Consider the following 55,660-nt stretch of genomic DNA (forward strand, 5'->3'; position numbering starts at 1 on the left):
AGGATGTAAGGGAAGATGATCCGGCCATAGCCTACGGTCAGGTCGAACCGCGCATCCTGCGCGAAGCCTCCGGCGGTGGCCCAGACCAGCGCAGGCATGAACACCATCGCGAGCGCCGAGATCACCAGAAGCACGAAGGCCAGTCCGTTCAGCGCATCGCGAGCAAAGCCCAGCGGGTCTTCCTCGCCTTCGTATTTCTTGGAAAAGATCGGCACGAAGGCCGCGTTGAACGCTCCTTCGGCAAAGAAACGGCGGAACATGTTGGGCAGGCGGAAGGCGGCCACGAAGGCGTCCATCACCGGGCCGGGTCCAATATAGGCAAGGATGAAGATTTCTCGCACCACGCCCAGCACCCGGCTGGCGAGGGTCCAGAACCCCACGGTCATGAAGCCTGAAAGCAGGCGGATGGGTTTCATCTTGGATCGGCCCTTGCAATGGATTCCGGCTGGTCCCAACCGGCGCTGACGCCAATCCCTAGCGGATCGTCAATGCTTGCGGAAGGGGCTCGCGGTGGCAGAGCTCAGCTCCACTCCACGTCGCCGACAAAGATGTAGCCGGCCCCGTATATGGTCTTGATGAGACGAGGATTCTTGGGATCTTCCCTCAGCTTCGTGCGCAACCGCGAGATGCGCACGTCCATGGCACGGTCGAAACTCGCGCCTGCCGCGCCGCCAAGAGTCTCCTGCATCTGTGCGCGACTGACGAGTCGCTTGGGGCTTTCGAGGAACAGCCGCAACACTTCGCCCTCCGCATGGGAAAACGGCGTTTCGCTGCCGTCCGCATCCTGAAGCGTGTAACGGTCGAAATGGGCAGTCCAGCCGGCAAACTGCGCGGTGCTGCCGCCTTGCTGCGCCTGCCGGGGGCCGCGCAGTTGGGCGCGGATGCGGGCGACCACCTCGGCGGGATCGAAGGGCTTGATGATGTAGTCATCGGCCCCGAGTTCCAGCCCCGTCACCCGGTCCTGAACCTGCGCCCGACCCGAGATGATGATTACCGCCGCCCCCACCTCGAGTGCCAGCCGGTGCACGAGGGTCAGTCCGTCCCGGTCCGGCAGACCCAGATCGACAAGGCACATGTCCGGCACCGAACGGTTCAGCGCCGCCTCGAATTCCGTGGCACGAGCAAAGCTCGCGGTGCGAAAGCCCGCCTCGGTCAGCGCGTCGGTGAGGATCGATCGGATCGCCGCCTCGTCGTCGAGGATGAAGACCAGTTTGCTCATGCGCGCCTCCGTTTCGAATCCGTTTCCAGAAAGGCCACCAATGTCTCGCTGCCAAAAGGCTTGGCCAGCACCGGGCCATGGCGCAACGCCTCGATATGCAGCGCGTGTCCGGGCGGGAGCGAGGTCATCAGCCGCACCGGCAGGTGGGGCAGCAGCCCGGGCAGGGCGGTGCCGGAGGCCTCGCCTTCCAGCGTGATGTCCGAGAGCACCAGTTCCACCGGCAACCCCTCGGCCAGCATCACCGCCTCGTCGACAGAGCTGGCCTCGACCACGCTGTAGCCCAAGGCGGTGAGCATCTCGCGCACCTCGGCGCGCAGCTCGAGGCTGTCCTCCACCAGCAGCACGAGCCCCTGCCGCGGCAACGCCTCGGCCCGTCGCAGGGGCAGGCGCAGGGTGACCACGGCGCCGCCCTCGTGGTTGCCAAGCTTGATGTCGCCCCCGGCCAGCTTGACCATGTCGTAGACCATCGCCAGCCCCAGCCCCGATCCCTCGCCGCCCTTGGTGGTAAAGAACGGGTCCAGCGCATGGGCCATGACATGGGGGCTGAAGCCGGTGCCGCTGTCGCGCAGCTCGATCTCGAGCCAGGTGTCCCGGATCGTCCGCACCGCCAGTCGGATGTGCCCGTGGCCCCCGCAGGCATCGGCGGCATTGAGCAGCAGGTTCAGCACCGCGTCCTGCAGCATCCCGGGATCGAGCAGGACCTCCCCCTCTGCCTCTGCCAGGACTTCGAAGGCGATGCCTGCGGGCAGGGACGGGGTTGCCAGCACCTCGATCTCGCGCAGGAAGGGGCGCAGGGCGACCGCCTCGGGCCGCCACGATCGGTGGCTGGTCATGTCCGCGATCCGTCCCAGCAGATCGCCGCCCCGCCGAGCGGCCCGTGTGGTGGCGGTGATCAGCGGCTCGGCCTCGGGCTGGTCCACCAGCCGAGCCAGCCGCGATTGCATGCTGAGGATGATGGTCAGAAGGTTCGAGAAATCATGCGCCAGCCCCGAAGTCAGCTGCGCCGCAAGCTCTCTGCGCCGGGTTTGTTGCAGCGCCGCTCGCGCCTGGGTTTCCTCGGTGACATCATGGCTGAGGATATAGACCCCCGGTTCGGCGGGGTCGGGGGTGAACACCGCCCGGATACGCCGGGACGATCCGTCGTCAGTGAACTCCAGCACACTCTGCTCTCCGGCAAGGGCACGATGCAGACAGGGAACCACTTTTTCCTGCGCCGCCCCTAAGGCATCGCGCACATGCAGCCCGATGATATCCGCAGGCCGACCCGGCATCACCAGCGGCAGGCGGCGGTTGGAAAAGGTGTAGTGCAGGCTCGCATTCACCCGGGCGATATGGGCGGGCATCATCTCGGTGGTAAGGCGGGTGCGCGCCTCTATCTCGCGAAGTTCCCGCTGCGCCTCGGCCAGCGCGGCATTGGCGGCGGCCAGCTGGCGATTCGATGCCGCAAGCGCCTCGGACCGGGCCAGCACCTCGCCCGACAGCAGCTCGGAGCGGGTGCGCAGAAGCCGCTCCTGCCGCCGGGTGGCGGTGATGTCGGTATAGACCGTGACCCAGCCGCCCTGCGGCAGGGGCGAGCCCTCGACCGAGATGACCTGACCCGAGGCCCGCTCGCGCTCCATGTAATGGGGCTCGAAGGCGCGTGCCTGCTTGACCCGCGCTCGCACAAAGGCGTCCACGTCGGCGACGTCGCCGTACTCTCCGCGCGTCACGAGATGGTGGATGGTTTCGGCGAAATCCGCGCCCTCGACGGCCAGCCGCTCGGGCAGCTCGAACATTTCCACGAAGGGCCGATTGCAGACTGCCAGCCGCAGGTCGCTGTCATAGATCGACAGGGCCTGCTGGATCAGGTTCAGCCCCGCCTGCGTCAACGCGTCCTTGCTCATCCTTCCGCCCCTCCCAAGGCCCCCTCCCGGAGTAGGGGAAGAATGCGCGAGCCTTTAACAAAGCACCAGCCCGCAGCCACGCAAACCGGGTGCCAGACGCAACGTAGCGCCATTGGAGATCTGCCCCTCGAAACGAACCGCTCGAAATACGCGCCCCGGAAACGAGAAAGGCGCGGGCCTATGGCGCCGCGCCTCGTCTTCTTCTCTTTGAAAATACGCCGGGGGGACTTGGCGAAGCCAAGGGAGGGCAGAGCCCCCGCTGCCCTATTCGTCCGCGCCGGGGAAGAAACAGTCGCCCGGCGACAGGGTAAAGATCTCCGCCCCGTCTGCGGTCACGCCTATGGAGTGCTCGAACTGAGCCGACAGGGACTTGTCGCGGGTGATCGCGGTCCACTCGTCCTTGAGCACCTTGGTCTCGGGGCGGCCAAGGTTCACCATGGGCTCGATGGTGAAGAACATCCCTTCCTCGAGCACCGGCCCGCTGCTGGCGCGGCCGTAGTGCAGCACGTTGGGCGGTGAGTGGAACACCTGGCCCAGCCCATGGCCGCAGAAATCGCGTACCACGGACATGCGCTGCGCCTCGACATAGCTCTGGATGGCGTGCCCGATGTCGCCGAAGGTGTTGCCGGGCTTCACCTGCTCGATGCCGAGCATCAGCGAATCGTGGGTCACCTGCATCAGGCGCTGGGCAAAGGGCTTGGGCTTGCCAGCCACGTACATGCGGCTGGAATCGCCGTGCCAGCCATCGAGGATCACCGTCACGTCGATGTTGAGGATGTCGCCATCCTGGAGCGTGTCGTCGGTTCGCCCGTGGCTGTCGTTCTTCCACTTGGGGATCTTGCTGCCCGGAATGCCGTGGCAGACCACGTGGTTCACCGAGATGCAGCTGGCATGCTGGTAGCCTTTGTAGCCGATGGTCGCCGAGGTGGCGTCCGAAGCCTCGACTGCGTCGCGGATGAAGGCCTCGATGGCGGCCGTGGTCTGGCCGGGGTGGATGATCTCGGCCACGTCGTCGAGGATCTTCGCGGTGATCGCCCCGGCGGCGGCCATACCGGCGTAGTCCTGAGGCTCGTGGATGCGGATGCCGTCACGGGTGAGACGGCCGCCAGTGTCATTTCTCAAGGCTGCACGCTCCGGAAAATTGGGTGTTTCCCCCATTTAATCCCCATCGACGGCAAATGCCAGTACCCAAGCCGGAAGGCCGACCTAGCTCTTGCGCGTCGGGCGCCGCCCCGGCACACGGGAGGGACGACCGTAACATGTATCTGAAAGAGGCCTTTTTCGACCGATGGAACAAGTTGAGAATATCCTGAACACCGACATCTACAACGGCACGTCGTTGTCCGATGTCCTGACCCTCGACTTCCTTGCGTCTCTGCTGGGCAACGTGGTGACGGGCCTGCTGATCCTGATCGTCGGCCTTCTCTTCGCGGGCTGGCTGAAGCGGCGCATCGCCAACATCTCTGCGGGCCGGGCAAGGCTCGACGATACGCTATTCACCTTCCTTGGGCAGATCGCGCGCTACATCGTGATGATCTTCACGATCCTGATCCTGCTGAACAATCTCGGGATCGAGACGACCTCGATCATCGCCGCCCTTGGTGCCGCTGGCCTTGCGGTCGGTCTTGCCTTGCAGGGCACGCTGTCGAACGTGGCGGCGGGCGTGATGATCATCCTCTTCCGCCCCTTCAAGCTGGGTGATTTCATCGAGGTGGCCGGCGAAATGGGCACCGTCAAGGACATCTCGCTCAACACGATCGAGCTGGCCTCGCTGTCCAACACCCAGGTGATCGTGCCCAACAGCCAGGTCTGGGGCAACGTGATCGAGAATTACTCGGTCTACACCACCCGCCGGGCGGAATGGACCTTCGGCGTTGGCTACGGCGCGAACCTCAAAACCGCGCATGAGGTCATCATCAATACCATCATGGCGGACGAACGCTCCAAGACCGAGCCGGAACCGTTCATCCAGGTCAACAACCTCAACGACAGCTCCGTGGACTTCCTCGTGCGCGTATGGGTCAGCTCGGCCGATTTCTTCGTCTACAAGGCGGACATGACGCGGGCCGTGAAGGAAGCGCTGGACGCGGCGGGCGTGCCGATCCCGTTCCCGACCCGCACCTTGTATATCGAGGGCGAGGACGACGCGGCGAAGATCGCCGCGCAGTAAGCGCCTCAGAGCCGGCGCAGCACGGTGGCGTGGGTGTCGCCGTAGCGCCGCGTATCGAGAAGATCGAAGCCCCCCGGTGCAAGCTGGGGGGTATTTTCTTCCCAGACCACAAGGGCACCTGGCGCGATCCACCCCGCCCGATCCGCCGCCAGAAGCGCCTTGCCGCCCAGAGACTTGCCGTAAGGCGGGTCGAGGAACACGAGGGTTGCGGCCTCTCCGTCGTTGCTTGGCAGGCGGGTGGCATCGCGGCCGATGACCTTCGATCGGTCCTCGGCACCCAGAAGACGGATGTTGCCGCGCAGCAGGGTCAGCGACTTGCGCCCGTCATCGACGAAAGTGCAGGCGCTGGCCCCGCGCGACAGCGCCTCGAGCCCCAGAGCCCCGGTCCCGGCGAAGAGATCGAGCACCTGCGCCTCCTCGAAAGGCTCGCCGAAGCGGCCCCCGGCGAGCATGTTGAACAGGCTCTCGCGCACGCGGTCGGTGGTGGGGCGCAAATGCGCGCCCGGATCGCCCTTGCCTACGGCGGTGAGCGCGCGGCCGCGCCAGTCCCCGGCAATGATCCTCACTTGAGCAGCGCCTTCAGCTCGGTTTCGGGGTCGGAAACGGCCTCGGGGGCAGGGGATTTACCGGCCTCGATCAGGCGCTTGCCGACCATGTAGGCGCGCGGATCGTTCATCGCGTCCAACGCCAGAAGCGTGCCCCCGGCGTAATACCAGTGCGACACCGCATCGCCGGTCTTGCGCACTACGACGCTGTCATATCCGGCGTTGAGCCCGGCGATCTGCAACTTCACATCGTACTGGTCGGACCAGAACCACGGCTTGGCCTCGTAGGCGCGGCCTTCGCCCATGATGTTGTCCGCCACGCATTCCGCCTGGTCGATGGCATTGCCCACGCTTTCCAGCCGGATCTGGTCCCCCTTCCACGGGAACGACGCACAATCGCCTGCCGCCCACACGTTTGCCGCCGAGGTGCGCCCTGTGGCATCGGTGCGGATGCCGTTCTCAATGTCGATGCCCGCGGCCTCGGCCAGTTCGATCCCCGGCAGGATGCCGACGCCCGCGATAACAAAATCCACGTCCAGCGTGGTGCCATCGGTCAGCTCGGCCCCGCTCACGGCCCCGTCGCCGGTCAGCCGCCCAAGTCCGACGCCCTCGCGGATGTCGACGCCATGGGCGATGTGCAATGCCCGGAAGTAATCCGAGGTTTCGGTCGATGCGACGCGCTGCAGGATACGCTCTGCCATTTCGACCAGCGTCACCTTCAGGCCCAGCTTGGACGCCACCGCCGCCGCCTCGAGGCCGATATAGCCGCCGCCGACGATCAGCACTCTGGCACCTTGGGTGAAGCGGGGCTTCATGGCGTCCACATCGGCGATGGAGCGTACGGCAAAGACCCCGTCCAGCGTGCCGCCGATGGCCTCGGGCAGCATGCGCGGGGCAGATCCTGTGCAGAACACAAGGTCATCCCACTCGATCTTGCGTCCGTCTGCGATCAATGTGCGCGCTTCTGTGTCCACTGCCGTCACCGGCGTGCCGAGAATCAGCTCGATGTTCTGGTCGTCATAGAAAGCGCGGGGGCGCAGGAATAGGCGATCCTCCTCCATCTCGCCCAGCAGGTAGGCCTTGGACAGTGGCGGGCGCTGGTAGGGAGGGAACGACTCGTCCCCGATCATGGTGATCTGCCCGTCGAACCCCTTGGAGCGCAGCCGCGCCACCATCGAGGCGCTTGCCTGCCCCGCGCCGATCACAACGACTTTCCCCATGCCCTGCCTTCCTTTTTTAAGAGTGGTCCGATTGCCGCGCAGCCTATATCCCTGAAACGTCAGAACGCAACGCAAGGAGACGTGCACAATGGCCATTTCCAAGGGCGATACCCTTCCCGACGCAACCCTCCTCGCCATGGGCGAGAACGGCCCCGAACAGGTGGCGCTGTCGGACAAGCTCAAGGGCCGCAAGGTGGTAATCTTTGCCGTGCCCGGCGCCTTCACCCCCACCTGCAGCGTGGCGCATGTGCCCAGCTTCGTGCGCACGAAGGACCAGTTTGCAGAGAAGGGCGTGGACGAGATCATCTGCCTGTCGGTGAACGATGCCTTCGTCATGGACGCCTGGGGCAAGTCCACCGGAGCGTCCGAAGCGGGCATCACCCTGCTTGGCGATCCCGAGAGCGCGTTCACCAGTGCCATCGGCATGGATTTCACCGCGCCGCCCGCCGGTCTCATCAAGCGCTCCAAGCGCTACGCGATGGTGGTCGAGGATGGCACGGTCACCCTGCTGCACGCCGAGGCCAGCCCCGGCGAATGCGAGATCTCCGCGGGCGAGAGCCTGCTGGCGGAGATGTGATCTAGGGCGGGGCGCTGGGTTTGCGGCGCCCCCCTGTTCCCACCGCGGTCAGGCCGCGGGGGCTGGCGCGTCGAACCGAATGGGCCCTTCTGGGTGATGAATGCGATCAGCACCAGAAGCCCGATGACCGGGAGGAGCGTCAGAAGACGCCACCAGCCTGAACGGTCGATGTCATGCAGCCGCCGCGCGCCCACCGCGAGATTGGGGATCAGCACGGCCAGACCAAAGATCGACCCAAGTACCGAGATCTGCGCACTACCGGCTGTGCTTCCAAGATCATCGCATCAACGATCCCTAGCACGATGTTTCCGAGGAACACGAACAGCGCGAACCACCAGAATTCCGGGCGCTTTGCCCGTGCCGAGAGAGTTGTCTACTTGCGCAAGCAGGTTGCGACAGCGGTCTTGAAGTCCATGGTGACACCCCTCCGTGGTGCAGGAGCCCTTGCGCAGCGGACATTGTGCGGGAATGCCTGCAGGGAGATCTGACCACGGGAGATGTCATGCACTCAGTCCTGCCGTGTCAGCCGGCGCGGCGCAGGTCCGCGATCATGGCGTCGATATCGCCACGCCGGCGGTCAAGCATGGACCCGATCTCGGTGCGTTCGGTCAGCAGCATGTTCACGCCCTCGACATACATGTTGTAGAATTTCCCTGACTTTTCACCCACGAAGAAGGTCACGTCGAAGGGCGACTGGCCGCGCAGCAGAGCCATGGTCTGCACCTGGTAAGCGTTCTTGACCTTCGAGGTGCCCTGCACCTCGATCCGGCCGCCGATGAACTTGCGGAACTGCTTGCCGTATTTGCGCGCCACGTAGCCCGAGAAGGCGGCGGTGAACGCCTTTTTCTGCGCCGGGCTGGCGCGGCGGCCGTCGGCCCCCAGCGCGTAGGCAGCGATATAGGGCATGTCTCCATAGGTCTGGAAGATACGTTCGAACCGCGAGATCATCGCGGATTCCGAGCCGCCGCTGTCGATGACACCGTTGATGTCGGTAACCATGCGGTTGACGAGGTCCTGCGCCTGCCCGGCGCTGACCGCCAGTGCGGCGCCCGGCAGGGTCGCCACGAGGGCCGCCGCGGCCGCGCCGCCGATGATGCCCCTGCGGGTGTGGAAATGCATGGTCATCAGAATCCCTCCGTGTCGATTGCCTCGGGGTCAATATAGTCCGATCCGCCGGCGCTTTCATCTCCCAGCTCGTAGCGGCGGTTTTGCAGGTAGATGGTGCGCAGCTGGGCGTAGCTGTCGGCGCTGCCGTCCAGCAGCGCATCGATGGTGTCGCCGTTCTCGGCCACGTCCAGCGCCTTGTCACCGACCCGCACCGCCTTGACGTAATAGCGGTCGGGGGCGGGGATCACGTAGCTCAGCGGATCGGTGAAAAGATCGAAGATCCGCCCCACCGCCTCGCGTTCGGTGTTGGGGCCAAGCACGGGCAGTTCGATGTAGGCGCCCTCGGGGAAGCCCCAGACATACAGCGTCTCGCCGAAATCGGTGTCATCCTCGGGCAGGCCCAAGGGCGTGGCGACATCGAAAAGCCCGGCAATGCCCGCCGTGGCGTTGAGCGTGAAGCGCGCGGTATTGCGCAGCGCCCGCCCGGGGCGCAGCTGCAGCACCTGGTTGACCACCACCTGCGGCAGGGACACGGTGTCAGCGAAGTTGTGCACCCCTGTGCTGACCGGCGTTGGCAGCGACGACATCACCCCCGGCCCGTCCCCGCCCGACACGGCCCCCGCAAGGCGCTTGTTGAAGGCGTGGACCCGGCGGTTGGCGCCCTCGTTGGGATCAAAGATGCCATCCGGCGCCTCGCCCGGTCCCGGCACGGCGCAGGCACCAAGCCCAAGCAGCGCAGCAAGCATGAGGGCGACGACGGGGCTGCGCCGCGATGCGGTCCGGTGGGCGAATGACATTGGAAATTCCCGAGGATTGAATAGAACGATGGACGGTAAGCACCGCTGACAGCTTTGCAGGCAAGCAGGCCGTCAGGCAACACTGCCAACTGAATCGCGTTTGTGGCATCGGCGTGACACGGCAATGGGTCGGTCACATTCACTAAAGGGTTTGTGGCGCATACTAAGCGAGAATGCCGCATACTCGAAAAGACTTCTCTGCGGATGGCGCAGGGATGCTCGGGGCAGGGAAGACAATGGCGAACAGGACCACCGGCAAGGGACTGGAAGAGCTTCGTGCCGCGAGGCGCGCGAGCCGGCCGTACTATTGGCTGACCGGCGTCTTCAGCGTCTTCGTCAACCTGCTGATGCTGACCGGGCCGCTCTACATGTTGCAGGTCTACGACCGGGTGCTTGGTTCGCGGTCGGTGGCGACGCTGGTGGCGCTGTCGGTGCTGGTGCTCTTTCTTTACGGCATGATGGGTCTGCTCGACTACGCCCGAGGCCGGATTATGGCGCGGGTGGCGGCGCGGTTCCAGTCGGCGCTCGACATGCGGATCTTCGACGCCGTGATGCGCCGCGCCGCGGTCCAGCCTGACGAGCTGGCGGCGACCGGCCTCAAGGATCTCGAGGCAGTGCAGAGACTGATGGCTTCGCCGGTGCTCATGGCCTTCTTCGACATTCCGTGGACGCCAATCTTCATCGCGGGGATCTTCGTCTTCCACCCGTGGCTCGGCTTCCTCGCGCTGGGCGGTGGGCTGGTGCTTGTTGCGGTCACCGTCCTCAACCAGCTGCTGAGCGCGACACCGACGCTGACATCCAACCGTGCCATCCTGCAGGCCGAAACCACGTCGGAGCAGATCCGCAGCGAGGCAGAGATGGTGCAATCCCTCGGCATGCGTGACGCAGCGTTCAAGCGCTGGAACAAGGCGCGGGCCAAGGCGCTGTCAGGACAGATTGGCACCACGGATATCATCGGCACCTTCACGGTGACCACCCGCACCTTCCGGCTGTTCCTGCAGTCGGCGATGTTGGGCCTTGGCGCGTTTCTTGTGCTTCGCGGAGAGATGACGCCGGGGGCGATGATCGCGGGCTCCATCCTCATGGGCCGTGCCCTTGCCCCGATCGAGCTCGCGGTGGGCCAGTGGCCGTTGGTGACGCGCGCGCGCAGGGGGTGGGACAACCTCGTGCGGCTTCTGTCCGAGGTCCCGCCCGAGGACAATCGCACCGCTCTGCCGCAGCCGCGTGCCAGTCTCGAGGTCACGCAGCTGACGGTGGTGCCGCCGGGCGAACACCAAGCCGCGCTGCGGCTGGTCAGTTTCCACATGGTGCCGGGGCAGGCGCTTGGAGTGATCGGACCGTCTGGTGCCGGCAAATCTACCCTGGCGCGGGCGATCACCGGGGTCTGGCGGCCTGCGGGGGGCAAGATCCGCCTCGATGGCGCGTCTCTGGACCAGTATGGGCAGGATCTGGGGCGGCACATCGGCTACCTGCCGCAGCGCGTGACGCTGTTCGACGGCACCATCGCCGAGAACATTTCCCGCCTCTCCGACTCCCCCGACCCCGAGGCCATCGTCGCCGCCGCCCGCAAGGCCGACGCGCATGACATGATCCTACGGCTGCCCGCTGGCTATGACACCCGCGTCACCGCCAGCGGCGGGCGGCTGTCAGGCGGTCAGATGCAGCGCATCGGGCTGGCGCGGGCCATGTATGGTGATCCACGGATCCTCGTTCTGGATGAGCCCAACTCCAACCTCGACAACGAAGGGTCCGAGGCGGTCAACCGCGCCATCCGCACCATGAAGGCCGAAGGCCGGTCGGTGATGATCATGGCCCACCGCCCCGCTGCGATCCGGGAATGCGACATGCTCTTGATGCTTGAAAACGGGGGGCGAGCCGCCTTCGGTCCGCGGGACGAAGTGATGCGATCCATGGTCAAGAACCACGACCAGATTGCCCGGAGCACCGGGCCGGGAGGAGTGCGATGACGTCCGATTTTCCCATGCGCGTGCCGCTTATCGTGGGCCTGTCGGCGCTGATCCTGCTGGTGGCGGGCTTCGGGACCTGGGCCGCGACAACGCAGATCTCGGGGGCGATCATCGCCTCCGGGCAGATTCAGGTGGAACGCAACCGGCAGGTGGTGCAGCACCCCGACGGCGGGGTGGTGCAGGAGATCCTGGTGGAAGAGGGCGACATGGTCGACGAGGGTGACGTGCTCATCCGGCTCGACCCGACGCTGCTGCTGTCCGAGCTGAACATCGCCGAGGGCCAGTATTTCGAACTGCTCGCCCGCCGCGCCCGGTTGGTGTCGGAACGCGATGGCCTCGACGAGATCTCCTTTGCCGAGGAACTGCTGGTCCGCGCGGAAATTGACGCCGAGGTGGGTGAACTGGTCGAGGGGCAGCGCAATCTCTTCTTCGCCCGCCGCGATTCCCTTGCCCGCGAGATCGAGCAACTGGGCAAGCGCACCGACCAGATCGGCAACCAGATCGAGGGGATCGAGGCGCAGGTGGCAGCCATGGGCGACCAGCTTGGTTTCGTGGAGGAAGAGCTGGTGGACCAGCGGTCCTTGCTGGAGCGTGGCCTCGCGCAGGCCAGCCGGGTGCTGTCGCTCGAACGCGAGGCGGCGCGACTCGCGGGGGAACGGGGCGAGCTTGGTGCCAGCCGTGCGCAGGCCGAGGGTCAGATCACCGAGCTCGAGATCGAGGCGCTGAAGCTGGAAACAGCCCGCCGCGAAGAGGCGATCACTTCCCTGCGCGACATGCAGTACCGCGTCCGCGAGCTTTACGAACAGCGCGCCTCGCTGCGCGAACAGCTGCGGCGGCTCGACATTACGGCGCCGGTATCGGGGGCGGTCTATGGTCTGACGGTCTTTGCCCCACGCTCGGTCATCCGGGCGGCAGAGCCGGTGCTTTACCTCGTGCCGCAGGACCGGCCCCTGGTGATCTCGGTGCAGGTTGAGCCTATCCACATCGACCAGACCCACGTGGGGCAGGAGGTGCTCCTGCGCTTTTCCGCGCTGGACCAGCGCACGACGCCCGAACTTTATGGCCGGGTGACCCAGATCTCGGCGGATGCCTTCACCGACGAGGCTACAGCGGTGCGCTTCTACCGTGCCGAGATCGAATTGCGCGAAGGCGAAGTGCAGCGCCTGCCCGAGGGCGTGGCGCTTATCCCCGGTATGCCGGTCGAGGCGTTCCTGCGCACCGCAGACCGCACGCCCATTGCTTACCTGGTGAAGCCGTTCACCGATTACTTCTCGCGCGCGTTCCGGGAAGGTTGAGGGTATTTCCATTGTACCGGCGCAGCGCTAGCCTGCGCCGGAATCGCCGCGGGGCCCACCCGTGCGCCAACAAGGAGACCACCCCATGTCCGACATCGACGCCCGCCTTTCCGAACTGGGCCTGAGCCTGCCCGACGCCCCGGCCCCTGCCGCCAACTACGTGCCCTACGTCCAGAGCGGCAACACGGTCTACGTCTCGGGCCAGATCAGCCAGGGGCCGGACGGCCTTGTCAAAGGCAAGCTCGGCGCGGACATGTCGGTCGAGGACGGTGCCAAGGCTGCGCAGCTTTGCGCACTGAGCCTGCTGGCACAGGCCCGCGCCGCCTGCGGGGGTGACCTGTCCAAGCTCAAGCGCGTGGTCAAGCTGACCGGCTTCGTCAACTCCACCGCAGACTTCACGGACCAGCCCAAGGTGATCAACGGTGCATCCGACCTGATGGTCGCGCTGCTGGACGACGCTGGCCGGCATGCGCGCTCGGCTGTTTCTGCCGCCTCGCTGCCCCTGGGAGTCGCGGTCGAGATCGAAGCCATCTTCGAGCTGGCCTGAGCAACGCCATGACGCCTCTTCCCGCCGCCTTCCTCGAGCGCCCCATCGCGCATCGCGCCTACCACGACCTGTCACGGGGGCGCCCCGAGAACTCGCTCGAGGCGATCGGGGCGGCGGTCGAAGCCGGTTACGGCATCGAGATCGACCTGCAACTGTCTGGCGACGGGCAGGCCATGGTGTTCCATGACTACGATCTCGAACGCCTCACCCTCGCGGTCGGAGCGGTCAAGGACCGCTCTGCCGCTGACTTGTCCAAGATCGTGCTGCGCGGCGGCACGACCGGCGTGCCCACCCTGCGCGAGGTGCTGAAGCTGGTGGATGGCCGCGTGCCCCTGCTGATCGAGGTCAAGGATCAGGATGGTGCGCTGGGCAGCAACGTCGGCCCGCTCGAGGCGGCGACGGTTGCGGCGCTGACCGGCTACCGGGGGCCGGTGGCGCTCATGTCGTTCAACCCGCATGCCATGGTTGCGCTGGAACAGCTGGCCCCGGACCTGCCGCGCGGCCTGACCACCTGCGCCTATACCGAAGACGATTTCCCCGAGCTGTCCCATTCCCACCGCGAGCGCCTGCGCGGCATTCCCGATTTCGACCGGGTCGGCGCCAGCTTCATCAGCCACCACTGGAATGATCTGGACCGTCCCCGCGTGGCTGAACTGAAGGCCGCCGGCCATCCTGTCCTGTGCTGGACCATCCGCACCCCCGAGCAGGAGGCGACCGCGCGTGCGGTGGCGGACAACATCACGTTCGAGGGATACATCGCTTGATCCGGGCGCATCCGGTGCCAGATACTGGACCAAGGGAAGATGCGCATGACTGACCAGAGCCCCACCGACCAAAGACCCGACGGCCAAGACACCTCCGGCGCCACCGTCGCCGTCAATGTCCTCACCTCGATCGACCAGATCGCCCCGCTGGACTGGGACGCCTGCGCCTGTCCCGAGGCGGCGGATGGCGGCCGCCCCAATGATCCCTTCACCACCTGGCGCTTTCTTCATGCGCTCGAGGCGTCGGGATCGGTCGGGCGCGGCACTGGGTGGGAGCCGCGCTATCTCGTGGTCGAGGTGGACGGGCAGATCATTGCCGCAGCGCCGCTCTATGCAAAGGGCAACAGCCAAGGCGAGTATATCTTCGATCACTCGTGGGCCCATGCCTACGAGAACGCGGGCGGGCGCTATTATCCGAAACTGCAGATCGCCGTGCCGTTCACCCCCGCCACCGGGCGGCGGTTCCTGACCCGGCCGGGGTATGAAACCATGGGCATTTCCGCGCTGGTGCAGGGGGCGGTTCAGCTCGGGGCCGAGAACGGGCTAAGCTCGCTTCACGTTACCTTCTGCACCGAGGCCGAGGCCATCGCGGGCGAACAAATGGGTCTTTTGCGCCGCACCACCCAGCAGTTCCACTGGCTCAACCGGGGCTACGCCGATTTCGACGCCTTCCTCGAGACGCTGGCCTCGCGCAAGCGCAAGGCGATCCGCAAGGAGCGGCGCACCGCGCAGGCCTTCGGCGGCGAGATCCGCATGCTGACCGGGGACGAGATCGAGCCCGAGCACTGGGACAGCTTCTGGCGCTTCTACCAGGACACCGGCGCGCGCAAATGGGGGCAGCCGTACCTCACCCGGGAATTCTTCGAAATCGCGCACGAGACCATGCGGGGCGACATGGCGATGGTCATGGCCAGCCGCGATGGCATGGACGTGGCCGGGGCGCTGAATTTCATCGGGCGCGATGCGCTCTACGGGCGCTATTGGGGCTGCGTCGAAGATCATCCCTGCCTGCATTTCGAAGCGTGCTATTATCAGGCCATCGACTTTGCCATCGCCCACGGGCTTGGCCGGGTCGAGGCGGGGGCGCAGGGGGAACACAAACTGGCCCGCGGATACCTGCCGATGGAAACACATTCGCTGCACTGGATCGCGGACCGGGGTTTCGCCCGCGCGGTCGAGAGCTATCTCGAAGAGGAGCGGCGCGCCGTCGGGGAAGAGATCGAGATCCTTACCGACTGGGGCCCGTTCAGAAAAGAGAACAGGAAAGAGCAGGAATGACCGAACGTTTGTCCGACACGGCCCGCGACACCATCCTCGCGCCGCTTCTGGCCAATGGCTGGAAAATGACGGAAGGGCGCGACGCGATCACCAAGACCTTCGTCTTCGAGGATTTCGTCGAGGCGTTTTCATGGATGACCCGCGCCGCCTTCTGGGCGGAGAAGTGGAACCACCACCCCGAATGGACCAACGTCTACAAGACCGTCGAGGTGGTGCTGACCACCCATGACGTGGACGGGCTGTCGTCTCTCGACGCCAAGCTGGCGCGCAAGTTCGACGCATTGTGATCTGCGCGAAGGGGCGGGCAATGCCTGCTCCTTCGCCTTTTGCCGGTATCAGGACGTCAGGATGCTGTCCGGGTCCAGTCCGCGCTTGACCGCGCTTGTCCGGACCGCCTCACGCAGGGTCTCGCTGCGCTTGAGAAGCCGCCGGAACCGCGCCTCATCCAGTTTCAGAAGCGTCGTCGGCGCGATGGCCCGGGCCTCTGCCATGCGCGGGCGCTGGGTGAGGATGGCCATCTGGCCGAACATCTCGCCCCGGCCCAGCAGCCAGCTCTGACCGCGCTGCTCCATCTCGACCGCGCCGGTGGCGATGAAGAACACGCTGCGCGCCGGACTGTCGCGGTGCATCACGATTTCGCCCGCGTTGACGTATTGCGCGGCGAGGGACTTGGCGAGCCGCTTGGCCACGCCCTCATCTAGGTCCGCAAAGAGAGGGAACTGGCGCACCAGCTCGGAGCGGCGCAGGGCGACATCCAGATCAGGGCGCTTTTCGGTTTCAAGGCGGCGCTCTTCAATGCCCTGCATCAGCGCGGTGTGCACCTCGTCCCCGATCAGTGCGTCCGCGCGCATGGTGTCGTATTCGCGCTCCTCCAGCCGCAGCTGGATCCGTTGGATGAAGCTGCGTTCCAGCGTCTCGGCGTAACCGGGGTATTGCAGCCGAAGCCCCTCGAGCGCGGTGTCCACCTGTTCCACGCGGCGCGACAGAAGCTCGGTCAGCAGGTCCGACACCCGCCGCCCGTGGATCCGCCGGATGCGCCCATGGGTGAACCCGCCAAGATCGCGCAGGATCAGGCGCTGGGACAGCAAGATCTCGAATCGGTCGGCGGTAAGTCGGGCCAGTGGCCCCGACAGCCCGAAGCGGTTGTGCAGCGCCACCGCCAACCGGAACTGCCGCCCGTAAGACGTCGACCGCCGTGCCGCTTTGCGATAGCCCGACCTGCCGCCGGTGCGAGTGGCCTCGATCAGGCGATCCGCGTCGGAGACCAGCGTTTCCGACAGCCGGGTCGAGATCGAATGGTCCCGCACTCGCGCGATGATCGTGTCGCGTTCGGCGCCGGCCAGCGCGATGAGGCCCAGTGTCACCCGGTCCTTGTCGAGGATGTCGGTTTCCTCCTCGGCGGATTTCACTGCCGCTTCCAGCCGGTCACCGAACCGTTTGGCCTCGTTTCGGATGATCTGCTTGTCGAGATCGTAGTTCGAGGTGGTCTTGGCCACGTCCTCGCGCACGGTCTGCAGGGCCACGGCGACCACCTGCTTCGACAGCGCGTTGTCGAGGGCGGTCAGCCTGTCGAGCCCCAGCTTGCGGATCACCCAGCGCAGCGTGGTGCCCTGTGCCAGCAGGGTGAAGAGGGCGTAGCCGGTGGCGAGGATGCCCACGAGGCGCTTGACCTCGACGGGAATGCGGAAGCTTTCGGTGACCGCCAGCGCCAGCGCCAGCGTGACCGCCCCGCGCAGCCCACCCCATAGGATGGCGACCCGGTAGGGCCGTTCCACCACCGGCGACAGCCGCACCTTGGTCAGCACCGGCAGCAGGCCGAACAGGATCACCGCCCGCGCCAGCGTCGCCGCGATGACCACCACGAGGACAAGGCCCGCATCCGACAGCCGGAATTCCTCGAGCATCCTTGGGATCAGCAGGGCGGCAAGGATGAAGATGAGCGCTCCGGCCCAGTGCGCCAGAAGATCCCAGACCTCGCGCAGGTTGAGCCACGCCTGAGGCGGCAGCCGTCCCGGCCCAACAAGGTTCAGCGTCAGGCCCGCCGCCACCACGGCGATCACGCCCGAGGCACCAACGCTTTGTTCCGCGATAATGTAGGCAAGGTATGGGACCGCCACCGACAGCGACTGCTGCGCCAGCTCGTGGCGTTCAAACATGCCCATGAGCCGGATCATCACCCGACCCACGACGAAGCCGGTGACCGCCCCGCCGACGATCAGCATCGGGAAGCGCGCCAGCGCGTCCTCGAGCGTGGGGTCGGGCAGGCCCAGCATGACGAAGCCCATGAAGAAACCAAACAGCGCGATGGCCGCGGCGTCATTCAGCAGGCTTTCGCCTTCGATGATCCGGGCAAGCCGTCGCGGCGCCGACAGTGCGCGGAAGATCGAGATTACCGCCGAGGGGTCCGTGGTGGATACGATGGCACCGATCAGGAGGCAGGCCGCCAGCGGCAGGCTCGAGGCATAGGACAGCGCGTAGCCGACGCTCAGCGTCGCCACCACCACCGCGACCACCGCCATCACGAGGATCGGCACCCAGTCATCGAGCATCCGCCTCAGGTCCATGCCCAGCGTCGCCTGGAACAGCAGTGTGGGCAGGAAGACATACAGGAAAACGTTGGACCGGATCGGCAGCTGGATGATCGCCTCGGCCACCGGGTTGAGCGCGTCCGTCAGCGTCGTGTTGAGGAAAAAGATCGCGCCACCGCCCAGCAGGATGCCGATGACGGCGAGGATCACGCTGTAAGGCAGGCGCAACTTTGCCGCGAGCGGTTCGGACATGCCGATGACAAGGAAAAGCGACGCGATGACGGTGGTGATGAGAACGATGTCCATGCCGCTGAAATAGCGGCAATACAGCGGGCAGCAAAAGGTTTCGACGCCCGGATCACGGGTGTTTCGCGAAAAGTTGGCAATGCACCGCCGGTGCGGCGGGCCCGGAGTGACGCTGGCGTGAATGGCTCGTCCATTGCCTGCTAACCTTTGGCGGTTTAGCATAGGCCAACAGGTATCAACAGGAGCGCAGCGCATGGCAGGCAGCACGCAGAAGGCACTTCGCAACACGGTCGCGGCCATCGGGCTTCTGACGGCGCTTTGCAGCCCCGCTGCGGCGGCAAGCCTGTCGGGCGATTACCTCGCCGCGCGTCAGGCCAGCTTCATGGGCGATTTCAAGGCGGCGGCGGAATACTACGGCCGCACCATCGCCTACGATTCGGAAAATCCGGGCCTGCTGGAACGGGCGGTGCTGGCCAATCTGTCGCTGGGCGATCTTGAACACGCGATCGAATTGGCGAAGGACATGACCGAAAAGGGCTACACCAGCCAGATCGGCCACATGGCCGAGATCGCGGACATGGCGGCCAATGAACGCTATGCCGAGATGATCGAACGCGCCGAAAGCGAGACGGCCATCGGCCCACTGGTCGACGGTCTTCTGGTCGGCTGGTCGCGGCTGGGGCAGGGCGACATGACCGCTGCCGTCAACGCCTTCGACACCCTCGCCGAGGAGCGGGGCTTTGCTACCTTCGCGCATTATCACAAGGCTATGGCGCTGGCCTCGGTCGGTGACTTCGAGGGGGCGGAGGAGATCTTTGCCCAGAACCTCGCCGGGTCGATGCAGTTCACCCGCCGTGCCGTCATGGCCCGTGCCGAGATCCTGAGCCAGCTTGACCGCCAGGACGAGGCGGTGGCGATGATCGACGAAGGTTTCCCGCCGCCCATGGACCCCGCCCTCGCGGAAATGCGCGAAGAGCTCGCCGCCGGCGAAGTGCTGCCCTTCACCTACGTCAACAGCCCCCGTGACGGTATCGCTGAGGTGTTCTACACCCTCGCCGGTGCCCTGTCGGCCGAAGCGAACGACGATTTCACCCTGCTATATTCGCGCATCGCGGAATACCTTCGGCCCGATCATGCCGGCGCTATCCTGATGTCGGCCAACCTGCTGGAAAGCCTCGAACAATATGATCTTGCGGTGGCCACTTACCGCAAGGTGCCGCGCGATAACCCGTCCTACCACGCCGCCGAGCTGGGCCGTGCCGAGGCGCTGCGTTCCGAGGGGCGCATGGATGCCGCTGTGGAAGTGCTGGAACAGCTGGCCTCCAGCCACGGTGACGAGGCGACGGTGCAATCGGCACTGGGCGACATGATGCGTCAGCTGGAACGCTACCAGGAGGCAATCGACGCCTACAGCTCCGCCATCAGTGCCTTTGAGCCGGACAATCCCGGCCAGTGGTTCCTGTGGTACGCCCGTGGCATCTCGAAAGAGCGGCTGGGCAACTGGGAGGGCGCCGAAGAGGATCTGCGCCAGGCGCTGGAACTCAACCCGGACCAGCCGCAGGTGCTCAACTACCTCGGCTATTCGCTGGTCGAACACGAGGTGAAGCTTGACGAGGCGCTGGCGATGATCGAACGCGCCGTGTCGGCCTCGCCCGACAGTGGCTACATCGTCGACAGCCTTGGCTGGGCGCTTTATCGCATGGGCCAGTACGAAGAGGCCGTGACCCACATGGAACGCGCCGCCGAGCTGATGGCGGTGGACCCGGTGGTCAACGATCACCTCGGCGACGTGTACTGGGCCGTGGGCCGCACCAACGAGGCACGGTTCCAGTGGCAGCGCGCGCTCAGCTTCGTCGATTGGGAAGATGCCTCTGACGAGGTCGACCCGGACCGCATCCGCCGCAAGCTTAAAGTCGGCTTGTCTCAGGTGCTGGCCGAGGAAGGCAAACCGCCGCTGGAGGTTGCCAAACGTGACTGAGATCTTTGCCCCGGCGAAGATCAACCTTGCACTGCACGTGATCGGCCGCCGCAATGACGGCTACCACCTGCTCGACACGCTGGTGACTTTCGCTCCGGTAGGGGACCGACTGACAATCAAGCCAAGCCCGGACCTGTCTCTCAAGGTGACGGGGCCGGAGGCCGATGGCCTGCCGACGGACCTGTCCAACCTTGCCCTGCGCGCGGCGTCTTTGATGGCAGACGGGCAGGGGGCCGAGATCGTCCTGGAGAAATCCCTGCCCACCGCGTCCGGCATCGGCGGTGGTTCTGCCGACGCGGCTGCCGCGCTGCGGGGGATGCTGGCCTTGGCCGGGGAGAACCCGGCGACCATCGCGGACACACTTCTGCGCGAGCACGGCGCCACGGTGCTGAGCCTTGGGGCCGACGTGCCCATGTGCGTGCCCTCGCGTCCGCTGCGCGCGCGGGGCATCGGCGAACGGCTGGTGCCTGCGTCCCTGCCACAAGTGCAGGCGGTGTTGGTGAACCCGCGCCTGCAGGTATCGACCCCGGACGTTTACCGCGCCATGGAGCGCCGCGATAACGCGCCGCTTCCGGCGCGCTTGCCGATGCTGACAGGAAGCGCCGCGCTGATCGATTTTCTCGGGCACACCCGCAACGATCTTGAACCGGCGGCCTGCAAGGTGCAGCCGGCCATCCGGGACGTGCTGGACGAGATTGCCGCCCAGAAGGGCTGCGGCCTGTCGCGCATGTCTGGGTCGGGGGCGACGTGCTTTGGCCTGTTCGCACGGGATGCGGATGCCTTTGCCGCCGCCGAGGCCCTGCAACAAGCGCATCCGGATTGGTGGATCAGGACCGGCCGCCTTGGCGATTGTTCCGCCATGGCCCAGCCGCGCGCCGCAGTTCCGGCGCAATAAGCCCGCCCGGAAGGGCGGGCAGCTTGCCGGGTCAGTGGACCCGGCTTACCACGAATTCAGCAAGGTCCGACAGAACGTCGCGCAGCTCGGACGCGGGCAGCGTGGCTATGGCCGCGCGGGCCTTTTCGCTCCAGCCAAGCGCGTCGTCGCGGGTGGCGGCAAGCGCGCCGTGCCGGTTCAGAAGTTCAAGCGCATGTTCGAGATCGCCGTCCTGCTGGTCGCCTTTCTCGATGGTGCGCTTCCAGAAGGCGCGCTCCTCTTCGTCGGCGGCGGCGATGGCCTTGATCACCGGCAGGGTCAGCTTGCGCTCGCGGAAATCGTCGCCGACGTTCTTGCCGGTGGCCTTGGTGTCGCCTTGGTAATCCAGCAGATCGTCCGCGATCTGGAAGGCGATTCCCAGCGCGTCGCCGTAATCGAACAGCGCCTGCGTCTGCGCATCGTCCACGCCGGCGATCACGCCACCCACTTCGGTCGCCGCCGAGAACAGCGCGGCGGTCTTGCCGCGCACCACCTGAATGTAGATGTCCTCGGTGGTCTTGAGATCCTGCGCGGCGGTCAGCTGCAGCACCTCGCCTTCGGCGATGGTGGCGGCGGCATTCGACAGGATGTCGAGCACCCGCAGGTTGCCGGGCTCCACCATCAGCTGGAAGGCGCGGGCAAAGAGGTAATCCCCGACCAGCACGCTCGACTTGTTGTCCCACAGCAGGTTGGCGGTGGGGCGGCCCCGGCGCTGGCTGCTTTCGTCGACCACATCGTCGTGCAGCAGGGTCGCTGTGTGGATGAACTCCACCGTCGCGGCAAGGTGCACGTGGAACGGCCCCTCGTAGCCGCACATCCGCGCGGAGGCGAGGGTCAGCAGCGGCCGCAGCCGTTTGCCCCCCGCTTCGACAAGATGCGCCGTGACTTCGGGGATGCGCGGCGCGTGTTTCGACGCCATCCTCTCACGGATCAGGGCGTTGACCCCGTTCATGTCCTCGGAAAGAAGCTCTGCGAGCCGGTCGTGCGGCTTTTGCTTCGGCGTGTCCAGACCCATCAAACCCTCGGTATCAGGCTCGACAAGGCGACGGCCCTGTCCTTACATCCACGTCATGGAAGAGCTCTTGCGCACCACCGACATCACGCTGATCCCGCTGGTCAGAACACTCCTTGACGGGGAGGGTATAGACAGCTTCGAGCTGGACGTAAACATGAGCATTCTTGAAGGCTCGATAGGTATTTTGCCGCGCCGCCTCATGGTGCGCAGCGGTGATCTGCCTCGCGCTAGAATGGTGCTGTACGAAAACGGTGTGGATTTTGAGGGTTGAAGCCTTTGGCACCCCCGAACTCGGGTGCAACGATTTCCTCGGGGGGCTGGTGACGATCTGGCAGCCCTTGTTTGGTTACCGCGCCGGGGTGGACCCGGTCTTGCTGGCCGCGACGATTCCCGCGACGCCGGGCCAATCTGTGCTTGAACTGGGCTGCGGCGCTGGTCCGGCGCTGTGCTGCCTTGGCACGCGGGTGCCGGGCCTGCGCCTCGCAGGGCTCGAGATCCAGCCCGCCTACGCCGCGCTGGCCCGCCGCAACCTTGAGGGCAACGGCCTTGTCGGTGAGGTGTTCGAGGGTGACATCGCCGCGCCGCCTGCCCCGCTCAAGGCGCAAAGCTTCGATCATGTCATGGCTAACCCGCCCTATTTCGAGCCGGGCTCGCGCCGGGCCGCTGCCGATCCGGGGCGCGAGATGGGTCTAGCCGGGCCATTGTCCCTGCCGGCATGGGTGACGCTGGCGGCGCGGCGGCTGAAGCCGGGCGGCACGGCGACCTTCGTGCAGCGGGTGGAACGCCTGCCCGAGCTGCTGGGCGCGATGCCCAGTGCGCTCGGATCGATCGAGGTCTGGCCGCTGGTGCCCCGCGACGGACGGCCACCTCGGCTGTTTTTCGCCCGTGGGCGCAAGAACGGACGGGCGGCATTTCGCCTGCATCCGCCGCTCGCGATGCATCGCGGGCCGGTCCATCTTGAAGACGGTGACGACTATTCCGATGTCATCAGAGCGGCGCTGAGAGATGGTAGAGCCCTACCTTTTCCGCAGTGATCGTGCGCTGAAGGTGTAGGTGAAGGTAATATTCACTTGTTTTGCACCTGCGGCGTGACTGGAATCGAAAAACGTGATGGACTGGATTCTCCAGACCCAGCACAGGAGGAATGTTATGAGCTTGAGTTCGCACCTGCAGGAACTGAAGAAGAAGCACCAGAACCTCTCTACCGCTGTAGAACACCTTCAGCGCAGTCCAAGCGCTGATGGTCTCCACGTCGCCCAGCTGAAGAAACAGAAATTGCTGCTCAAGGAAGAGATTTCCCGCATCAGCAGCAACATGCACTGACACCTTTCGCAAGGATTAACGGCCCGGCGGCGTCCCCCGCCGGGCCGGTTGCCAAAATACTTGGCCCCGGGACCTGACCCGGGGCCGGGGCAGGTCTGGGCGAATAGGCCCGGAATTCTGTCGCGACCCATCGCTGACTTAAGTCAACGCTCCCATGAAGCCGGTGCCCTCCTCTCGGATCACTGCAGTGGCTCAAGGCTTTGCCCGAGCTTGTCGCGCAGGTGTTCATGTTGTGCCGGCAGCATCAGGCGTTCGCCAAGGTGCCGCGGATCTTCGTCATGGGCAAAGCCGGGGCCGTCCGTCGCAATCTCGAACAGCACTCCGCCGGGGCTGCGGAAATAGGTCGACCAGAAGTAGTTACGGTCGAGCTGTTCGGTCACTCTGATCCCTTCGGCCTCAAGCGTCCCCGACAGCGTAAGCTGTGCCTCCCGATCCGAGACAGAGAAGGCGACGTGGTGCACGCTTCCTGCGCCAGGCCGGGCACGCGGCGCGTCGAGCTGGCGCAGATCGATCAGATTCGCGCCATTTCCACCCGGCAGGCGAAACCGCGCGGCCCCCGGTTCTGAGACATCCTCGACATAGCCCAAGAGGCGCAGCACATCAGCCGTGGCGCCAATGTCGCCAAGGCTCAGCTCGACCGAATGGAAGCCGGTGATCGCCTCCGCCTCCGGCACGCGTTCGGTCCAGAGCCTACCGGGGGCGGTCGCCTCCGTAACGGCAAGACGGTCGCCGTCCGGGCCGGTGAACAGCAGCCGCCCGGTGCCGAAGACCTCGTCCCGCGTGACCTCTCCAATGGCGGAGAGCCGGGTTTCCCAGTGCTTGAGGCTGCCTTGCGGCACCGCGAAAACGGTCCGGGACACCTCGCCCCGCCCTGGTCTGCCCGGGGCCGCGTGCGGGATCGGAAAATAGGTCATCACCGTGCCGGGCGTGCCGACAGCGTCGGCGTAGTACAGATGATACATGTCCGGCGCGTCGAAATTCACCGTCGTCTTCACCCGGCGCAGGCCGAGCGTTTCCGTGAAAAAGCCGTTGTTGCGCGCCGCGCCCTTCGCATAGGCGGTGACGTGGTGCAGTCCCTGAACTTCGGTCATCGGATCTCTCCCGTTGCTTGGGAAAAGATAGGCCGCGAGGGCGGAGCTGAAACGCCGCTCTGCGCGCCGATGCTGTTCAACCGCGCACGAAAAGGCCCCGGCGCGGATGCACCGGGGCCGAAATGCGCAATGCGCAGGCGTCAGACGAAGAACTGACCGCCATTGGCCGAGATCGTCGAGCCGTTGAGGAAGCCCGCGTCGTCCGAGGCAAGGAACACCACGCAGCGCGCGATTTCCTCGGGCTCTCCAAGGCGGCCCGTGGGGATCTGGGCGATGATGGAATCACGCACCTTTTCGGGAACGGCCATGACCATTTCCGTGGCGATGTAGCCGGGGCAGATGGCGTTGGCGGTGATGCCCGCGCGCGCGCCTTCCTGCGCCAGCGACTTCACGATGCCGAGGTCGCCCGCCTTGGTCGCGGCATAGTTCACCTGGGCGAACTGACCCTTCTGGCCGTTGATCGACGAGATCACGATGACTCGACCGAACTTGCGCTCGCGCATGCCGGGCCAGACCGGGTGAACGGTGTTGAAGACGCCGGTGAGGTTGGTGTCGACCACCTCGTTCCACTGCTCCGGGGTCATCTTGTGGAAGGGCGCATCGCGGGTGATGCCCGCGTTGGCCACGACCACATCGATGGGGCCGAGGTCGGCCTCGACCTGTGCGATGCCTTCCTTGGACGATTCGTAGTCGGCCACGTTCCACTTGTAGGTCTTGATGCCGGTTTCCGCCGTGAAGGCTGCTGCCTTCTCATCGTTGCCGGCGTAGGTCGCTGCCACCTCGTAGCCTGCCGCCTTGAGCGCCTTCGAGATCGCCTCGCCGATGCCGCGGCTTCCGCCGGTGACCAGTGCAACTCGTGCCATATTCCCTCCACTCCCATATTAACTTAGTTTTCGGTAACGTTGATACTATTTGGAAACTATATGCGCAACAATATTGCGCACCACTCTTTAGTCCTGCAGGTAGCGCTGCGCGTCGCGCTCGCCTTGTGTCCAGGTATCGCGCAACTTTTGCGGATCCGTGAAATCGATCTTGTCCGCCGGCGTTTCCTTTGACGGAGCGATGTAGAAACGCCCCTCCACCTTCGGCAGGCGGGCGTAATCGCGGGTGAGCAGCACCATGGTGCTGCCCTCGTCGGGCTCGGGCAGGGGTGCCTGGTTGGCCATGCCGCCATCGACCACGCGGCGATCCTGCCAGAGCGGCGGCTCGAACACCGGCGGGATCACCGCCGCGGCCGAGATCAGTTCGATCAGGGTGCCGTCGCGGGCGGCCTGGTTGGCGTCCACGAGGTGCGAGGTCAGGCCCAGCTTCTGAGTCCATGAGAAATGCGGCGAATTCACCGTGTGCAGCTCGGCCTCGTAGATCGCGGCCATGGCGACGCCGGTGAGCGTCGGCAGCTTGCTGTCCGGAGGATGCGCGATGAGGATCTGGAACTGCGGGCCGTCGGCGATGGCCTTCGCGGCGGCATCGTCGATCACGTCGGCAACGACACGGCAGTAAAGCTCTTGGTGAGGGGTGATGCCGTCTTCGTTCGCGGCAAAAAGGTCGATGTTGCTGTCCTGCTTTTCAAACGCCTCGCACATGCTGTTCAGCAGGCGGCGTTCGTTGCCCGACAGGTACGCCGCCCCCGCAAGGGCGCCGCCGCTGACACCGGTGAGCCGCTTTGGCGACAGGGTTCGGGACTGGCACAGGGTGGTCATGAAACCACCCTGCCAGAAGCATCTCAGACCGCCGCCGGAAAAGACGATCTGGTCGGGATCTTGGGGAATTGTCACCATAGTGAGGTCGGGCCGCGCCGGGCGCGGCCCTGGCCCGTCAGGGACGTTCGAGGCACATGGCCACGCCCATGCCGCCGCCGATGCACAGGGTCGCAAGGCCCTTCTTGGCATCGCTGCGTTTCATCTCGAACAGCAGGGTGTTGAGCACGCGGCAGCCCGAGGCACCGATGGGGTGGCCGATGGCGATGGCACCACCGTTGACGTTCACCTTGGACGGATCCCAGCCCATGTCCTTGTTCACGGCGCAGGCCTGCGCGGCGAAGGCCTCGTTCGCCTCGATGAGGTCGAGGTCGCCCACAGCCCAGCCGGCCTTTTCCAGTGCCTTGCGCGAGGCGGGGATGGGGCCAGTGCCCATGATCGACGGGTCAAGCCCGGCGGTGGCGTAGGAGGCGATGCGTGCCAGCGGCTCGAGCCCGCGTTTTTCGGCCTCTTCGGCGCTCATCAGCATGACGGCGGCGGCGCCGTCATTGATGCCGCTGGCGTTGGCCGCCGTGACGCTGCCGTCCTTGGTGAAGGCCGGGCGCAGCTTTTGCATGCTTTCGATGGTCGCGCCGTGGCGGATGTATTCGTCCTTGTCGACGATGGTGTCGCCCTTGCGGCCCTTCACGGTGTAGGCGATCACCTCGTCATCGAACTTGCCGGCCTTCTGCGCGGCCTCGGCCTTGTTCTGCGACGCAACGGCGAATTCATCCTGCTGCTCGCGGGAAATCTGCCACTGCTCTGCCACGTTCTCGGCGGTCTGGCCCATGTGGTAGCCGTTGAACGCGTCCCAGAGGCCGTCCTTGATCATGGTGTCGATGAACTTGGTGTCGCCCATCTTGTGCCCGTTGCGCAGGTTTTGCGCGTGGGGGCTCATGGACATGTTCTCCTGCCCGCCGGCGCAGATGATCGACGCGTCGCCAAGCATGATGTGCTGGGCGCCAAGCGCTACGGCCCGCAGGCCCGACCCGCAGACCTGGTTGATGCCCCATGCGGCGGCTTCCTTGGGCAAGCCCGCGTTGATGTGGGCCTGACGCGCCGGGTTCTGGCCCTGGGCCGCGGTCAGCACCTGGCCGAGGATCGTTTCCGATACTTCGGATTTGTCGATGCCCGCGCGGGCGACGAGCGCTTCGAGCACGGCTGCGCCCAGATCATGCGCGGGGACGTTGGCAAAGCTGCCCCCGAAGCTGCCGACGGCGGTACGGGCCGCGGAAACGATGACGACGTTGGTCATGGATAACTCCTCCAAGCAGAGCGTGAAGAGGAAGGCGCCAGCATGTCGGCAAGCCTCCCTTCTGGATCTTGCGTCCAATTCATAGCCTGCGGGTTTTCGGGAAGACTAGGGGGCAGGTGCGGAAAACTCATGCAATTGGGGTATTTGCTAGCGCAAACCCCCGTCAGAGGCGTTTTTCTGCTTGAGAGGCCCGTGCCGTCAGGCGCTGGCGCGGCCGATCGAACCGTCCCGCCACGCGGGGCTGATGGTGGGGGCGCCGAAGAAATAGCCTTGAAGGCAATCGATTCCGATCTTGGTCAGGAACTGCGCGTCTTCCGCCCGTTCTACCGATTCGGCGATGGTGAAGAGGTCGAACTGTTCGGCGATCGAGATAATGGCCCGAGTCATCACCTGGTTGTCAGGATCCTGCGCGATGTCGCGGATGAACTGGCCGTCGATCTTCAGGATGTCGAAGTGGAACTGCTTGAAATGTCTCAGGGCGGTGTATCCCGCGCCGAAATCGTCCATCGCGAAAGAGATGCCCTGGCGCTGCAATTCGGTCATGAAGCCGATCACCAGCTCAGGCACCAGCATGGCCGAAGCCTCGGTGATCTCGAGGATAAGCCGTTCGCCCAAGGTGGGATCGGCAGAAAGCCCGGCGCGAAGCACCTCGGACCAGCGCGGATAGCCGATGGAGCGTGCGGACATGTTGACCGCAAGGCGCAGCCCGGGTTCGGCCATCAGCTCTTCGAGGCCCTTTTCCAGCGCGATGCAGTCTAGGATGCGGCCATATTCCGTCTCTTCGATGTGTGACATGAAGTCCCGCGCGGGGACGATCCGGCCGGTTTCGTCCATGACGCGGATCAGCCCTTCATAGAAGGCCGTGCTGGCGGGCTGGCGGGCCTGCACCACGGGCTGGAAAGCCAGAAGCACCTGCCGGTGTCGGATCGCCGCGCGCACCGTGTCGATGACCTTGCTATCGCGGCTTGCCACGGCCAGGTCGAGCGGGTTCTGTCCTTGCAGGGGCACTTGCATCGAAAAACCGTCCTTTTGACTCGTGGGGCCGATGGAATCGCAGAAGCCACGGGCCCGTTGACGCCACCTTTGACCGCGCGGCCTTAACCGCGCGTAAAATCCCGCCGAGTGTCGTGCAATTCGCCCTGTTCTCTTGGCTGTTGACTCCGGCCCCGATCCGCATATAAGCGCCGCTTCATTGGTGTTGGTGGCCCCCGTAAGGGGATGCCTGTCAGACCGGGGCGCCAAGCGCGGGTTCGCCTGCGTGCAGGTCCGGGAAGAGGACAACGCCCTTCATTGCCGCAGCCCGTCGCAAGGCAGCCGTGGCACACATATAGAAGGAGATCAGACGGTGACCAAGCGTACCTCTGCCAAGTACAAAATTGACCGCCGCATGGGCGAAAACATCTGGGGCCGCGCCAAGTCCCCGGTGAACCGCCGTGAATACGGCCCCGGCCAGCACGGCCAGCGCCGCAAGGGCAAGATGTCCGACTTCGGCCTGCAGCTTCGCGCCAAGCAGAAGCTTAAAGGCTACTACGGCGACATGACCGAGAAGCAGTTCCGCCGCATCTTCTCGGACGCCGAGCGTCTGCGTGGCGACACCGGTGAGCTGCTCATCGGCCTGCTCGAGCGCCGCCTCGACGCCGTCGTGTACCGCGCCAAGTTCGTGCCGACCGTCTTCGCCGCCCGTCAGTTTGTGAACCACGGCCACGTGCTCGTGAACGGCCGCCGCGTGAACATCCCCTCCTACCGTGTGAAGGAAGGCGACGTGATCGAGGTCCGCGAGAAGTCCAAGCAGATGGCACTCGTGATCGAAGCTTCGCAGCTGCCCGAGCGTGACGTTCCCGACTACCTCGAGGTCGACCACTCCAAGATGACTGCGACCTTTGTGCGCACGCCGTCGCTGGGTGACGTGCCCTACGCGGTCCAGATGGAACCGAACCTTGTCATCGAATACTACGCACAGAACTGATCCGGTTCTCTGCGACGATTGCGAAAGGCCGCTCCTCCGGGGCGGCCTTTTTCTTTGCGCATCAAAGGCTGAGGCAGGGGCGGCCGGAGCGGTGCGGCACAGGCTTTCCCCGCTGACTTCGCAAGGCGGCCTGATCTGGCGCTGCCGTCGCTAGTGGTGGACCCGGACCTGGTTGGAATCGCATATGATCACGTATTGGTCCCCGCATTCCACGAGGTGGAAGCGCCGCGCCTTCACCGCTGCATGCAGTGCCTCGTAGCCCAATTCACGCTCTGCGTCCTGCTTGGCGCAGCGCAGCACCTTGCACCTGCGTGAAGCCATGGCGGCAAAGAAGCGCGCCTGCCACGCGTGTCCGCGCGAACGCGCTTCATGAAAATCTGTCTTGTGTTCCATGGGCCCCCGATAGCTTTCCGCCAGTGGCGGTGTCCCTATTCCGTCTCCGTGGCGCCCTGAACATTCCAGTGACGGCATCCCTTGAATGACCGCTGTTCAGGGGGCGTCTGCCTAGCCTTCCGCAGAAGGCAGTGCGTGTGCGGTCCAGAGTGTGGGAGTAAGGTTAATTGGCCGTAAGCAATTCACGGAAAATGCGCTCCACATGCGCATTCGCGGCGTCCCAGCCCGCTGCCTCGTCGGGGATCAGGGCGCGGATCTGGGCGTCGAAATCCGCGTAGTGCTGGGTGATCGCCCAGATCGATAGGATAAGCTGCTGGGGATCGGATTTCGCCAGTCGCCCATCCTCCATCCAGCGGCCAATGAGCGCGGCCTTCTCATCAAAAAGAGGTTTCAGGCCGGACACGAGATGCGGACCCATGCGCGGCGCACCCTGCAGGATCTCGTTCGCGAAGAGACGGCTTTCGCGGGGGTAGAGCCGGCTCATCTCCATCTTGCGGCGCACGTAGGTCAGGATTTCATCCAGCGGCTCACCGCCGGGGTTCATGTCCTGCAGCGGAGCCAGCCATTCGGTCATCAGCGCGTTCAGTAGGGCGACGTGGATCGCTTCCTTGCCATCGAAATAGTAGATGAGGTTGGGCTTGGACATGCCCGCTCCCTCGGCGATCTGGTCCAGCGTCGCGCCGCGATAGCCGTGCTGCGAAAACACCTCGAGCGCCGCGTCCATGATCCTGCGCCGATTGCGCAGCTGGATGCGGCTGGGTTTCTTGGCAGCGGTCTGGGCCATTGTCTGGGGTCTCCGCACAAATTCCGGGCATGTCGGCCCGGCTGACGCGCGGGTCACGGTAGAGGATTCTTGACAGGTTCCGGGACGGTTGCAATCGTACCTTTACCAAATGGTAAAAAACACGTGGGCCGGACGGGAGCCTGGCCCTCAAATACAGCAGACGACCATAAAGAACGACAGGGGAAGCGGAATGGCGGTATCGGGAGAGAACCTCCGGATCGATGGCGACCGGTTGTGGGACAGCCTCATGGAAATGGCCAAGATCGGGCCGGGCATCGCGGGGGGCAATAACCGGCAGACGCTGACCGACGAGGATGCCGAAGGCCGCGACCTGTTCAAGTCGTGGTGCGATGAGGCGGGCCTGAGCATGGGCGTCGACAAGATGGGCACCATGTTCATGACCCGTGAGGGCACCGACCCGGACGCGCTGCCCGTCTACGTGGGCAGCCACCTCGACACCCAGCCCACGGGCGGCAAGTATGACGGCGTTCTTGGCGTGCTTGGTGCGCTCGAGGCGGTGCGGTCGATGAATGACTTCGGCATCCGGACGAAGCACCCCATCGTGGTGGTGAACTGGGCCAACGAGGAAGGCGCGCGGTTCGCACCCGCGATGATGGCGTCGGGCGTGTTCGCCGGCGAGATCCCTCTCGAGTACGCCTACGGGCGCAAGGATCTCGAGGGCAAGACCTATGGCGCCGAGCTCGAGCGTATCGGTTGGAAGGGTGACGAGGAGGTCGGCTCGCGCAAGATGCACGCCTATTACGAGCTGCACATCGAACAGGGACCGATCCTCGAGGCCGAGGGCAAGGACATCGGCGTCGTCACCCATTGCCAGGGTCTGTGGTGGCTCGAGTTCACGCTGACGGGACGCGAGGCGCATACCGGCTCCACCCCGATGGAGATGCGGGTGAATGCGGGCCTCGCGATGGCGCGGGTTCTCGAGATGGTGCAGCAGGTTGCCATGTCCGAGCAGCCCGGTGCCGTGGCCGGTGTGGGGCAGATGCAGTTCTCGCCCAACTCGCGCAACGTGCTGCCGGGCTCGGTGGTGTTCACCGTGGATCTGCGGACGCCCTCCCAGGACAAGCTGGACCGGATGCGGGCCGAGATCGAACGTCGTGCGGCCGAGATCTGTGAGGAGATCGGGGTGCAGTGCGGTGTCGAGGCGGTGGGCCATTTCGATCCGGTGACCTTCGACGAGACGCTTGTGGGCAACGTGCGCAAGGCCGCCGAAGAGCTGGGATATTCGCACCTCGATATCATTTCCGGGGCCGGGCACGACGCCTGCTGGGCCGCGAAGGTGGCGCCTGCGACCATGGTGATGTGCCCGTGCGTGAAGGGCATCTCGCATAATGAGGCGGAGGAGATTTCCAAGGACTGGGCCACGGCGGGTGCCGAGGTGCTCTTCCGGGCGGTGCTTGAGACGGCGGAAATCGTGGAGTGACCGCGCGAAATGCTGCCGGGCGGTGTTGGCTGTGCCGTGCTGTGCACGACGCGGGGGCTCTGCCCCCGCACCCCCGGGATATTTGAAGTCAAAGGAAGATCGGGGCGCGGGCCCCGGCAGGGAGCAAGACAATGACCACAGTCATCAAGGGCGGCACCGTCGTCACCGCGGATTACAGCTACGAGGCGGATGTGCTCGTGGAGGGCGGCAAGATCATCGAGATCGGCAAGGGCCTTTCGGGCGACGAGGTTCTGGATGCCACCGGCTGCTATGTCATGCCGGGCGGGATCGATCCGCACACCCATCTCGAGATGCCGTTCATGGGCACCTATTCGGCGGATGATTTCGAAAGCGGCACCCGCGCGGCGCTGGCGGGGGGGACCACGATGGTGGTCGATTTCGCGCTGCCGTCGCCCGATCAGGGCCTGCTGGATGCGCTGAAGACGTGGGACAACAAGTCCACGCGCGCCCATTGCGATTACAGTTTCCACATGGCGATTACCTCGTGGAACGAGCAGATCTTCAACGAGATGGAGACCGTCGTCAAAGAGCGCGGGATCACCACCTTCAAGCATTTCATGGCCTACAAGGGCGCGCTGATGGTGAACGATGACGAGATGTATGCCTCGTTCAAGCGCTGCGCCGAACTGGGGGCGATTCCGCTGGTCCATGCAGAGAACGGCGACGTGGTGGCGGAGCTGTCCGCCAAGCTGCTGGCCGAGGGCAACAACGGCCCCGAGGGCCACGCCTATTCCCGTCCGCCGCAGGTGGAGGGCGAGGCGACCAACCGGGCCATCATGATCGCCGACATGGCCGGGGTGCCGCTCTATGTGGTGCATGTGAGCTGCGAGGACAGCCACGAGGCCATTCGCCGTGCCCGGATGCTGGGCAAGCGGGTCTGGGGCGAGCCGCTGATCCAGCACCTGACACTCGACGACTCCGAGTATTTCGACAAAGACTGGGATCATGCGGCGCGGCGCGTGATGTCGCCGCCCTTCCGCAACAAGATGCATCAGGACAGTCTCTGGAACGGGCTGGCCTCGGGGTCCTTGTCCTGTGTGGCGACGGACCATTGCGCCTTCACCACCGACCAGAAACGCTATGGCGTGGGAGATTTCACCAAGATCCCCAACGGGACCGGCGGCCTGGAGGACCGTATTCCGATGCTCTGGACCTATGGCGTGGGCACCGGGCGGCTGACCAAGGAAGAGTTCGTCGCCGTGACCTCGACCAATATTGCCAAGATCCTGAACTGCTATCCGCGCAAGGGGGCGGTGCTTGTGGGGGCGGATGCGGATCTCGTGGTGCTGGATCCCGAGAAAACCAAGACCATCTCCGCGGCGTCGCAGCAGTCGGCCATCGACTACAACGTGTTCGAGGGCAAGGAGGTCAAGGGCTTGCCGCGCTACGTGCTGACCCGTGGCCGGGTGGCCGTTGTCGACGGCGATCTGAAATCGCAGGAGGGGCATGGCCAATTCGTCAAGCGTCCCGCTTCGGGGACCGTGAACCAGGCGCTGTCCTCGTGGAAGGCGCTGACCGCCCCGCGCCCGGTCGAGCGTACGGGCATTCCCGCCAGCGGGGTCTGATGCCTTGGGCTGGGCCTTGCATGTCGCCAATGCCTCAGGGCAGCTGACCCCGCACGAGGGTGCCATCCGCGCGGCCATCGCGCGGGGGCAGGCCCTTGGCGAAGCACGGCTGCCTGAAGTGGCACTCGACGTGGTGGTGCAGCACTGGCCGGGGCAGGTCATCGGAGCCTTGGGCTTCGTGGGCTACTGCCCCACCGGCGACATGATCCAGCTGACCTTCGATGCGGCGAACGAGAACCTGCCGCGTAATCTCGGCGAGCCGCTGGTGCGCACCGTCCTGCACGAGCTGCACCATGTCCACCGCTGGCGCGGCCCCGGCTACGGCACCACCCTTGGAGCGGCGCTGCTGAGCGAGGGGCTTGCCGGGCACTTCACCCGAGAATGTTGCAGCACTCCGCCGGAGCCCTGGGAGGACGCCCATGCCCCCGAGGTTTTGCGTGCCGAGGCGGACCGTGTGCGTGCGGGCTGGCTGCAGCGCTATGACCACGCGGAATGGTTCTTTGGCGCCCGCGATCTGCCCGCCTGGTTCGGCTACACCCTGGGCTACCGCATCGTGGGCCAACACATCGCCGCAACCGGCATCCCCGCCTCGCAGCTGGTGCATCTGCGCCCCGAGGACGTGACTTTGAACGAGGAAGACTTCGCGTGACTGACCCCAAGCCCGAGATCGCCCGGCACCCGGTGATCGAAGCCAGCGGCCTGAACCTGACCTTCGACACCAATGACGGCCCGGTGCATGCCCTTCGGGATGTGAACCTCAAGGTGGACAAGGGGGATTTCGTGTCCTTCATCGGCCCCTCGGGCTGTGGCAAGACCACCTTCCTTCGGGTGATGGCGGACCTCGAACAGCCCACATCCGGCTCTGTCCTCGTCAATGGCGTCACGCCCGAGGTGGCCCGCAAGGCGCGCGCCTACGGCTACGTCTTCCAGGCGGCGGGGCTGTATCCGTGGCGGACCATCGGCGGCAACATTCGCCTCCCGCTCGAGATCATGGGCTACGACAAGGCCGCGCAGGCCGAGAGGGTGCGCAAGGTGCTGGAGCTGGTCGAACTGTCGGGTTTCGAGAAGAAATACCCCTGGCAGCTGTCGGGAGGGATGCAGCAAAGGGCGTCCATCGCGCGGGCGCTGGCCTTCGAGGCGGACATCCTGCTGATGGACGAGCCCTTTGGTGCGCTGGACGAAATCGTGCGGGATCACCTCAATGAACAGCTTCTGGCACTTTGGGCGCGGACGCAGAAGACTATCTGCTTCGTCACCCATTCGATCCCTGAGGCGGTGTTTCTGTCCACCAAGATCGTCGTCATGTCGCCCCGTCCGGGGCGGATCACCGACGTTATCGAAAGCCCGCTGCCGAAGGAGCGCCCGCTCGAGATCCGCGACACGCCGGAGTTCCTCGAGATCGCGCACCGGGTCCGCGAGGGGCTGCGGGAGGGGCATGCCTATGACTGAGCCGGACACCTGCCGCCGCGCTACACCCGAGGACGCCCCCGCTATCGCCGCCGTGGTCAATGCCTGGATCGACGCCACCCCGTGGATGCCGCGCAGCGAGCCGCCTCAGACCATCGAGATGTACATCACCAAGGCGCTGCCCGACCACGAGATCTGGGTGATCGGCGATCCCATCGACTGTTACCTGTCCCTTGATCCGGGCACCTCCCGCATCGGTGCGTTGTATTGCGAGCGGACGGGGCAGGGATTCGGCAAGGTGCTGATGGACCGGGTGAAGGAGGGGCGCGAGTTTCTCTGGCTGCACACCCATGTGCCCAACCTCGCGGCGCAGAAATTCTATGCCCGCGAAGGGTTTCACCCCGTTGGCGGCGAGATCGTTCCCGAACCGCCAGAGACCGTGCCTGAACTGCGGATGGAGTGGCACCGATGAGAAACGTAATCCCTGTCCTGACGGTCGTTCTGGCCATCGTCGTGCTGTGGTACGGCGCGTCGGTTCAACTCAACAAGCAGTGGGCTCTGGATCAGGCGGCGCGTCAGGATCGCGTGCTCTCCACCGCCGAGCTTGTGGCCGACACATGGTCGCAGGCAAAGCCGAAGCTGCCTGCGCCGCACCAAGTGGCGGTTGAGCTGTGGGAGACGGTGGCGCAGAAGGCGGTCACGTCCAAGCGCAGCCTTGTCTACCACGCGTGGGTGACCCTTTCGGCAACGCTGCTGGGCTTTGCGCTGGGGACCGCCTTTGGGTTCTTGCTGGCGCTCGGCATCGTCTACCTGCGGGTCATGGACATGAGCGTCATGCCATGGGTCATTGCCAGCCAGACCATCCCCATCCTCGCGGTCGCGCCCATGATCATCGTGGTGCTGAATGCGGTGGGAGTGTCGGGACTGCTGCCCAAGGCGATGATCTCCATGTACCTGTCGTTCTTCCCGGTGGTGGTGGGCATGGTGAAGGGGCTGCGGTCGCCGTCGACCATGCAGCTTGACCAGATGCGCACCTGGAGCGCCACGCGCCGGCAGGAATTCCTGCGCCTGCGTCTGCCATCGTCGCTGCCGTATCTCTTTGCCTCGCTCAAGATCGCTATGGCGGCCAGCCTCGTGGGCGCAATTGTGGGCGAGCTTCCCACCGGTGCTGTGGCCGGCCTCGGGGCGCGGCTGCTGGCGGGCAGCTATTACGGCCAGACCGTGCAGATCTGGTCGGCGCTCATCATGGCCGCGGCCGTGGCCGCCGCCGCGGTGGGGCTGATCGGTGTCATCCAGCGTGTAACGCTGAAACGGATGGGGCTGAACTGATGTGGATTTTGCTGGGTATCACGGCATGGATCGCAGGCTGGGCGCTCAATGTCTGGCTTGCTGGGCGCTCCGCGTCGAAGATCACGGCACTGATGGTGCCGATCCTGTTCGGCCTCACGCTTGTCCTCGTCTGGGAGGCGCTGGTGCGGGGCTTTGGCATCTCGCCGGTGATCCTGCCGCCACCCTCGGCCATCGCCGCGCGGGCAGGCGAGTCGGGCATGATCCTTTGGGAGGATTTCGTCCAGACCGTCATCAAGGGCGCGCTAAGCGGCTATGTCATGGGATGTGCCGCCGCGATCGTCACGGCCATCGTGGTGGACCGCTTCGATTTCCTGCGGCGTGGGCTGCTGCCGGTGGGCAATTTCGTCGCCGCGCTGCCGGTGATCGGCATCGCGCCGATCCTTGTCATGTGGTTCGGGTTCGACTGGCAATCCAAGGCCGCCGTCGTGGTGGTCATGGTGTTCTTCCCCATGCTGGTGAACACCGTCGAGGGGCTGCGCGACACCAGCGCCATGCAGCGCGACCTGATGCGCACCTATGCCGCCGGATACTGGACGACGCTGGTGAAACTGCGCCTGCCGGCTGCCATGCCGTTCATCTTCAACGGGCTGAAGCTTGCCTCGACGCTGGCGCTCATCGGGGCGATCGTGGCGGAATTCTTCGGCTCTCCGATCAAGGGCATGGGCTTTCGCATCTCGACCAGCGTAGGGCTCTTGCAGCTTGACCTCGTCTGGGCCGAGATCGTCGTTGCGGCCATCGCCGGTTCGGCCTTCTATGGCGGCATGGCGCTGCTCGAACGCGCGGTGACCTTTTGGCACCCGTCCCAGCGCAAGGGGCGCTGACACCCGATATTCCACGAAAAGACCGGGCAAACCGGCCAGATCAACAAAAGCCCCGAAGCGGGGCACATCCACCAACAAGGAGCGACCAATCATGAAGATCACCACTCTGACCGCCACCGCTGCGCTGGCCCTGACCGCAGGCATGGCGCAGGCGGCGGACGAAATGACCGTGCAGCTGAAATGGGTGACGCAAGCCCAGTTCGCGGGTTATTACGTGGCCGAAGACAAGGGCTTTTACGACGAGGAAGACCTCGACGTGACGATCAAGCCCGGCGGCCCCGACATCGCGCCCGTGCAGGTGCTGCTGGGCGGCGGGGCCGACGTGATGGTCGACTGGCTGCCCTCGGCCCTTGCCGCCCGCGAGAACGGCGCGCCCATCGTCAACATCGCCCAGCCGTTCAAGTCCTCGGGCCTGATGCTGACCTGCCTCAAGGAAACCGGCATCGAAACGCCCGAGGATTTCTCCGGCCACACCCTTGGCACCTGGTTCTTCGGCAATGAGCTGCCGCTCTATTCGTGGATGTCCAAGTTGGGTCTGCCCACTGACGGCTCTGAAGAGGGCGTGACGATCCAGAAGATCAACTTCAACGTCGATCCGCTGCTGCAAAAGCAGGTCGATTGCGCCACCACCATGACCTACAATGAATACTGGCAGGTTATCGACGCGGGCCTCACCCCGGCTGACCTCGTGGTGTTCAAATATGAGGACGAGGGCATCTCGACCCTTGAGGACGGGCTTTATACCACCGAAGAGAACCTCGAGGACCCCGAAATGGTCGACAAGCTGGCCCGCTTCGTGCGTGCTTCCATGAAGGGCTGGAAATACGCCGAGGAGAACCCTGACGAGGCCGCCGACATCGTGCTTGAGAACGACGAGACCGGCGCCCAGACCGAAGAGCACCAGAAGCGGATGATGGGCGAAATCGCCAAGCTGACCGAAGGGTCGGACGGCACGCTTGATCCGGCTGATTTCGAGCGCACGGTTGAGGTGCTGCTGTCTTCCGGTGCCGAACCGGTCATCACCGAGGATCCGGGCGAGGCAGCCTGGACTCACGAGATCACCGATCAGGCGCTGAACTGATCGAAGATACCGCATGAGAGACAGCGGGGCGGGCCTTCGGGCCCGCCTTTGCGTTTCCGGGGGCAGGCAAGGCCGGGCTCGGGGACGTCAGGTCAGGAAATTTGGCCCCGTTACAACCAGGGCACCCAAGGCGAGCCCTCCACGACAGGGCTCGACAAAAACGGGGTGGTGCGAACACCACCCCGATCTGGTCATGAAATGCCTTATCAAATCCCAAGCGCGGAACTGCGGATCTGAGGAGAGCCGCATTTATTCGGGGACGCTGCGTTCCGCGTCGGTATGAGGCCATCGTTAGGCGGGCCAAGTGACGTGCAGGTGACGCGGCCATGACCGACCGGTGACATTTCAGGCGATTTTCTGGGTGCCCTTACCTGGAAAGCGTGTCCCGCGGCAGCAATGCGACCAGGTCCGCGGTTCGGAACGGGCGTTGCAGCACCGCGTGGCCATGGGTGTCGCTGCTTTCTTCGGCGGCAGTGCCCATGAGAATGATAGCAGCCCCAAGCTCGGTCAGGCGTTTGCCGAGGGGGCTTTGATCAAGCAGGTCCGGGCTGAGAAAAAGCACGGCCACCGGCGGGCTGTCCACGCCTTCGATCGCCGACAGTGCGGCGGCATGATCCGGTTCGCTGATAAGGTTGGCGCTCGGATACACCTCCGCGAGAATCGTCGCGACATCGAGCGCGACGAGTGGATCCGCGATGCAGACAAGGCAGATGCGGGGATGGCTTGGGCTAGTTGCGTACGACATAGCTCGCTTCAGTGATTTCATTGATGTCCCTATGGAACATAAAAGAAGACACCGCATTAAACTGTGACATACCTGCTCACGAGGATTGTGCGAATGAAGACCATCGACTGTGGCGCCTGCCCCTTGCGTGACTGCGAACCGCTCATGTCACATGACGAGGACCAGATCGACTTCCTGCGCCGATTCAAGGCCGGGGAAATGACAGTCGGTCCGGGCACCCAGATCCTGTTGGAAGGCTCGCGTACGCCGCAGCTTTACACGGTGCTCGAGGGTATGGCGCTGCGGGACAAGACGCTCGAGGATGGTCGGAGGCAGGTCATCAACTTCGTGATGCCCGGCGAACTTCTGGGCCTGCAGGGCGGCATTACCGGCGAGATGGCCCATACCGTCGAGGCCGTGACCGAGATGCGGCTGTGCGTCTTCCGCCGCGAGGACATGTGGGTGCTGTTTCGGACCCAGCCCGAACTGGCCTTCAATCTCACATGGATCGCTGCGGCCGAAGAACATTTCCTTGGCGAAACCGTAGCCACGCTGGGCCAGCGCGATGGCACCGAGCGGGTCGCTTGGGCACTTGTGAAGATGTATCAGAAGCTGGTGGGGCTCGGCCTCGAGACCCGTGGCAGCGTTCCGCTGCCGTTCCGGCAGCAGGACCTTGCGGATGCGCTGGGGTTGTCGCTTGTGCACACAAACAAGACCCTCAGCCGTTTGCGACAGCGCGGTCTTGCTGACTGGTCCGAAGGCCGCCTGAAGATCCCAGACGTCGAGGCCATGGCCGACCTCGCGGTCACCTCCGCAGAAGGGCCGCCGCAACGGCCCTTCCTGTAGGCGTCGGGCTCAGCGGCGCAGGGTGTCGCCGTAGCTGATCTTGGGCGAGAACTCGATGATCTTTTCCGGCGCGGCGTCGCCGTTCTCGACCCGGGCCCAGATGATCTCGGCGGCCTTGCGCCCGATCTCGGAGCGCATGGCGTCCATGGTCGCGAGCTTGCGGGGGAGGCCCTGTAGCAGCTCAATGCCGTTGAACCCGGCAAGGCCGATGTCGCCGGGGATGTTGCACCCCTGTTCGTGCAGATAGAGAAGGCCGCCTGCACCGATCATGTCGTTGGAGTAGTAGATGAAATCCAGCTCAGGCTCACGCTCGAGGATTTCCTTGGTCATTTCCGCGCCCTTGGCCAGCGCTGATCCGCCGCTGTAGAATTCCTGCGCCATGACCTCGACGCCGCCCTTGGCCAGCGCTTCGGTGAAGCCCTCGAAACGTTTGCGGGCGCGGAAATCGAGCGGCATCTTCGTCCCAAGGAAGCCGATCTTCTGGTAGCCCGCCTTGAGGATCGCGGTCGCCATCTCGCGGCCTGCACGTCGGTGGGAAATGCCCACGGCGGTGTCGATGGGAGTGCCATCGGTATCCATGATCTCGACCACCGGGATGCCGCTGGCCTTGAGCATGGCCTTCGACGCCTCGGTGTGTTCGATGCCGGCGATGATGACGCCCGAGGGCCGCCAGGACAGCATCTCGTAAAGGACACGCTCTTCCTTTTCAGGCTCGTAATCCGTGACGCCGACCACCGGCTGCAGTTCGGTATCCTCGAGCACGGAGGAAATGCCGGCCATGACCTCTGGGAAGACCATGTTGCGCATGGAGGGGATGATGACCGCCACGAGGTTCACCCGCTGACTGGCCAGCGCCCCGGCGATCTTGTTGGGAACATAGCCCAGCTCCTTGGCGGCCTCGAGCACCTTCTTGCGGGTGGCCTCGGACACGTCCCCCCGGTTGCGCAACACGCGGCTCACGGTCATCTCGGATACGCCGGAAGCCTCGGACACGTCTCTCAGGGTCAGGGGGCGGGGATCGTCATCGGCCACGGTATGTCTCCTCGGCATTTCAGGCTGTTGCGATGTTAGCTGTTACACCGGCGCAAGCAAGTCGTGTATGATCCGGGTCAATATTTGCCGCATGTGGTGCGCTTCCAGGAGGCAGGGTGGTCTTGCACCGAGTGCCTCACCGCCATAGACAAGGGCAGACGGCTCCGTGGCTCAACTGGATAGAGCAGCCCCCTCCTAAGGGGCAGGTTGCAGGTTCGAATCCTGCCGGGGTCGCCATTATTCTGCTTCAGAATCGGATATGTCCTCTGACCAGCCACAAGCCTCCGCAGGGTCGCTCTGTGACAGATGCGTTGGGTCGGATGCATGCCAGGCGCGCCAGTGGCCCGGGACGTCGGGGGCCAGCGGGCTTGCTGCGGCGCGGGCGTTCATGGAATTCCTCGCGGCGTTCTGACGCGCGGTCGCTCAGGACCTGGGCGCGTTTGATCTCCGTACGGGGATCGATCCACAACGTCAGCGCCTGCTTTCGTGCCTCGCTCGCCTAGGCCAATCCCTCGGGAAGGCGCGACGGAAAGCCTTGGGGGAAGCTTCGCTGTCATCATTCATGACATTTCCCCCCGTGTTCTGCTGATCTTCGGGCCATATGCCGGCCCGTTCGGGGTAGGGCGGATCCGCATCCGTGGAGCATTGCACGGACCCGGGCCCAAGCCCTCCAATCACGCGCGCAACCACGGCGGGAGCGTTCCGTCTGGGCAACTGGCCGTCTCCTGCCGATCACCCGGCAGCCGCTTGCCGAGGGGTTCAGTGCAGGCCACAGTGGCGCAAAACCGAAGCAGGAGGCAGACATGCGATTCACCCGGCGGGCCATGATCACAGGCGGAGCGTCCCTGGCGTTTCTAGCTGGATGCGGAGGCGGCGCGGGGCCCGTCGCCATGATGGACGAGGGGCTCGACCCCGACCTGATGCCGCAGCCCAACGCCGGCTGGGATGCCTGGGTTGCCTCGTTCCGGGGCAGGGCGCAGGCGCAGGGCATCTCGGGGGCGACGCTGGACGCGGCCTTCCGCGGCGCGGGATACCTGCCGGGGGTCGTCACCCGCGACCGCAGCCAGACCGAGTTTACGCGCACGCTCGAGGATTACCTCGCCATTGCCGCGTCCGAGACCCGCGTTTCGGAAGGGCGCGCCAAGCTGCGCCAGCAGGCGGGCGTGCTCTCCGAGATCGAAGCCCGCTATGGCGTGCCCGCGCGGGTCGTCACGGCGGTCTGGGGCATGGAAAGCAACTACGGCAACCGCCGGGGCAACATTCCGGTGGTTTCGGCCACGTCGACGCTGGCCTATGATGGGCGGCGCGGTGAGTTCTTTGAACGCCAGCTGATGGCGGCGCTGCGCATCCTTCAGCGCGGTGACACCACGGCGCGCAACCTCACTGGCAGCTGGGCAGGGGCGATGGGCCACACCCAGTTCATCCCCACTACCTACCAGGAATACGCAGTGGATTTCCGCGGCGACGGGCGCCGCGACATCTGGTCCGAGGATCCCACGGACGGGCTGGCCTCGACCGCGAACTACCTGTCGCGCAGCGGCTGGCGCCGGGGCGAGCCATGGGGCGTCGAAGTGCGCCTGCCTGCCGGGTTCTCGTCCGGCCTGACCGGGCGCGGGACGCGACGGTCGGCCTCGGATTGGGCGGCCATGGGCGTGAGCCCGGCGGCGGGCGGATCGCTGCCTGCGGGCACCGGCTCGGTCCTCGCGCTGGCGGGGGTGGGTGGTCCGGCCTTCCTCGTTTATCGCAACTTCAACGTCATCCTGCGCTACAACAATGCGGAGAAATACGGCGTTGGCGTGGGACACCTGTCGGATCGCCTTGGCGGCGCGGGGCCGGTGCGTGGCACCTTCCCGCCGGATCGCTACGGTTTCACCATCGACGAACGCAAGGAGCTTCAGGCCTTGCTCAACCGGGCCGGACACGAGGCAGGCAAGCCGGACGGAGTGCTGGGCTCGAACACCGAAGCGGCGATCAGGGCCTACCAGCAGCGTTCGGGCATGGCGGTGACCGGCGAGCCATCGCGCGAGCTTCTGGTGCGCCTGCGGCGGGGCTGACCCCCTCATGGAAACGAGAAAGGGGAGGGCGCGATGCCCTCCCCTTTTGATGTTGCGGTGGCGCCTCGGGTCAGGCCGCGAGGCCGCGGTCGCCCATCTCGAGGAACTTGTCCCGGCGCGCCTTGATCAGCGCCTTGGGCTTCATGTCGCCCATTTCGTCCAGCATGGCCGAGATCATCTTGCCCACCGACGCGATGGTCGCCTCGCGATCGCGGTGCGCGCCGCCCAGAGGCTCGGCGATGATACGGTCGCACACGCCCAGCTTCTGCAGGTCCTGCGCCGTGAGGCGCAGCGCCTCGGCAGCTTCGCGCATCTTGTCGGAATCCTTCCACAGGATCGACGCGCAGCCCTCGGGCGAGATCACCGAGTAGACCGAATGTTCCAGCATGGCGAGCCGGTTGGCGGTGGCAAAGGCAACTGCGCCACCCGAACCGCCCTCGCCGATGATGACCGAGACGAGCGGTACGCCGATCTGCAGGCATTTCTCGGTGGAGCGGGCGATGGCCTCGGACTGGCCGCGCTCTTCCGCGCCCTTGCCCGGGTAGGCGCCGGGGGTGTCTACCAGAGTGATGACCGGGATGCCGAAGCGGTCGGCCATGTCCATCAGGCGGATCGCCTTGCGGTAGCCCTCGGGGCGGGCCATGCCGAAGTTGCGCTCGATGCGGGACTGGGTGTCGTGGCCCTTCTCGTGGCCGATCACCATCACGGGGCGATCATTGAAGCGCGCAAGGCCGCCCATCACCGCGTGATCGTCCGCAAAGCCGCGGTCGCCCGCAAGGGGGGTGTACTCGGTGAACAGCGCCTCGATGTAGTCCTTGCAATGGGGACGGTCGGGGTGGCGCGCCACCTGGCATTTCCGCCACGGGGTGAGCTTCTTGTAGAGGTCCTTGAGCATGTCGCGCGCCTTGCGGTCGAGCGCGGCAGCCTCATCCCCGACGTGCATTTCTTCGTTGTTGCGCGCCATGTTGCGCAGCTCTTCGGCTTTGCCTTCGATTTCGGCAAGCGGTTTTTCGAAGTCGAGATAATGCGTCATGGACCTTGGGTACTCTTGTTTCGCGTGGCCTATATGGCGATTTGCGCGGCGGGATGCAATGTCGCAGGCCCGATCAGGCGATAAGCACGGGGTAGAGCGAGATCACCAGCAGCAGCGCCGCGGCGATGTTGAAGATCCGCAGCCGCCTGCGGTTGCCCATAACGCGCCGCGCTTCGCGCCCCAGAACGGTCCAGGTGGTGGTCGAGACCATGGACATGGCAAGAAAACAGGCCGCCACCCAGAGCACAGATGCGAGACTGCGGTCGGCGGCATAGAGGGTGATGGCGCCAAGGGCCATGGACCAGCCCTTGGGGTTCACCCACTGGAAGGCCGCCGCCGGGAAGAAGCCCAGCGGCCGAGCGCGCCCGGGTTCATTTTCATCGGGCGGTGCTGCGCGGGCGATGCGCAGCGCGAGCCAAAGCATGTAGAGCACCGACACCACGCGCATCACGTCATGCGCTGCGGGGTAGCGGTCGAAGACCTGCATCGCGCCAAGCCCGACCAGCACCAGCATCAGAGGGTAGCCAAGGGTGATTCCGGCCATGTGTGGCAGGCTGCGGCGGAAGCCGAAAGTCGCCCCCGAGGACATGAGCATGAGGTTGTTGGGTCCCGGCGTGATGCTCGAGACAAGGGCGAAGGTCAGGATGGCCAGCAGCAGCTCGGGTGTCATGTGGGCTCTCGTGGCGGGGAAGGGGGAAGGGCCGGTTCGCCCTCTGCCCTGCGGGCATTCACCCCGCAGAATATTTACAGCAAATGCAAACAACAGGGCGGCGCCATGGGTATTGCCCGGCGCCGCCCCTTCTTCTCTTTCCAAGTACGCCGGGGGAGCCCCGCAAGGACGGGGGCAACGCCCCCTTCCGGCCTCTCCGTCAGATCTGGCGGACGGCACCCTTGGAGGCGCTGGTGGTCAGGGCGGCATAGGCCTTGAGGGCCTTGGACACCTTGCGCTTGCGCTTTTCGTCCGGCTGCCAGCCCTTGTCCTCGCGGGCGAGGCGGCGTTCGGCGATGACCGCGTCATCCACGGCAAGCTGGATCTTGCGCTCGGGGATGTCGATTTCGATCATGTCGCCCTCTTCCACGAGGCCGATGGTGCCGCCTTCGGCCGCCTCGGGCGAGACGTGGCCGATGGACAGGCCCGAGGAGCCGCCCGAGAAGCGGCCATCGGTTACCAGCGCGCAATCCTTCCCGAGGCCTTTCGACTTCAGGTAGGAGGTCGGGTAGAGCATTTCCTGCATGCCGGGGCCGCCGCGCGGGCCTTCGTAGCGGATCAGCACCACGTCGCCCTTGTGAACCTTGCCGGTGAGGATCGCCGACACGGCGGTGTCCTGGCTTTCAAAGATGCGCGCGGGGCCGGTGAACTTGAGGATGCTCTCGTCCACGCCCGCCGTCTTCACGATGCAGCCGTCCTCGGCAAGGTTGCCGAAGAGTACCGCAAGGCCGCCATCCTTGGAGAAGGCATGGTCTGCGTCACGGATGACGCCGTTCTGGCGGTCGAGGTCCAGCGCATCGAAGCGCCGCTCGGTCGAGAAGGCCTGCGTGGTGCGCACGCCGCCCGGGGCCGCGCGGTAGAAATCATGTACGGTTTCCGAGTTGGTACGCGACACATCCCAGCGGTCGAGCGCGTGGGCCATCGTTTCGGCATGCACCGTGGGCACGGAGCTGTTGATCAGGCCCGCCCGGTCGAGCTGGCCGAGGATGGCCATGATGCCGCCCGCGCGGTGCACGTCTTCCATGTGCACGTCGTCCTTGGCGGGCGCGACCTTGCACAGCACCGGAACCTGACGCGACAGTTTGTCGATCTCGGAGATGTCGAAGTCGACCTCGCCCTCGTTCGCGGCTGCCAGCAGGTGCAGCACCGTGTTGGTCGATCCGCCCATGGCAATGTCGAGGGTCATGGCGTTCTTGAACGCCTCGACCGAGGCGATGGAGCGCGGCAGCACCGAAGCGTCGTCCTGCTCGTAGTAGCGCTTGGCGAGGTCCACGATCAGGTGGCCGGCCTCGACGAACAGGCGCTTGCGGTCTGCGTGGGTCGCAAGGGTCGAGCCGTTGCCGGGCAGCGACAGACCAAGCGCCTCGGTCAGGCAGTTCATCGAGTTGGCGGTGAACATCCCCGAGCACGAGCCACAGGTCGGGCAGGCGGCCTCTTCGATGGCCTGCACCTGTGCGTCGGTGTACTTGTCATCGGCAGCGGCGACCATGGCGTCCACGAGGTCGAGTGCCTTTTCCTCGTCGTCCCATTCCACCTTGCCGGCTTCCATCGGGCCGCCCGAGACGAAGACCACGGGGATGTTGAGGCGCATGGAAGCCATCAGCATGCCGGGAGTGATCTTGTCACAGTTGGAGATGCAGACCATGGCGTCGGCGCAGTGGGCGTTGACCATGTATTCCACGCTATCGGCGATGATCTCGCGCGAGGGCAGGGAATAGAGCATGCCGTCGTGGCCCATGGCGATGCCGTCATCCACCGCGATGGTGTTGAATTCCTTGGCGACGCCGCCAGCCTTTTCCACTTCGCGCGCGACCATCTGGCCCAGGTCCTTGAGGTGGACGTGGCCCGGCACGAACTGGGTGAAGCTGTTGACGATGGCGATGATCGGCTTGTTCCAGTCGCCATCGGTCATCCCGGTGGCGCGCCACAGGCCGCGGGCACCGGCCATGTTGCGGCCGTGGGTGGTGGTGCGTGAGCGATAGGCTGGCATGGGTTCTCCCCCTCTTGGGTGTCTGGGGGCTGTGTACCGCCTGCGATGCCATGCGGCAAGAGTGAGCGCTTTCAGTGGAAATCACGACTCGGGAAGAGCCGCTTTGCCTGTTCGCGCGGATGTCGGGCCGATCCGCGGATGCTGCCGCCGGGGGGGCGGCGGGTCTCGTCGGCGCGGCCATCGTTGGTCTCGATCACGACGGGGCGGCCAAGCTGAGACAGCCATGGGGACAGATCCTCGATCTGCTCGGCGATGAGGTGGGTGACCCCGTCCGCCCGTTGCAGCCGCCCGCGCACCCGCAGAAGCCGGCCCGCGATCACCGCCTTGCGGAAGCGTTCGTAGACCTTGGTCCAGACCACCACGTTGGCGCTGCCGGTCTCGTCCTCTAGTGTCAGGAAAATCACCCCCGAGGCGGTGCCGGGTCGCTGCCGGGTGATGACCAGCCCGGTGATCGCGGCCCGCCCCTGCACGGGGCGGGCGGTATCATTCAGAATCGAATGCGGCAGGCACCCTTCTAGGCGGGGGCGCAAAAGCTCCACCGGGTGGGCTCGCAGGCTGAGGCGGAGCGACAGGTAATCCTCGATCACCTCCTCGCCGAGGGTCATCTGCGGCAGGTGCGCCTGCGGCTCGGCCCCGCCTTCACCGTCCGAGCCGAACAGCGGCAGCGGCGCCGGCGCCCGCAGCGCGCGGGCCTGCCACAGCGCCTCGCGGCGCGACAGGCCAAGAGGGGCGAAAGCGTCGGCCTCGGACAGCCGTTCAAGTGTGTCTGGCCCCACGCCAGCCCGCCGCCAGAGGCTTTCCACGTCCGGGTAGCCGTTGCCCCGCGCCGCGACGATCCACACGGCGTCTTCCTCGCGCAGGCCCTTGATCTGGCGAAACCCCAGCCGCAGGGCCAGCGCGCCGTCGGGCCGCGCCTCTAGCGTGCAATCCCATGACGAGTGGTCCACCGACACCGCGCGCACCTCGACCCCGCGGTCGCGGGCATCGCGCACCAGTTGGGCGGGGGCGTAGAACCCCATGGGTTGGGAATTCAGCAGCGCGCAGGTGAAGGCCGCCTGGTGGTGGCATTTCAGCCATGCCGAGACATAGACCAGCCTCGCAAAGCTGGCCGCGTGGCTTTCGGGAAACCCGTAGGAGCCGAAGCCTTCGATCTGGGCAAAGCAGCGCGCGGCGAAATCCGCCGCATGCCCCCGCGCCAGCATCCCCGACACGAAGCGATCACGGAACGCACCGATGGTGCCCATGCGCTTGAAGGTGGCTAACGACCGGCGCAGGCGGTCCGCCTCGGAGGGCGAGAACCCCGCCGCCACCACGGCGATCTGCATCGCCTGTTCCTGGAACAGCGGCACGCCGTAGGTGCGGCCCAGCACCTCCATCATTGCGGGGCCGAGGTCTTCGATCTTTTCCTTGCCCTGCCGGCGGTTGATGAAGGGATGCACCATGCCGCCCTGGATCGGGCCGGGGCGCACGATGGCCACCTCGCAGACCAAATCGTAGAAGGCGCGCGGCTGCATCCGGGGCAGGAAGTTCAGCTGCGCGCGGCTTTCCACCTGAAACACCCCGATGGCATCGGCCCGGCAGAGCATGTCGTAGACCCGCGTGTCGTCGGTGGGCACATTCGCCAGATCAAGCCGCAGCCCCCGGTGATCGGCCAGCAGGCCAAAGGCCTTGCGAATGCAGGTCAGCATCCCCAGCGCGAGGATGTCGACCTTGAGCAGCCCCAGCGCGTCGATGTCGTCCTTGTCCCATTCGATGATGGTGCGGTCCTCCATGGCGGCATTCTCGATGGGGCACAGCTCGTCCAGCCGCCCTTGCGTGATGACGAAGCCGCCCACGTGCTGGCTGAGATGGCGCGGAAAACCGATGATCTCGGACACGAGGCGGGCAGCAAGGCGCACCCGGTCGTCGCCGGGGTCCAGGCCCGCATCGCGCATCCGATCGTCATCGGGAGCGGACGAGGAATGCCCCCAGATCTGCCCCGAGAGCCGCGCGATCACGTCCTGCGACAGGCCCATGACCTTGCCCACCTCGCGGATCGCGGCGCGGGACCGGAAGTGAATCACCGTCGCCGTTAGCCCGGCGCGGTGGCGGCCGTAACGGTCATAGATCCACTGGATCACCTCTTCGCGACGTTCGTGTTCAAAATCCACGTCGATGTCGGGTGGCTCGCCCCGGTCCTTCGAGATGAAGCGTTCGAAGATCAGGGTGATGCTTTCGGGCGGCACCTCGGTCACGCCCAAAAGGTAGCAGACCACGGAATTGGCCGCCGATCCGCGCCCCTGGCAGAGGATCCCGCGCGAGCGGGCGAAGGCCACGATGTCGTGCACCGTGAGGAAGTAGGGTGCATAGCCCATGTCGTCGATCAGGCGCAGTTCCTTGTCGACGCGGGCGGTAATGGTCTGGGGCGGGCCGGAGGGGTAGCGCCAGTGCAGCCCCTCGCGGGCCAGCCGTTCCAGCCGGTCCTGTGCCGGTTCGCCGTCCTGCGCTTCGTCCGGGTACTGGTAGCGAAGATCGTCAAGCCGGAAGGCACAGGCGCGGGCGATCTCGGTGGTGCGGCGCAGGGCGGCGGGATAGCGGTGGAACATGCGCGCCATTTCGTGACCCGGTTTCAGCCGGTGTTCGCCATGGGGCAGGCGGCGGGTACCGATGCCGTCGATGGTGCAGCCCTCGCGCAGACAGGTGAGCACATCCGCAAGCGGCCGCCGCGCAGCGCGGTGCATGAGTACGTCGCCTACCGCGACCATGGGCAGCCCGGTGGCCTGCGACAGCGCCGCCAGCCGGTCAAGCCTTGGCTGGTCGCGCCCGTCATAGCGCGGCGCGGCCCCCACGAAACAGCGCCCCGGATGGCGCTGGTGCATCCGCCGCAACGCGCCGTCATCGGGCCGCGTGGCGAAGGGATCGGGGGGCAGGGCGATCAGCATCATGCCGGTGCAGGCCTCCAGCAGATCGTTCATGTGCAGAAGGCAGTCCCCCTTTTCGGCCCGCCGCTTGCCCAGTGACAAAAGCAGCGTCAGCCGCGACCAGCCGGCCACGTCCACCGGCAGCGCCAGCCAGTCGGTGTCGCTGTCCGCCAGCACCAGCCGCGCCCCGGTGACAAGGCGTGGCAGTTCTAGATCCGGCGGGATCTGCGGCGCGTCGGTGGTGCCAAGGTCGACCTCCTGCCGCGCGGAATGGTCCGTCACCCGGCGCGAGCGGATGGCGGGGCCCGCCGCTTCGCGGGCCTCGTCGCGCAGGCGGGTCAACTCTTTCAGGGCCGAGAACGCCCGCACCACCCCCGCCACGGAATTGCGGTCGGTGATGGCAATGGCCTCAAGGCCCAGTTCAGCGGCACGGATCACCAGCTCCTCGGGGTGGGAGGCTCCGGTGAGGAAGGTGAAGTTGCTGGTCACGCACAGCTCGGCATAGGCGGTCATGCGAATTCCCCCTGAACCTGCCACCCCGGGGCCTGCGGGGTGTGGAACAGCCACAAGCGCGGGCCTTGGGCGGTTTCGACCCGCCAGTAATCGCGCAGGCCCGTGCGCCAGTTCGGATCGTCGAACCACCATTCGGGGGCGATGCGTTCGGGGCCGGTGGCGCGCAGGGTGGTGAAGGCCATGCGCCGCCAGCGAAAGCTGGCCGGGGGCTGGCCGGGGCGGGTCATGCCATGGGTGAGGGCAGGCTCCGGCGGGAACAGCACCAGCGGGCGCTCCGGCCCTTGCCGGGGCGGAGCGCCTTGGGCGGTGGAATAGGCGGCGGGGGCGACAAGGAAGCTGCGCTCGGGGATCGAGCTGTGTGCAGGCAGCAGCCGCAGCACCCGGTCGAACCCCAGCCGGTTGCCGATGCGCGAAAACAGATCCGCCAGCGCATCCTCGGGCGATGGCCCCCCCTGTGGGCCGCCGATCTGTTCGGGCGCCATGGCTTCGGTCACATGGGCCACAAGGCGCAGCGCCTCGATGCCAAAGCCCGCCTCGATCTCGTCCACGCCCCGCGCGAACAGCGCGGCGATGCGGCCGGGGTCGCGCATGGGGCGGGCAAGACCGATCTCGACCGTCGCGGTTTCCCGGTCCACCCGCTGCAATTCCAGCCTTAGCCGCCGCGCCCCCCGGCGCTGGGCGGCAAGCTTTGCGCTCAGCCGCTCGAGCAGGCGGGTGAGCGCGGCCATCACGTCGTCCTGAAGGCCGATGGGCTCGGGCAGGCTCATGCGGACGCCGAAATGAGGGGGCTCGCCCTCAGGGGACACGGGTTCGGGCTGAAGCCCCAGCGCCTGATCGAGCCGCAGCACGAGGCCGGGGCCGAAGCGTCGGGCGAGGGGGGCGCGGGGCTGGCCCGCAAGGTCTCCGATCCGGCGCAGGCCCATGCGGACCAGCGCCTGCGCGGTGCCATCGTCGATGCGCAGGGCGGTGACCGGAAGATGCGCCAGCCCCTTCGCCAGCGCCCCCTCGGGCAGGATGCCGCCGCCGTGCCGGGCCAGCGCATGGGCCGCGCCCCGACTTTCGGCGATACCGCTTTGTGCCGCCAGCCCCGCCCGGTCGAGCCGTGCGTGCAGATCCTCGCGCAGCGCGTCCTCGCCGCCGAAAAGATGCGGCACCCCGGTGATGTCGGCAATCAGCCCGTCGCTGCCATCCCGCGCCACCATGGGCGCATAGCGCCCGGCCCAGCGGCGCAGCGCATTGAGGGCGGCCGCCTCCTGCACGAGGTCGGCGGGGCGGGAAGCAAGCTCGGGACAGATGGCGCGGGCATCGGCAAGCGCCATGCCGCGATGCAGCCCCCGCGTCTCGGCGGCGGGGTTGAGGCAGTGCAGATGGTCGGCATTGCCCGCGCGGAGACTCAGCGCGAACGGCCCCTCAAGGGGCCGCCTGCGCAGGCTTATGTCGCTCGCAAGCCTCTGAAACCATATGGAAAGCAGCCGTCGCGCCATTCCAGTTCACGCACCAATCCTGACATGTTCCTGATTTGTTCTTTATAAGCTGCCACGCCTGCGGGGTCGAGTCCCGACCTTGCGCCGCCTGCGGATCGCAGCGCCAGCGGGTCTCGGCGGCGTTGCTGCCCTGTCCCTCGCGGATCAACATGAGGCCGGTGGTCCGCCCCCCCTCAGCCGCCAGCTGAAGCCGCCGTCCGGCGGTCAGTGACAGCTCTTTTTCAGGCTCGGCGATGACGAGACCGGGAGCGGGGCTGCGCAGCGCCTCTTCGGCGGACCAGAGCAGATCGACCTCGGAGCCGGGGCGCAGCAGGTGCAGGCGTGGGCCGACGCCCTCGGGCAGGCCGCGCAGCATCGGCAGTTCTGGCAGGTGGCCGGGCAGGATCCAGATCACCGGGCCGGGATGGCGCGCCGCTTGGAACAGCGCAAAGGCGCGCTTGCCGCGGCCCTCGGCCTCGTGGACGCGGGCGGGGCGCAGGGTGAAGGGATCGGCTGGGGCGGGTCTGGGTGACGCAGGTCTGGCGGTTTCAGGCGGCATCCTCGCGCACCCCTTCGGCGACGATACGAAGGCTGCCGTCCGGCAGCGGGCGTTGCAGGGCGCGGGCCTCGTCCCACGGCGCGGTGAGCCATGTCCGCCACTCGGCGGGCGTGGTCAGGATCACCGGCATCGCCTTGGGGTGGACGGGGGCGACCTCGGCATTGGGATCGCAGGTAAGGAAGCCGTAAAGCTCGGCGGTGACCTCGCCTTCCTTCAGCTTGCGGATCGAGGTCCACTGCGTGCGCAGCCCGGCAAAAAGGGCCTGCGGGCGGTCTTCGCCCAGTGAGAACCACACCGGGGAATTGCGCGGCGCGCCCCGGCGCTGGTCGAGTTCCGAAAAGCTGGTGAAGGGCACGAGGCAGCGGTGCTCGGGCCCCAGCCAGCGCCGCCAGTGCGGCGAGCCGGTGTTGCGGATGTTGGTGACGCCCTTGTCGGTGCGCTTGCCCTCGAGGAATTTCGGCGGCGTCGGCATCCCCCAGCGGGCCCGGGTGAGTTGCCAGCCCCTGTCGTGCCGTCGCAGGATCGGCGCGGGGTAGTCGGGCCAGATCCCGGCCATGGCGGGCAGGTTGCCGACATCGTCGACCACGTCTTCGCCGTCGTCCAGCATGTCGGAAAAGACCTGGCGCATGGCGTCCTGGCTCTTGGTCTGGGAATAGAGATTGCACATGGGGTGGCTCCTGCGGGCAGCTGAGGAATCACGAAGGTATTCCGGGAACAATGCCAGAACATTTTCGTCCATGAAAGGGGGCTGGCCCGTCTTGACGCGGTCTCCAAGACCGTGACGAAGCCGAAGCCGAAGCCGAAGCCGAAGCCGACGGAAGGGCAAGCCCCGCAACTGCGGGTTCCCGGGACGCGGCTCCACCCGAGATCAGCTTGGCCCGCAACCAACCATCCCCGAGAGCCGCTGGCGGGGCAGCCATTCTGGAGGCGTGTCATTTCCGTTATCAGTCAGTCCAGAAATCTGTCGGGCTCGGGGCAAGCTCGTCCAAAGTGAGGCAGACCAGGAGCGCGATCAGCCGTCCTCGAAGCAGGCGGCGCGGCCGTCGCGCTGGATGGTGGCGGCGCCGTCGCGGATCTGGCCGGAGCGGCGCTGCACAAAGCCCGACGGGTTCGAGGCGGAGCGGTCCTTGGGGTCGGGCAGGATCGCCGCCAGCCGGGCCGCCTGCGTTGCCGACAGGGCCGCCGCGCTGGTGCCGAAGTAATGCCGTGCCGCCGATTCGACGCCGAACACACCTTCGTCGAACTCCGCGATGTTGAGATAGACCTCGAGGATGCGGCGCTTGGGCCATATCGCCTCGACCGCCGGGGTGATTACCGCCTCGAGCGCCTTGCGGGTCCAGGTCCGCCCTTGCCAGAGGTAGGCGTTCTTGACCACCTGCTGGCTGATGGTGGACGCGCCGCGATTTCCGCCAGCGTCGATGGCTGCGCGGATCGCCTTCATGTCAAAGCCCCAATGGGTGCAGAAATTGGCATCCTCGGCCGCCACGACCGAGCGCAGCATTACAGGCGCGATCTCGTCCACGCCGACCCAGATCTGGTCGACCGGCTGGCCGAGCCGGCGGCCTTCAGACCACATGGTGTAGGTCGTGGGCGGTGCCACCACCCGGTAGAGGACCACCGCCAGAAGCACCAGCGCCGCCACCACCAGCACCGCGCGCAAGACCATGCGGCTGAACCATCGCGTGGATCGGCCACGGCGACGCGGGGCAGCATCTGCTGCCTTGCGGGGGGTCTTGGTGGTTTTTTTCGCTGCTCTCGCCATGGGCGCAGATTTGCATATGGCGGCGGCGTGGAAAAGGCGGCTTTGCCCCTTGGATGGCGAAACCCGGTTCGGCTGTTGCAAACCGGGCTCCGCCTCCCCTCCGTGGATGAGGGGCCTTGGAATACAACTCGTCACCGCACTCCACATGCCGTTCCTAGAACACAAACCCGGAACAAATGGTTTATGCCGTGAAATTCGCGCCGGGGGAGAAAATACGACAGGAAACCTGCCTGAAAGGGGTGACGCGCGGATCATCTGCCCCAAAAAGCAACGCGCCCGGCACAGGGCCGGGCGCGTCTGTTCATCATGTGGATTGCGATCACTCGGCGGGGATCGCGGTGCTCTCTTCGATTCCCAACGGGTGGGCGATCTTGTTGAGCATCTCCTTCGGGCAGACCTGCAGGAAGTGGCCCTTCTCAAGCTCCCAGTGCTGCAGGATGTCCTGCGCCTTGCGTGACCGGGTCTCCGCGACGTGGCGTTCGATAAGGCCCTTGAGCTCTGCTTCCCAGTGCTCGGACGTCACGGGGCAGGTGACGAGGCTTTCCATGTTCATCAGGGCCTGCGCCTTGCCCTCGGGATCGTAGAGATAGGCCATGCCGCCGGTCATGCCGGCGCCAAAGTTGGCCCCGATCTCGCCAAGGATCACCGCGATGCCGCCGGTCATGTATTCACACCCGTTAGAACCGCAGCCCTCGACCACCACCTTGGCACCCGAGTTGCGCACCGCGAAACGCTCACCGGCGCGGCCCGCGGCGAAGAGGTAGCCATCCGTCGCACCGTAAAGAACGGTGTTGCCGATGATGGTGTTGTCCTCGGCCTTGAGCGGCGAGTTCATCGGCGGACGCACCACGACGGTGCCCCCGGACAGACCCTTGGCCACGTAGTCATTTGCATCCCCGGACACCTCGATCTTGAGACCCGGAGCGGCAAACGCCCCTAGCGACTGACCGGCGCTGCCCGTCAGCTTGATGTGCAGGTGGTCGGGCTGAAGCGCGTTGCGCATGCCGAACTTGCTGACGATGTGGCTCGAGGTCCGCGTGCCCACGGTGCGGTGGGTGTTTTCCACCGCGTAGCTGAGCTGCATCTTCTCGCCATCCTCGAGGAAGCGATGACCGTCGCGCACGATCTCGGCGTCGAGCGTGTCGAGCGCGGGGTTCCGCGGCTTGGAGCGGTCGTAGACGATGTCGTCGGCCCCATCCACGCGGATCAGCAGCGGGTTGAGGTCGAGGTCATCAAGATGTTCGGACCCACGCGACACCTGGTGCAGCAGGTCGGCACGGCCAATCACGTCGTTCAGGCTGCGGGCACCGATGGAGGCGAGGATCTCGCGCACTTCGGTGGCGTAGAAGGTGATGAGGTTCACCACCTTGTCCGCGTTGCCGGTGAACTTGCCGCGCAGTTCCTCGTCCTGGGTACACACGCCCACGGGGCAGGTGTTGGACTGGCACTGACGCACCATGATGCAGCCCATCGCGATCAGGGCGGCGGTGCCGATGCCGTACTCCTCGGCGCCCAGCATCGCGGCCATGACGATGTCACGACCCGTGCGCAGGCCGCCGTCGGTGCGCAGCGTCACACGGTCCCGCAGCTTGTTCATCGCAAGAACCTGATGCGCCTCGGTGAGGCCCATTTCCCACGGCAGACCGGCGTGCTTGATCGACGTCGCCGGAGACGCCCCGGTGCCGCCGTTGTGGCCCGAGATCAGGATGATGTCGGCCTTCGCCTTGGCAACACCAGCCGCGATGGTCCCCACCCCGGAGGACGCCACCAGCTTCACCGTCACCTTGCAGCG

At 65.7% G+C, this 55,660-nt stretch carries 54 protein-coding genes and 1 tRNA gene (2 of these 55 only partly in view); 25 read left to right on the top strand and 30 right to left on the bottom strand.

Going from position 1 to position 55,660, the window contains the following annotated elements; genetic code table 11:
* The 4 genes from murJ to map all read right to left on the bottom strand — a co-directional run.
* A protein-coding gene (gene murJ / locus IEX41_RS08785; protein WP_188789870.1) for a murein biosynthesis integral membrane protein MurJ crosses the window boundary here: on the bottom strand, positions 1-416 show its beginning. It extends 1,147 nt beyond the left edge of the window; only the first 416 of its 1,563 coding nucleotides appear in the window; the start codon lies at positions 414-416; its stop codon lies beyond the left edge, outside the window.
* A gap of 104 nt (positions 417-520) precedes the next feature.
* The gene (locus IEX41_RS08790) at positions 521-1,219 is read right to left on the bottom strand and encodes a response regulator transcription factor (RefSeq protein WP_188789871.1); all 699 of its coding nucleotides are present in this window, start codon (positions 1,217-1,219) and stop codon (positions 521-523) included.
* Entirely contained in the window at positions 1,216-3,102 is a 1,887-nt protein-coding gene (locus IEX41_RS08795) for a hybrid sensor histidine kinase/response regulator (RefSeq protein WP_188789872.1), read from the bottom strand. The genes IEX41_RS08790 and IEX41_RS08795 overlap by 4 nt, the downstream gene beginning before the upstream one ends.
* Before the next feature lie 264 nt (positions 3,103-3,366).
* A complete protein-coding gene (map, locus tag IEX41_RS08800; protein ID WP_229673082.1) occupies positions 3,367-4,224 on the bottom strand; it encodes a type I methionyl aminopeptidase in 858 nt (285 codons plus the stop codon).
* A 166-nt stretch (positions 4,225-4,390) separates the two neighbouring features.
* On the opposite strand from map, the gene IEX41_RS08805 reads away from it, so the two are divergent.
* Positions 4,391-5,272: a mechanosensitive ion channel family protein gene (locus IEX41_RS08805; RefSeq protein ID WP_188789874.1), complete on the top strand. Its 882-nt coding sequence runs from the start codon at positions 4,391-4,393 to the stop codon at positions 5,270-5,272.
* A 5-nt stretch (positions 5,273-5,277) separates the two neighbouring features.
* Here the strand turns inward: IEX41_RS08805 and rsmD are convergent, their stop codons facing one another.
* Together rsmD and IEX41_RS08815 are read right to left on the bottom strand one after the other, a co-directional pair.
* Positions 5,278-5,838 carry a 16S rRNA (guanine(966)-N(2))-methyltransferase RsmD gene (gene rsmD, locus IEX41_RS08810; RefSeq protein ID WP_229673088.1) on the bottom strand — a complete coding sequence of 187 codons (561 nt, stop codon included), beginning with the start codon at positions 5,836-5,838 and terminating at the stop codon, positions 5,278-5,280.
* The gene (locus tag IEX41_RS08815; RefSeq protein ID WP_188789875.1) at positions 5,835-7,037 is read right to left on the bottom strand and encodes an NAD(P)/FAD-dependent oxidoreductase; all 1,203 of its coding nucleotides are present in this window, start codon (positions 7,035-7,037) and stop codon (positions 5,835-5,837) included. Before IEX41_RS08815 ends, rsmD begins: the two co-directional genes overlap by 4 nt.
* 88 nt (positions 7,038-7,125) lie before the next feature.
* Here IEX41_RS08815 and IEX41_RS08820 point away from each other — a divergent pair, with 88 nt between their 5' ends.
* Complete coding sequence (locus IEX41_RS08820) at positions 7,126-7,614, top strand: peroxiredoxin (RefSeq protein ID WP_188789876.1); 489 nt, start codon at positions 7,126-7,128, stop codon at positions 7,612-7,614.
* Here IEX41_RS08820 and IEX41_RS21865 read toward each other — a convergent pair.
* The 4 genes from IEX41_RS21865 to IEX41_RS08840 form a co-directional block, all read right to left on the bottom strand.
* A complete protein-coding gene (locus IEX41_RS21865) occupies positions 7,509-7,829 on the bottom strand; it encodes a DUF805 domain-containing protein (protein WP_373285622.1) in 321 nt (106 codons plus the stop codon). The genes IEX41_RS08820 and IEX41_RS21865 overlap by 106 nt on opposite strands.
* Positions 7,823-7,939, bottom strand: coding sequence for a hypothetical protein (locus IEX41_RS21870; protein ID WP_444544446.1), 117 nt, complete (start codon positions 7,937-7,939; stop codon positions 7,823-7,825). Before IEX41_RS21870 ends, IEX41_RS21865 begins: the two co-directional genes overlap by 7 nt.
* Positions 7,940-8,136: 197 nt before the next feature.
* A complete protein-coding gene (locus IEX41_RS08835) occupies positions 8,137-8,739 on the bottom strand; it encodes an MlaC/ttg2D family ABC transporter substrate-binding protein (protein ID WP_188789877.1) in 603 nt (200 codons plus the stop codon).
* Positions 8,739-9,518, bottom strand: coding sequence for an MlaA family lipoprotein (locus IEX41_RS08840; protein ID WP_188789878.1), 780 nt, complete (start codon positions 9,516-9,518; stop codon positions 8,739-8,741). Before IEX41_RS08840 ends, IEX41_RS08835 begins: the two co-directional genes overlap by 1 nt.
* Positions 9,519-9,754: 236 nt before the next feature.
* On the opposite strand from IEX41_RS08840, the gene IEX41_RS08845 reads away from it, so the two are divergent.
* From IEX41_RS08845 to IEX41_RS08870, 6 genes are all read left to right on the top strand, one after another.
* Positions 9,755-11,485, top strand: a complete 1,731-nt coding sequence (locus tag IEX41_RS08845) for a type I secretion system permease/ATPase (protein ID WP_188789879.1) — start codon at positions 9,755-9,757, stop codon at positions 11,483-11,485.
* Complete coding sequence (locus IEX41_RS08850) at positions 11,482-12,780, top strand: HlyD family type I secretion periplasmic adaptor subunit (protein ID WP_188789880.1); 1,299 nt, start codon at positions 11,482-11,484, stop codon at positions 12,778-12,780. Before IEX41_RS08845 ends, IEX41_RS08850 begins: the two co-directional genes overlap by 4 nt.
* An 85-nt stretch (positions 12,781-12,865) precedes the next feature.
* Complete coding sequence (locus tag IEX41_RS08855; protein ID WP_188789881.1) at positions 12,866-13,327, top strand: RidA family protein; 462 nt, start codon at positions 12,866-12,868, stop codon at positions 13,325-13,327.
* An 8-nt stretch (positions 13,328-13,335) separates the two neighbouring features.
* Complete coding sequence (locus IEX41_RS08860) at positions 13,336-14,091, top strand: glycerophosphodiester phosphodiesterase family protein (protein ID WP_188789882.1); 756 nt, start codon at positions 13,336-13,338, stop codon at positions 14,089-14,091.
* 45 nt (positions 14,092-14,136) lie between these two features.
* The gene (locus IEX41_RS08865; RefSeq protein ID WP_188789883.1) at positions 14,137-15,369 is read left to right on the top strand and encodes a GNAT family N-acetyltransferase; all 1,233 of its coding nucleotides are present in this window, start codon (positions 14,137-14,139) and stop codon (positions 15,367-15,369) included.
* Entirely contained in the window at positions 15,366-15,656 is a 291-nt protein-coding gene (locus IEX41_RS08870) for a 4a-hydroxytetrahydrobiopterin dehydratase (RefSeq protein ID WP_188789884.1), read from the top strand. Before IEX41_RS08865 ends, IEX41_RS08870 begins: the two co-directional genes overlap by 4 nt.
* 48 nt (positions 15,657-15,704) lie before the next feature.
* Here the strand turns inward: IEX41_RS08870 and IEX41_RS08875 are convergent, their stop codons facing one another.
* A complete protein-coding gene (locus tag IEX41_RS08875; protein ID WP_188789885.1) occupies positions 15,705-18,203 on the bottom strand; it encodes a cation:proton antiporter in 2,499 nt (832 codons plus the stop codon).
* A gap of 193 nt (positions 18,204-18,396) precedes the next feature.
* Here IEX41_RS08875 and IEX41_RS08880 point away from each other — a divergent pair, with 193 nt between their 5' ends.
* The gene (locus tag IEX41_RS08880; RefSeq protein ID WP_188789886.1) at positions 18,397-20,121 is read left to right on the top strand and encodes a tetratricopeptide repeat protein; all 1,725 of its coding nucleotides are present in this window, start codon (positions 18,397-18,399) and stop codon (positions 20,119-20,121) included.
* The gene (locus IEX41_RS08885; protein ID WP_188789887.1) at positions 20,114-21,016 is read left to right on the top strand and encodes a 4-(cytidine 5'-diphospho)-2-C-methyl-D-erythritol kinase; all 903 of its coding nucleotides are present in this window, start codon (positions 20,114-20,116) and stop codon (positions 21,014-21,016) included. The genes IEX41_RS08880 and IEX41_RS08885 overlap by 8 nt, the downstream gene beginning before the upstream one ends.
* A gap of 31 nt (positions 21,017-21,047) precedes the next feature.
* Here the strand turns inward: IEX41_RS08885 and IEX41_RS08890 are convergent, their stop codons facing one another.
* Positions 21,048-22,049 carry a polyprenyl synthetase family protein gene (locus IEX41_RS08890; protein ID WP_188789888.1) on the bottom strand — a complete coding sequence of 334 codons (1,002 nt, stop codon included), beginning with the start codon at positions 22,047-22,049 and terminating at the stop codon, positions 21,048-21,050.
* A 55-nt stretch (positions 22,050-22,104) separates the two neighbouring features.
* Here IEX41_RS08890 and IEX41_RS08895 point away from each other — a divergent pair, with 55 nt between their 5' ends.
* The 3 genes from IEX41_RS08895 to IEX41_RS08905 all read left to right on the top strand — a co-directional run bounded on the left by IEX41_RS08895 (position 22,105) and on the right by IEX41_RS08905 (position 23,372).
* The gene (locus tag IEX41_RS08895) at positions 22,105-22,320 is read left to right on the top strand and encodes a putative signal transducing protein (RefSeq protein ID WP_188789889.1); all 216 of its coding nucleotides are present in this window, start codon (positions 22,105-22,107) and stop codon (positions 22,318-22,320) included.
* Positions 22,310-23,083: a tRNA1(Val) (adenine(37)-N6)-methyltransferase gene (locus tag IEX41_RS08900; protein ID WP_188789890.1), complete on the top strand. Its 774-nt coding sequence runs from the start codon at positions 22,310-22,312 to the stop codon at positions 23,081-23,083. The genes IEX41_RS08895 and IEX41_RS08900 overlap by 11 nt, the downstream gene beginning before the upstream one ends.
* 115 nt (positions 23,084-23,198) lie before the next feature.
* Positions 23,199-23,372: a YdcH family protein gene (locus tag IEX41_RS08905; RefSeq protein ID WP_188790124.1), complete on the top strand. Its 174-nt coding sequence runs from the start codon at positions 23,199-23,201 to the stop codon at positions 23,370-23,372.
* Between the two features lie 179 nt (positions 23,373-23,551).
* Here the strand turns inward: IEX41_RS08905 and IEX41_RS08910 are convergent, their stop codons facing one another.
* The 5 genes from IEX41_RS08910 to IEX41_RS08930 all read right to left on the bottom strand — a co-directional run bounded on the left by IEX41_RS08910 (position 23,552) and on the right by IEX41_RS08930 (position 28,468).
* The gene (locus IEX41_RS08910) at positions 23,552-24,463 is read right to left on the bottom strand and encodes a VOC family protein (protein WP_188789891.1); all 912 of its coding nucleotides are present in this window, start codon (positions 24,461-24,463) and stop codon (positions 23,552-23,554) included.
* Between the two features lie 140 nt (positions 24,464-24,603).
* Entirely contained in the window at positions 24,604-25,326 is a 723-nt protein-coding gene (phbB, locus tag IEX41_RS08915) for an acetoacetyl-CoA reductase (RefSeq protein WP_188789892.1), read from the bottom strand.
* An 87-nt stretch (positions 25,327-25,413) separates the two neighbouring features.
* Positions 25,414-26,241, bottom strand: coding sequence for a patatin-like phospholipase family protein (locus tag IEX41_RS08920; protein WP_188789893.1), 828 nt, complete (start codon positions 26,239-26,241; stop codon positions 25,414-25,416).
* A gap of 37 nt (positions 26,242-26,278) precedes the next feature.
* Complete coding sequence (locus tag IEX41_RS08925) at positions 26,279-27,454, bottom strand: acetyl-CoA C-acetyltransferase (RefSeq protein WP_188789894.1); 1,176 nt, start codon at positions 27,452-27,454, stop codon at positions 26,279-26,281.
* A gap of 198 nt (positions 27,455-27,652) precedes the next feature.
* Positions 27,653-28,468 (bottom strand): EAL domain-containing protein, encoded by an 816-nt coding sequence (locus tag IEX41_RS08930; RefSeq protein WP_188789895.1) that lies wholly within the window; start codon positions 28,466-28,468, stop codon positions 27,653-27,655.
* A 331-nt stretch (positions 28,469-28,799) separates the two neighbouring features.
* Between IEX41_RS08930 and rpsD the strand changes: the two genes are divergently transcribed.
* Entirely contained in the window at positions 28,800-29,420 is a 621-nt protein-coding gene (rpsD, locus tag IEX41_RS08935) for a 30S ribosomal protein S4 (RefSeq protein ID WP_188789896.1), read from the top strand.
* 150 nt (positions 29,421-29,570) lie between these two features.
* Here the strand turns inward: rpsD and IEX41_RS08940 are convergent, their stop codons facing one another.
* Together IEX41_RS08940 and IEX41_RS08945 are read right to left on the bottom strand one after the other, a co-directional pair.
* Positions 29,571-29,813, bottom strand: a complete 243-nt coding sequence (locus IEX41_RS08940) for a hypothetical protein (RefSeq protein ID WP_188789897.1) — start codon at positions 29,811-29,813, stop codon at positions 29,571-29,573.
* A gap of 163 nt (positions 29,814-29,976) precedes the next feature.
* Positions 29,977-30,597, bottom strand: a complete 621-nt coding sequence (locus tag IEX41_RS08945) for a TetR family transcriptional regulator C-terminal domain-containing protein (protein ID WP_188789898.1) — start codon at positions 30,595-30,597, stop codon at positions 29,977-29,979.
* A gap of 190 nt (positions 30,598-30,787) precedes the next feature.
* Here IEX41_RS08945 and IEX41_RS08950 point away from each other — a divergent pair, with 190 nt between their 5' ends.
* From IEX41_RS08950 to IEX41_RS08985, 8 genes are all read left to right on the top strand, one after another.
* Positions 30,788-32,038 carry a Zn-dependent hydrolase gene (locus IEX41_RS08950; RefSeq protein WP_188789899.1) on the top strand — a complete coding sequence of 417 codons (1,251 nt, stop codon included), beginning with the start codon at positions 30,788-30,790 and terminating at the stop codon, positions 32,036-32,038.
* A 131-nt stretch (positions 32,039-32,169) separates the two neighbouring features.
* Positions 32,170-33,624 (top strand): dihydropyrimidinase, encoded by a 1,455-nt coding sequence (gene hydA / locus IEX41_RS08955; RefSeq protein WP_188789900.1) that lies wholly within the window; start codon positions 32,170-32,172, stop codon positions 33,622-33,624.
* Positions 33,625-33,628: 4 nt separating this feature from the next.
* Positions 33,629-34,273 (top strand): DUF2268 domain-containing putative Zn-dependent protease, encoded by a 645-nt coding sequence (locus IEX41_RS08960; RefSeq protein ID WP_188789901.1) that lies wholly within the window; start codon positions 33,629-33,631, stop codon positions 34,271-34,273.
* A 17-nt stretch (positions 34,274-34,290) separates the two neighbouring features.
* Complete coding sequence (locus IEX41_RS08965; RefSeq protein WP_188790125.1) at positions 34,291-35,073, top strand: ABC transporter ATP-binding protein; 783 nt, start codon at positions 34,291-34,293, stop codon at positions 35,071-35,073.
* Complete coding sequence (locus IEX41_RS08970) at positions 35,066-35,503, top strand: GNAT family N-acetyltransferase (RefSeq protein ID WP_188789902.1); 438 nt, start codon at positions 35,066-35,068, stop codon at positions 35,501-35,503. Before IEX41_RS08965 ends, IEX41_RS08970 begins: the two co-directional genes overlap by 8 nt.
* Positions 35,500-36,360, top strand: coding sequence for an ABC transporter permease (locus IEX41_RS08975; protein WP_188789903.1), 861 nt, complete (start codon positions 35,500-35,502; stop codon positions 36,358-36,360). Before IEX41_RS08970 ends, IEX41_RS08975 begins: the two co-directional genes overlap by 4 nt.
* On the top strand, positions 36,360-37,202 hold the full coding sequence (locus IEX41_RS08980) for an ABC transporter permease (RefSeq protein WP_188789904.1): 843 nt from the start codon (positions 36,360-36,362) through the stop codon (positions 37,200-37,202). Before IEX41_RS08975 ends, IEX41_RS08980 begins: the two co-directional genes overlap by 1 nt.
* A 91-nt stretch (positions 37,203-37,293) precedes the next feature.
* Positions 37,294-38,283 (top strand): ABC transporter substrate-binding protein, encoded by a 990-nt coding sequence (locus tag IEX41_RS08985; RefSeq protein WP_188789905.1) that lies wholly within the window; start codon positions 37,294-37,296, stop codon positions 38,281-38,283.
* A gap of 367 nt (positions 38,284-38,650) precedes the next feature.
* On the opposite strand, the gene IEX41_RS08990 is transcribed toward IEX41_RS08985, so the two are convergent.
* Positions 38,651-39,049 (bottom strand): hypothetical protein, encoded by a 399-nt coding sequence (locus tag IEX41_RS08990; protein WP_188789906.1) that lies wholly within the window; start codon positions 39,047-39,049, stop codon positions 38,651-38,653.
* A 72-nt stretch (positions 39,050-39,121) separates the two neighbouring features.
* Between IEX41_RS08990 and IEX41_RS08995 the strand changes: the two genes are divergently transcribed.
* Positions 39,122-39,853, top strand: a complete 732-nt coding sequence (locus IEX41_RS08995; protein WP_188789907.1) for a Crp/Fnr family transcriptional regulator — start codon at positions 39,122-39,124, stop codon at positions 39,851-39,853.
* 9 nt (positions 39,854-39,862) lie between these two features.
* On the opposite strand, the gene IEX41_RS09000 is transcribed toward IEX41_RS08995, so the two are convergent.
* Positions 39,863-40,903, bottom strand: a complete 1,041-nt coding sequence (locus IEX41_RS09000) for a LacI family DNA-binding transcriptional regulator (protein ID WP_188789908.1) — start codon at positions 40,901-40,903, stop codon at positions 39,863-39,865.
* Between the two features lie 142 nt (positions 40,904-41,045).
* Here IEX41_RS09000 and IEX41_RS09005 point away from each other — a divergent pair.
* Both IEX41_RS09005 and IEX41_RS09010 read left to right on the top strand, forming a co-directional pair.
* Positions 41,046-41,122, top strand: a tRNA-Arg gene (locus tag IEX41_RS09005).
* 566 nt (positions 41,123-41,688) lie between these two features.
* The gene (locus IEX41_RS09010) at positions 41,689-42,939 is read left to right on the top strand and encodes a lytic murein transglycosylase (RefSeq protein WP_188789909.1); all 1,251 of its coding nucleotides are present in this window, start codon (positions 41,689-41,691) and stop codon (positions 42,937-42,939) included.
* A gap of 70 nt (positions 42,940-43,009) precedes the next feature.
* On the opposite strand, the gene IEX41_RS09015 is transcribed toward IEX41_RS09010, so the two are convergent.
* The 9 genes from IEX41_RS09015 to gltB form a co-directional block, all read right to left on the bottom strand.
* The gene (locus IEX41_RS09015) at positions 43,010-43,972 is read right to left on the bottom strand and encodes an acetyl-CoA carboxylase carboxyltransferase subunit alpha (RefSeq protein ID WP_188789910.1); all 963 of its coding nucleotides are present in this window, start codon (positions 43,970-43,972) and stop codon (positions 43,010-43,012) included.
* A gap of 73 nt (positions 43,973-44,045) precedes the next feature.
* A complete protein-coding gene (locus IEX41_RS09020; protein ID WP_188789911.1) occupies positions 44,046-44,642 on the bottom strand; it encodes a LysE family translocator in 597 nt (198 codons plus the stop codon).
* A gap of 199 nt (positions 44,643-44,841) precedes the next feature.
* Positions 44,842-46,671: a dihydroxy-acid dehydratase gene (gene ilvD, locus IEX41_RS09025; RefSeq protein ID WP_188789912.1), complete on the bottom strand. Its 1,830-nt coding sequence runs from the start codon at positions 46,669-46,671 to the stop codon at positions 44,842-44,844.
* 71 nt (positions 46,672-46,742) lie between these two features.
* Positions 46,743-50,084: an error-prone DNA polymerase gene (locus IEX41_RS09030; RefSeq protein WP_188789913.1), complete on the bottom strand. Its 3,342-nt coding sequence runs from the start codon at positions 50,082-50,084 to the stop codon at positions 46,743-46,745.
* Positions 50,081-51,568, bottom strand: coding sequence for a Y-family DNA polymerase (locus IEX41_RS09035; RefSeq protein ID WP_188789914.1), 1,488 nt, complete (start codon positions 51,566-51,568; stop codon positions 50,081-50,083). The genes IEX41_RS09030 and IEX41_RS09035 overlap by 4 nt, the downstream gene beginning before the upstream one ends.
* On the bottom strand, positions 51,495-52,106 hold the full coding sequence (locus tag IEX41_RS09040; protein WP_188789915.1) for an ImuA family protein: 612 nt from the start codon (positions 52,104-52,106) through the stop codon (positions 51,495-51,497). The genes IEX41_RS09035 and IEX41_RS09040 overlap by 74 nt, the downstream gene beginning before the upstream one ends.
* Positions 52,096-52,773, bottom strand: a complete 678-nt coding sequence (locus tag IEX41_RS09045) for an SOS response-associated peptidase (protein ID WP_188789916.1) — start codon at positions 52,771-52,773, stop codon at positions 52,096-52,098. The genes IEX41_RS09040 and IEX41_RS09045 overlap by 11 nt, the downstream gene beginning before the upstream one ends.
* Positions 52,774-53,118: 345 nt before the next feature.
* A complete protein-coding gene (gene mtgA, locus IEX41_RS09050) occupies positions 53,119-53,868 on the bottom strand; it encodes a monofunctional biosynthetic peptidoglycan transglycosylase (protein ID WP_188789917.1) in 750 nt (249 codons plus the stop codon).
* A 319-nt stretch (positions 53,869-54,187) separates the two neighbouring features.
* Positions 54,188-55,660, bottom strand: partial view of a glutamate synthase large subunit gene (gene gltB / locus IEX41_RS09055; RefSeq protein ID WP_188789918.1) — the end only. The gene runs 3,069 nt beyond the window's last position; the window shows 1,473 of its 4,542 coding nt (coding positions 3,070-4,542); its start codon lies off the right edge, out of view; its stop codon occupies positions 54,188-54,190.

It is taken from the genome of Salipiger pallidus, assembly GCF_014643635.1.
Lineage (GTDB): Bacteria > Pseudomonadota > Alphaproteobacteria > Rhodobacterales > Rhodobacteraceae > Salipiger > Salipiger pallidus.

Bases quoted from the DNA above. Each gene is read 5' to 3' on its own strand.
- IEX41_RS08790 (WP_188789871.1), bottom strand. From the start codon at position 1,219: ATGAGCAAACTGGTCTTCATCCTCGACGACGAGGCGGCGATCCGATCG.
- IEX41_RS08795 (WP_188789872.1), bottom strand. From the start codon at position 3,102: ATGAGCAAGGACGCGTTGACGCAGGCGGGGCTGAACCTGATCCAGCAG.
- IEX41_RS08805 (WP_188789874.1), top strand. From the start codon at position 4,391: ATGGAACAAGTTGAGAATATCCTGAACACCGACATCTACAACGGCACG.
- IEX41_RS08815 (WP_188789875.1), bottom strand. From the start codon at position 7,037: ATGGGGAAAGTCGTTGTGATCGGCGCGGGGCAGGCAAGCGCCTCGATG.
- IEX41_RS08820 (WP_188789876.1), top strand. From the start codon at position 7,126: ATGGCCATTTCCAAGGGCGATACCCTTCCCGACGCAACCCTCCTCGCC.
- IEX41_RS08835 (WP_188789877.1), bottom strand. From the start codon at position 8,739: ATGACCATGCATTTCCACACCCGCAGGGGCATCATCGGCGGCGCGGCC.
- IEX41_RS08840 (WP_188789878.1), bottom strand. From the start codon at position 9,518: ATGTCATTCGCCCACCGGACCGCATCGCGGCGCAGCCCCGTCGTCGCC.
- IEX41_RS08845 (WP_188789879.1), top strand. From the start codon at position 9,755: ATGGCGAACAGGACCACCGGCAAGGGACTGGAAGAGCTTCGTGCCGCG.
- IEX41_RS08850 (WP_188789880.1), top strand. From the start codon at position 11,482: ATGACGTCCGATTTTCCCATGCGCGTGCCGCTTATCGTGGGCCTGTCG.
- IEX41_RS08855 (WP_188789881.1), top strand. From the start codon at position 12,866: ATGTCCGACATCGACGCCCGCCTTTCCGAACTGGGCCTGAGCCTGCCC.
- IEX41_RS08860 (WP_188789882.1), top strand. From the start codon at position 13,336: ATGACGCCTCTTCCCGCCGCCTTCCTCGAGCGCCCCATCGCGCATCGC.
- IEX41_RS08865 (WP_188789883.1), top strand. From the start codon at position 14,137: ATGACTGACCAGAGCCCCACCGACCAAAGACCCGACGGCCAAGACACC.
- IEX41_RS08870 (WP_188789884.1), top strand. From the start codon at position 15,366: ATGACCGAACGTTTGTCCGACACGGCCCGCGACACCATCCTCGCGCCG.
- IEX41_RS08875 (WP_188789885.1), bottom strand. From the start codon at position 18,203: ATGGACATCGTTCTCATCACCACCGTCATCGCGTCGCTTTTCCTTGTC.
- IEX41_RS08880 (WP_188789886.1), top strand. From the start codon at position 18,397: ATGGCAGGCAGCACGCAGAAGGCACTTCGCAACACGGTCGCGGCCATC.
- IEX41_RS08890 (WP_188789888.1), bottom strand. From the start codon at position 22,049: ATGGGTCTGGACACGCCGAAGCAAAAGCCGCACGACCGGCTCGCAGAG.
- IEX41_RS08895 (WP_188789889.1), top strand. From the start codon at position 22,105: ATGGAAGAGCTCTTGCGCACCACCGACATCACGCTGATCCCGCTGGTC.
- IEX41_RS08905 (WP_188790124.1), top strand. From the start codon at position 23,199: ATGAGCTTGAGTTCGCACCTGCAGGAACTGAAGAAGAAGCACCAGAAC.
- IEX41_RS08910 (WP_188789891.1), bottom strand. From the start codon at position 24,463: ATGACCGAAGTTCAGGGACTGCACCACGTCACCGCCTATGCGAAGGGC.
- phbB (WP_188789892.1), bottom strand. From the start codon at position 25,326: ATGGCACGAGTTGCACTGGTCACCGGCGGAAGCCGCGGCATCGGCGAG.
- IEX41_RS08920 (WP_188789893.1), bottom strand. From the start codon at position 26,241: ATGGTGACAATTCCCCAAGATCCCGACCAGATCGTCTTTTCCGGCGGC.
- IEX41_RS08925 (WP_188789894.1), bottom strand. From the start codon at position 27,454: ATGACCAACGTCGTCATCGTTTCCGCGGCCCGTACCGCCGTCGGCAGC.
- IEX41_RS08930 (WP_188789895.1), bottom strand. From the start codon at position 28,468: ATGCAAGTGCCCCTGCAAGGACAGAACCCGCTCGACCTGGCCGTGGCA.
- IEX41_RS08940 (WP_188789897.1), bottom strand. From the start codon at position 29,813: ATGGAACACAAGACAGATTTTCATGAAGCGCGTTCGCGCGGACACGCG.
- IEX41_RS08945 (WP_188789898.1), bottom strand. From the start codon at position 30,597: ATGGCCCAGACCGCTGCCAAGAAACCCAGCCGCATCCAGCTGCGCAAT.
- IEX41_RS08950 (WP_188789899.1), top strand. From the start codon at position 30,788: ATGGCGGTATCGGGAGAGAACCTCCGGATCGATGGCGACCGGTTGTGG.
- hydA (WP_188789900.1), top strand. From the start codon at position 32,170: ATGACCACAGTCATCAAGGGCGGCACCGTCGTCACCGCGGATTACAGC.
- IEX41_RS08970 (WP_188789902.1), top strand. From the start codon at position 35,066: ATGACTGAGCCGGACACCTGCCGCCGCGCTACACCCGAGGACGCCCCC.
- IEX41_RS08975 (WP_188789903.1), top strand. From the start codon at position 35,500: ATGAGAAACGTAATCCCTGTCCTGACGGTCGTTCTGGCCATCGTCGTG.
- IEX41_RS08980 (WP_188789904.1), top strand. From the start codon at position 36,360: ATGTGGATTTTGCTGGGTATCACGGCATGGATCGCAGGCTGGGCGCTC.
- IEX41_RS08985 (WP_188789905.1), top strand. From the start codon at position 37,294: ATGAAGATCACCACTCTGACCGCCACCGCTGCGCTGGCCCTGACCGCA.
- IEX41_RS08990 (WP_188789906.1), bottom strand. From the start codon at position 39,049: ATGAAATCACTGAAGCGAGCTATGTCGTACGCAACTAGCCCAAGCCAT.
- IEX41_RS08995 (WP_188789907.1), top strand. From the start codon at position 39,122: ATGAAGACCATCGACTGTGGCGCCTGCCCCTTGCGTGACTGCGAACCG.
- IEX41_RS09000 (WP_188789908.1), bottom strand. From the start codon at position 40,903: ATGCCGAGGAGACATACCGTGGCCGATGACGATCCCCGCCCCCTGACC.
- IEX41_RS09010 (WP_188789909.1), top strand. From the start codon at position 41,689: ATGCGATTCACCCGGCGGGCCATGATCACAGGCGGAGCGTCCCTGGCG.
- IEX41_RS09015 (WP_188789910.1), bottom strand. From the start codon at position 43,972: ATGACGCATTATCTCGACTTCGAAAAACCGCTTGCCGAAATCGAAGGC.
- IEX41_RS09020 (WP_188789911.1), bottom strand. From the start codon at position 44,642: ATGACACCCGAGCTGCTGCTGGCCATCCTGACCTTCGCCCTTGTCTCG.
- ilvD (WP_188789912.1), bottom strand. From the start codon at position 46,671: ATGCCAGCCTATCGCTCACGCACCACCACCCACGGCCGCAACATGGCC.
- IEX41_RS09030 (WP_188789913.1), bottom strand. From the start codon at position 50,084: ATGACCGCCTATGCCGAGCTGTGCGTGACCAGCAACTTCACCTTCCTC.
- IEX41_RS09035 (WP_188789914.1), bottom strand. From the start codon at position 51,568: ATGGCGCGACGGCTGCTTTCCATATGGTTTCAGAGGCTTGCGAGCGAC.
- IEX41_RS09040 (WP_188789915.1), bottom strand. From the start codon at position 52,106: ATGCCGCCTGAAACCGCCAGACCTGCGTCACCCAGACCCGCCCCAGCC.
- IEX41_RS09045 (WP_188789916.1), bottom strand. From the start codon at position 52,773: ATGTGCAATCTCTATTCCCAGACCAAGAGCCAGGACGCCATGCGCCAG.
- mtgA (WP_188789917.1), bottom strand. From the start codon at position 53,868: ATGGCGAGAGCAGCGAAAAAAACCACCAAGACCCCCCGCAAGGCAGCA.